The sequence below is a fragment of the Sphingobium sp. UBA5915 genome, from assembly GCF_002431195.1.
Lineage (GTDB): Bacteria > Pseudomonadota > Alphaproteobacteria > Sphingomonadales > Sphingomonadaceae > Sphingobium > Sphingobium soli.
The window spans coordinates 1-42,339 of the sequence record NZ_DJDV01000051.1 but is presented as its reverse complement, the minus strand read 5'-3'; the positions used below and the strand labels follow the sequence as shown (position 1 = coordinate 42,339).

The window sequence follows — 42,339 nt, the reverse complement described above, 5'->3', positions numbered from 1 at the left end:
GACGCCGGCGCCGCCCGCGCCGCCGTCGCAGCCTCGCATATCGGACCGCATGATGTCGTGATCGGCGTCGCCGCCAGCGGCCGAACCCCCTTCACCTGCGCCGCCATCGCCGCCGCGCGCGAAGCCGGCGCGCTCACCGTCGGCGTCGCCAACAATGGCGCCACCCTGCTTCTGGAAGCCGCCGACCATGGCATCCTCGCCGAAACCGGGACCGAAATCATCGCCGGATCGACCCGCATGAAAGCGGGCACGGCGCAAAAGGCGGTGCTCAACATCCTATCGACTGCCATCATGCTGCGCATGGGCCTCGTATATCGGGGCCGCATGGTCAATATGCGCATATCCAACGCGAAGCTGCGCAAGCGTGGCGAAGCGATGATATGCGACATCGCGCAGGTCGACCAGGCCACCGCCGCGCAGGCGCTCGACATGGCCGGACAGGACATCAAGCTGGCGGTGCTGATTGCCAGGGGGCTAGACCGCCAGGCCGCCGAAAGCCTGCTGGCGGCGCATGGCGACAATCTGGCCGACGCGATCGGAGCGGCGCAAGGGGGGGCATAAGCGATGCGAGACAAGTTGGTGGCGCGCAGCGACGATGGAACGCCCCTCTATCTGCAACTGGCGCGCAACCTGCGCGACCATATCGACAGCGGCGGCATCAGCCCGGGCAATGCCCTGCCCTCCGAACGCGACCTCAGCGAAATGGCGGGCATCTCGCGGGTCACCGTGCGCAAGGCGATCGAGCAGCTGATCGAGGAAGGCGTGCTGTTCCGCAAACAGGGCTCGGGCACCTTCGTCGCCCGCCGGATCGAGGCGCCCGCCTCCGTCCTCTCCAGCTTCACCCATGACGCCCGGTCGCGCGGCGAGGATCCCGGAGTCATCTGGATGATGAAAAATTACGCCCAGCCGACCGAGGAGGAAGCCGCCGCGCTCGCCCTTTCCCTGTCGGCCCGCGTCGCCCGCCTAGGCCGCGTGCGCCTGTCTGGTGGCGAACCGCTCGCAATCGAACATGCCGTCGTGCCCGCCGATTGCCTGCCCGACCTGTCGACCATCGGCGATTCTCTCTACGAAGCCATGGGCCGCAGCGGCTTTCGCCCGACATCGGGCACGCAGCGGGTGCGCGCCTCGCTCGCCACCCCGACCGAAGCGGGCTTGCTCAGCGTCCGCCAGAATAGCGAAGTGCTGCGCATCGAACGCCTCACCCGCATTCCCGGCGGCCGCGTGGTGGAATTCACCCGCTCCGTCTATCGCGGCGACCGCTATGACTTCGTGACTGAACTCAAGGAGATCGACGGATGAGCGCGCCCGCCACGGCCCAATCCGCACCCGCGCCAGCATCATCGCACGATGCCCCACGGCCCCCGATGCGCACGCTCGGCCTGTATCTGCTGCTCGGCTTTTCCGCGGGCCTCCCCTTCTATATGTTCAACGCGGTGCTGACGCTGCGGCTTGCCCGCCATGGCATCGACATCGTCATCATCGGCTTCTTCGCGTGGATCGCGCTGCTGCCGACCTTCAAATTCGTCTGGGCGCCGCTGCTTGATCGCTACAGCGTCCCAGGCTTCTCCCGCTTCTGGGGCCGGCGGCGCGGCTGGATCATGCTGTCGCAGCTCGGCATTTTTCTTTCGATGGTCGCCATGGCCTTCACCTCCAGCGACCAGAGCCTGCCACTCACCGCCCTCTTCGCCATCCTGCTCGCTTTCTGGACCACCACGCTGGAGGTCGCCGCCGATGGCTGGCGCATCGAGCTTGCGCCGACGCAGGCGCAACAGGGACCGATCGTCGCGGCGAACCTGTGGGGCTATCGCAGCGCCATGGTCGCGGCGGGCAGCGGTGCGGTGCTGGTCGCCGCCTGGGCGGACTGGACCTGGGCCTATCTCGTCATCGCTGCCGCCGCCTTTCTTCCGTTCCCCATTCTCGCGGCGATGCGCCCGGAAGAGGATGGCGCGCGCGGCCGGGCCGGCGCGCTCATCGGCGGTACGCTGTTCGCGCTCCTGATCCTCACCGGCACCGGCATCGCCACGGCGGTCATAGGATGGGGCGTGCTGTCTGCGGTCCAGGGCGCGGGCTTTTCGGCAGAAACCAATGTCACGCCCATCGTTTTGGCGGTGGCGCTGCTTCCCTTTGTCGCGCTCGCCATCGCTCTGCCGCGCATCCGCCGCCTGCCCGCCGGCGCGCCGGCGAAAATGCCTGGCTTCATTGCGCCTTATGTCGAAATTTTCTGGCGTTATGGCTATGCGGTGCTGCCGGTTCTCGCCTTCGTTTCCTTCTATCGCATGGGCGACGTGCTGACCCTCACCCTGTCGCACCCGCTCTGGAATGCTGCGGGCTACAGTCTGGAACAGATCAGCATGGCCGATGGGCTCGTCGCGCTGACCTGTTCGATGGCGGGCGTGGCGGTGGGCGGCTTGTGCGCCGCGCGCCTGCCGATGACCGTCGCGCTCATCATCGGGGCCTGTGCATCGGCGATTGGTAACTGGGTGTTCGTCTGGCTCTGGTATGCCGAACCCTCGGCCTTCGTCCTCTATGTCGCGGCTGGCGTCGATCAGTTCGGCCATGGCCTGGAGGGGGCGGTGTTCGTCGTCTATCTCTCCATGCTGGTCAGCCCGCGCTATCCGGGCACGCAATATGCCTTCCTGTCAGGCTTCGCCTTCCTGCTGCCCCGCCTCATTGGCGGCGCGGCGGGCGCCATCCAGAAACAGATCGGCTATGACGGCTTCTTCATCCTGTCGGGCGCGCTCAGCTTTGCCGCCATCTTCTTCCTGCCCTTCGTAATGCGGGCGCGCGCGCGCACTGCCTGAGGCCCATGACAATGATCGAACAATATTGTGACGCCGCCTTCGCGCCCGCCGCTCAGGCCGTGGCGGACGGCCGCATCCCCGGCGCGGCGCTTGGCCTCGTCACTGCCGACGGGCGCACCGCCGTGCGGATCACCGGATCGGCCGCGATCGTGCCGGATCGCGAAGCCCTGACCCGCGACCATTGGTTCGACCTCGCCTCGGTGTCGAAAGTGATCGCGACCACGACGATGATCCTCACATTGGCGGAGCAGGGCCGGCTTGATCTGGACCGCCCCCTCACCGACGCCATTCCCGACCTGCGCCAATATGATGTCGCCCATGCGGCGGAGCGCCGCCTAACCTTTCGCGACTGCCTCGCCCATCGCACTTTCCTGCCGGCTGTCGAGCCGATCTATACTTATGGCGACGATCCCGCCCGCCTGCGCGCTTTCGTGCTCCAACGCGAATGGCGCCATGGACCGGCCGTGTACTCCGACATCAACTTCATCCTGCTCGGCATCGCGATCGAACGCATCACCGGCGCGCCGCTGTCGGACTGGCCGCTGGGCGAAGGCCTCTCCTTCGGCCCGCCGCCCGGCCCCGCCGTTGCCACCGAAGCGTGCAGCTGGCGCAGCCGGGTGCTGAAGGGCGAAGTCCATGACGAAAACGCTTACGCGCTGGGCGGGGCGCCTGGTCATGCCGGATTGTTCGGCACGGTCGATGGCGTGCTGGCCTTCGCGCGCGCCATGCTCGACGGGTCGATCCTGTCGACCAAGATGATGGCGCAGGTTCGCACCGCACAGGAAGGACACCGCACCTGCGGCTGGGAACGCGCTTTTCCGGGCTGGTCGGGCGGCGACGCCTGCTCTGCGGAGACGATCGGCCATACCGGCTTCACGGGCACCGGCTTGTGGATCGACTTCGATCGCGGCCTCGCCTGGACCCTCCTGACCAACCGCGTCCACCCCTCTCGCCACGCCGATAGCGGTATCTTCACCCTGCGCCCCGCCGTGGGAGATGCGCTGATCAGGGCATGGCATCAGGAATGATGGCGCAGGCACTCGCCTGACTGACCGCTCTTACCGACTAGGACGTCTGGCCGTAACCGGCTTTCTTCTGATGGCGAACAGCGAATATCGCGACCGTCTCCCTATCGACGCGATATAGGGGGACATAACTGCTATTACCGTAATCGATCAGCCGTGGCACGCCGGCGGCCCGAAATCCTCGCCAGCTTCCAGCTTCGCCAACCAAGCATCGGCTTCCTCATGAGACAGATGCAGGCCGGTCCGACGATACTCTTCCCAGGCGCGGATGGCATCCTGTCACAAGGCCTCCCGCTTCTCCTCGCGCTCGACATATTGCGCGATGGCTTCCCGCATGATCCAGTGCGAACTGCGTCGACGGACTTCCGCCAACTGCCGGGCACGCCCTTTCAGGGCATCATCGAGTTGATGGATGTCACCGCTGCCATGGCCTTGCTTTCTGCGAAGGCAATACCTTACGGTAAATTGTCCTACCTCCACGATCCTATACCTCCTGCGAACAATCACAGTGTCGGCCGTTCACGCAATGCCGACCCGCCTATTTCCCTGTCAAAGTTGGATTTTGTCTGATTTACCCTGTGAAATGGACCCCACTGCCGCTTTCTTCGCACCCATAAGCTCTTCCCACGGTCTCCCGTGTCGCTTCGTGGTCGCTTCGCGGTCGCGTTCCTGTCGCCAAATGGTCGTTTCGTACCGGAAAAGGCCGGCGACACTGTGAACTTCGGTGCCGGAAGAGGCGACTCACTCGGAATGGATTTCTGGTGCCAAGGGCATTGCCGAAGGTTATGGATTGGACCGCGCCTGCGTCTGTTCAACCGGTCTGGTTGCGGTCTAGGATCGGGTTCATGCGCATCCTTCTTCCCCTCGTCGCCCTCGTCCTGCCACTCGCCGGCGCCGCCGCGCAGAACGCGCCACCACCCCTGCTGGCCGGAATCGAACAGCAGCTGGAGCAGGGGCCCGGGGGAACGCGATACGGCCTGCTGGTCGCAACCCTCGATGGCGCGCCCGTGCTCGCCATTGCGCCTGATGAACGCTTCATTCCCGCCTCCAACACCAAGATCTTCACCACCGCCACCGCTTATGCCGACCTGCCGGCGCTCGACCGGGCAGCGCAGGGCACGGGCGTGCGGATCGACCAGGGGGACGTCATATTGGAGGGACGCGGCGACGCGCGCCTTTCCAGCGCACCCGATTGCACGGTCGATTGCCTTGCAACGCTGGCCGACGCCATTGCCGCCCGCACCCGGCGCGTGCGCGATGTGGTCGGTGATGACAGCTGGTATCCGGATGAACGGTGGGGACCCGGCATGAGCTGGAACAATATCCAGTCCCGCTACGGCACCGGCATTTCCGCGCTGACGCTGGACGATAATCACCTGACAGCAACGATCGCCCCCGGCACGATCGGCGCGCCGCCGACGGTGCAGGCGCCGGGCTATTACACCATCGACAACCGCATCGTCACGGTGCCGGGTAAGGGCGAGGCGATCGTCGCGGACCGCGCGCCCAATGGCCGGCTAGTCCGGCTGACGGGCACCATCGGCGTCGATGCATCACCCGAAACGCTGCATTTCAGCGTCGACGACCCCGCGCATTATGCGGCATGGCGGCTGCGCGACTTGCTGGTCGCGCGGGGCGTAACCGTCACCGGCGACATACGCACCCGCCATCGGCCGCTCAGCCCCGCCGACAATCCCGCAATCCGGGGCGGCGCGCCTGCCGCCCGCCCGCCCGCAGCATCGTTGCTCGCGCAATTGCCAGCACTCCCGCTGGCCGATGACATGCGCATCATCAACAAACAGAGCCAGAATCTCCATGCCGACCTGATGCTGCGCCGCGTCGCGCGTGCGCAGGGCAGCGGCTCCATCGCCGATGGGCAGGCGGCGCTCGACCGGCTTATGGGCCAGGCGGGCGTGAACAAGGCCAGCTACAGCTTCGCTGATGGATCGGGCATGTCTTCCTATAATCGCGTCAGCCCGCGGGCGGCCGTCACCCTGCTGGCCTGGATCGCGCGACAGCCCTGGGGCGCCGCATGGCGGGACACGCTACCAATTGCAGGGCAGGACGGCACTTTGCGGAACCGTTTCAAGGGCACCGTGCTCGAGGGCAAGCTTTTCGCCAAGACCGGCTCGCTCAACGCATCGCGCGCCCTGTCGGGCTATTTCATCACCAGGAGCGGCCGTACCCTGGTCTTCTCCGCCCTCGCCAACGACATGCCCGACGGCACCGATGCGCAGGCGAGCGCCGCGGTGGACCGGGCGCTCGTCGCTCTTGCCGATGCGATGTAACGATCAGCCGGGTGTTACCAGCGTGCGCGCCACGGCATGGCGCTCCACCGCCTCCCGGCTGAACCAGAGCGGTTGCATCTGTCCCGCCAGCCAGCGCGGATAGAAATCGCGATAGCGCGGCGAGCGGGGATCGGCAGACTGGCCGGGAAGAAGGAGGAAGCGGCTATTGTCCCAGGCTCCTACGTCTGCGACCAGCAGGTAGCTGGCGCCGTGCGACACCTGATAACCCCGTTTGGCATTGAATCCGCGCGCCATGGGCGTGTAGCTGTCGCCGCCCGAACGGCCACCCTCGATCGGTGGAAACGCCGCCGCGATCGCCGGCAGCGACGACGCCAGCGGATGCGTGATCTTGACCCGGTGCAAGTCGCCCCAGCGCCATGCTGCCGGGTCGCCCCCCGCCTGTGCCTGTGCCTTCTTCCACCCGGCCGCCAACGCCCCGTCGATCAGGGCATCGCGCGCCGCAGCGGGGTCGGTGCCCAGCCGTTTGTCCGGCTTGGCCAACAGGGTCAGCATTTCGAACAGGTTGACCGAGGGAATGAAGGCTTTGGCGGCCGCTGGCACCACCGCGTCACGGAAATCGCTCAACAATTGCGGCATCACCATTTCATACAGCAGCGCCGCCGCGCTATCCGCCTCGATCCCGCAATCCCACCGGCGCAACAGCCCGGCGGCCTTTGCGGCATCGGGGGACAGCTTGGCCGGGATCAGCGCGATCAGCGACCGGGCCGGCAGCGACTGAACATCATGTTGCAGCGCGACGCTGTCGGCGACGCTGTGCCGCGGCTGCGCGTTCAGCACTTCGGAAATGCGGTTATACCGAAACGGATCGCTCCAGTTGAAGCTGATGATCTTCTTGTCATAGGGATAATCAGTCGGGATGTTCATCTGGTTGGCCGACGCGAACCATCCTTCCTTCGGATTGTGAACATGGGGCATCTCCTCCACCGGCAGGATGCCTGTCCAGTCATAATCGCCGTCGCCGGGCGCTGGGAAAAGGCCGTCATGCTTGGGCCGGATCGGCGTATAGCCGATGGTCTGCCACCCGGTATTCCCATCAATATCGGCATAATGGAAATTGGTGGGCGAGGTATGGATGCGAAACGCCCGGCGCAGGCTGGTCCAGTCCTTCGCCAGATTGATAGCGATGATAGCAAAGCGCATATTGCCGCCGGGCAGCATCGACACGGTCGCAAAGGCACTGGCGCGCTGGCGTTCGGGATCCTGCGCGACAATCGGCCGGCCCTGGGCATAACGCTGCGTGACTCGCTGCGGCGGAGCATCCTTGACGCTGATCTCGTCCTCAAAGGTCTCGAACCGCTTCCATTCGCCCTTGTGCCAATAGAGATTGGGGTCTTCCTTGGCGGTGCGCAGGATGAACAGGTCGGTTTGGTCGATATGAAAATTGGTGCGGCCGAAGGCGAAACGGTCCGTATGCCCCTGCATGATGCCGGGTAGGCCAGGCGCGCCGCCGCCGATAACGTCAAGGCCCGGCGCGGTCAGATGCACCATATGCCGCGGGCTGAACCCGCCAATGCCCAGATGCGGGTCATTGGCCAGGATCGGCCTGCCGGTGGCGCTGCGCGACGGCGCGATGGTCCAGGCATTGCTGCCCTGCGCGAAGCGATCGGCCCGGCGTTCGGCCGGATCGAGAGCGGCTTCCTGAATCGCGTCGAACGGCACCGGCCGCGCCGACGGCAGCAATATGCCTAGGTCCGCTTCGCTGACCGCCGCGCAGTCGAGCCCCTCGGGCACCGTATAGGACCAGGCGGGCCGCAGCGGCGCCATCAACTGATCCGCGTCCAGCACGCCCTGCGCCTGCATCTGGGCGCGGCGCACCTCATCATCGGCATCGCCCATGCCGATGCCCCGGGCGCGGACAAGATCGCGCACATCCCACCGCATCGGGTTGATGCCCAATATGCCATATTCCAACGGCATCTGCGCCGGGTCGGCCTCCAGTTCCGCGATGCGCGCGTTGACACCGGCGACATAGCCTTCAGCGCATTCCAGCACGCCCGGCGGCAAATCGGCGAGTTCGGCGTCGATGTCACCGCGATAGTGAAACAGGCGCGCCGCCTTGTCCGCAGCGACGAAGGCTTTGCCAAAGGCTTCGGCCATGCGTCCCATGTCACGCCGATGATCGATATCGATCTGGAACAGCCGATCGCGCGCGACGAGATAACCCTGACCGAAATAAGCATCGTGCAGCGAGCCGGCGCGTACATGGGGAACGCCCAGTTCATCCTCGACAATGTCGATGGGCGCGCGCGCTCCGGTCAATCGCACACGGGTAGACCGGCCCTTTACCAGCGGTTCTCCCCAAGCAGAAACAACTGGCACAGTGAGAGCGGCTGCGGTGGCCAACAAAAATGCACGACGCTGAATCAATACAGCCTCCCTTTCCCTTATTCGTCTGAAATACCGAGCGCGAAGCTCATGAAACCTATCGCAGGAATGCCGCCCCGGGCTATAGCAACCCACCTGCTACCCATAACTTGGGGCTATCCAGCTTAACGCTTCAGTCGCTCGGCAACCCGCCATTCCGCCTGGCTATACCTTTATGCGATCAAAGTAATACCAAAACTATTGACCAGCCGCGACCGGCCTGTAACCTTCATGTCATGGAACCGGTCATGGCCGCCAGTCGGCGGCGGGGCGCGGCGCCTCGGCGGCGGCAAGCGGACAGCGCCTTGCTGCGCCGTCGTCATCGTAAGAATGGGTCGGGCAAGACGGCGCTCTGACGCTGCGCACGCCGCAACCGCGTGCAGCCCCTCCCTGATAGAGGGGGTTTATATGGGTGATTTCGGAACAGTTCGCCGGCCGATCGGCCACCGGCACGGTCTGGGGCTGGCGATGACCGCCATCGCCCTGGTCCATGCGGCTCCGTCGCTCGCTCAGGATGCGGGTGCGCCGCAGGAAAGCGCGGCGGCCGGAACGGCGGATCAGATCATTGTGACAGGGACGCGCATCGCACGCGACGGTTTCCAGTCGCCGACACCGCTGACGGTCGTCACGCAGCAGGAAATACTGAACCAGTCGCCGACGAACAACCTCGCCGACTTCATCAACCAGATTCCCGCGCTTGCCGGCAGCACCCGCCCCGCCAACTCGCGCCTTGCGATCAGCTCGGGCCTGGCGGGCATCAACACGATGAACCTGCGCAACCTGGGTGAAGTCCGCACGCTGGTGCTGCTCGATGGTCGCCGTTCGGTCGGCTCCACGATCACTGGCCTGGTCGACATCAACACTTTCCCGCAGGCGTTGGTGAAGAATGTCGAGATCGTGACCGGCGGCGCATCGGCCGCTTATGGGTCGGACGCTGTTGCCGGCGTGGTCAACTATGTGCTCGACAAGAAATATACCGGGTTCAAGGTCAATGCCGATGTCGGCATTACCGACCGGGGCGACGGGTTCAACTACAGCTTCTCCGGCGCGGGGGGCATGGATTTCGCCGATGGTCGCGGACATATCCTGGTCGCGGGCGAATATGCGCACAAGGACGGCATTTTCGAGGTTGATCGCGGGTGGAACCAGATTGGCTACCGGACCTTGTCCAACCCCGATTATACAGCCGACAACGGGCAGCCCGCGAACATCGTCGTGCGCGGCGCGGGCACCTGGAACTCAACCCCCGGCAGCATCATCCGGTCGCAGGTCGGCGGGACCACCGCCCTGCGCGGCACCTATTTCGCGCAAGGCGGCGTAGCCCAGCAATATCAGTTCGGCAGCATCACCGACAGCAGCCAGACGGTGGGCGGCGACTGGCAGATCAACGACACGTCGCGCCGCATCGGGCTCGACGCGACCGACGATCGTCGCGGCGTCTATGGTCGGCTGAGCTACGAGCTGGCCGACTGGATCGAAGTGTTTGCCGAAGCGTCCTACAACTGGAACAAGACGCTGTTCAATGCGGGGCCGCAGGCCGCGACCTTCACCTTGCAGTCGGACAACGCCTATCTGATCCAGGCGCTTGGGCCAGCAGCCCTGGCCGGCGTGACGTCGGTTTCGCTGGGCACGTCGGCGGCCGACCTGCCCTATCGCAAGAATAACAGCACCCGCGAAGTGCAGCGTTATGCGCTGGGCGCGGGCGGTGAGTTTGCGGCATTCGGCAACAAGGCCGTGTGGGATGTCTATGCCCAATATGGGCAGACCGACACGCATGAGCAGCTGCGCGACATCATGAATACGGCGCGGCTGGGCCTGGCCACCGACGCGGTGTTCGCCCCCGATGGCTCGATCGTCTGCCGCTCGACGCTCACGGATCCGGGCAATGGCTGCATCCCGCTCAATCGCCTGGGCATCGGTGTCGCCAATCCGGCGGCGGTCGACTGGATCATGGGCGATCCCTATCGCAACCAGCGGTTCAAGCAGACGGTCGCGGGCGCCAACCTGTCGGTCACGCCGTTCGCCACCTGGGCCGGCGATGTGAGCGTCGCGGTGGGCGGCGAATATCGCAAGGAAGAAGTGTCAGGATTCGTCCCGCCCGAGTTCAGCTCCGGCTGGTCGGTTGGCAATTTCCGTCCGACCTTCGGCAGCTACAATGTCAAGGAAGCCTATCTGGAAACGCTGATCCCGCTTGGCCTGGGCGCGGAATTCAATGGCGCGGTGCGCGCGACCGACTATTCGACGTCGGGTTATGTGACCACGTGGAAGGCGGGCCTGACCTGGCAGCCGATCGAGGATATCCGCCTGCGCGGCACAAGGTCGCGCGACATTCGCGCACCCAACCTCAACGAACTGTTCCAGTCGGGCACGTCGCGCACCAACACCTTCGCCACCAATACGGCGGTGGGGCAATATGCCGGCGCGACATTCCGCGAACTGACCACGGGCAATCTGAACCTCGACCCGGAAAAGGCCGACACGCTGACGTTGGGCGCGGTGCTCCAGCCGCGCTTCCTGCCCGGCTTCTCCTTCTCGGTCGACTGGTTCCGTACCAAGGTGTCGGATGCGATCAGCCAGTTCTACGCCGACGACATCGCCCAGCGCTGCACCGAAGGCTTCCAGAGCTTCTGCGCGGCGATCGTGCCCGACCCCGAAGGGGTACGCGACTATTTCGTGTCGGCAAGCCCCTTCAACTTCGCCCGGGTGAAGGTGCGCGGGATCGACTATGAAGCGAGCTATCGCGTGCCGCTCGACAATATCTTCAACGGCAGTTCGAGCAACCTGACGCTGCGCGGGACAGCAACCAACTATCTGGAAAATACCGTCGACAACGGCATTTCCGTGCCGGTCGACACCGTTGGCCAGAATAGCGGGCAGTCGAGCACGCCGGACTGGATCTTCCGCATGTCGGCGACATTCGACACGCCAACCTATTCGGTCACGGCGGTCGGGCGCGGGGTGAGTTCGGGCACCTACAACAACACCTATATCGTGTGCACCACCAACTGCCCGACCAGCACGGCGACCAACCCGACGATCAACAGCAATCATATCGACGGGACATTCTATACCGACCTCAATTTCACGGCGAAGATCAATGTCGGCGGCGCGGACGGGCAGTTCTTCCTGAACGTCACCAACCTGTTTGATACCAACCCGATCCTGCTGCCCGAAACGGGGCTGTCGGCCAATTCGACCTATAGCGACCTGCTGGGCCGGGCCTTCCGCATCGGGGTACGGTTCAAGACCAATTAAGAGCATCAGAGTTCAAAGAGAAAAGGGCGGGGAACCACCGGTTCCTCGCCCTTTCTCTTTGCCCGGCATCGGTAAACGCGACAGGGATAGCGACAACTGCGCGCCATGACCAAATGATTAGTTAGCTACCTAACTATAGGATAGTCTCACGCCGGCGGACAGTGGGCCGGCGTGGGGCGGAGCAGCGCGCGGCCGGGTGTGGCGCCGGTCGTCTGGCTGTCACTCACGGCGAGCGTGCCATTAACGAACAATTTGGCGACGCCGACGCTGAGTTCGCGCGGGTGCATATAGTCGGCGCGGGGCGCATAGCGCGCAGGATCGATCACCACGACATCGGCATAATAGCCCGGCCGCAGGTAACCGCGATGGTCGATGTTATAAATGTCGGCCGTGCGCCCGGTCGATTGCCGCACGAAGGTGCCTAGGTCGATCACCTTGCGCTCCCGCACATAGCGAACATATTTTTCCGGGAAGGTTGCGAACATGCGGGGATGGCCGTTCGAACCGTCGGACGATGTCACTATCCAAGGCTGGCGCATCAACAGATCGACATCGGCCTGCGCCATGTTGAATGACGCAACCGCAGTGCCCCGACCCTTATCCTTTTCTATGCTCTGGCGGATGATGCGCAGCGCCGCGTCCCTGGGATCGAGCTGCCACTGCGTCGCGACCTCCTCCAGCGTCTTGCCGGTCCAGGGAAAGCCCTGCGCGATCAGCAGCAGGGATTTGGCACCCCCGCGCCGGCGCATATTTTCGGACATTTCCTGCCGGATGCGGGCCAGCGTCGTCGGATCGTCCAGCCGCTTCAACAGCGCGTCCCCGCCGCCATCGACCGCCCAGCGCGGCAAGAGCGACGCATCAAGGCTGGAGCCGGAGGCGAGCCAGGGATATTGATCGGCGGTCACGTTCTGCCCCGCTTTGCGGGCCGCGTCGATTTCCGCGATCACGGCAGGGGCCTCCCCCTGCACGTCCACGCCCAGCGCCTTTAAATGCGCGAAGTGCACTGGCATGCCCGCTTGCTTGCCAATCTCGATCGCTTCGCGGACCGAACCAAGCAGCCCGATGGAATAGCTGGATTCATCGCGCTGATGCGTGTCGTAGAGGCCGCCGCGGATCGCAGCTTCGCGCGCGACGGCGATCACCTCGTCGGTCTTGGCGAAACTTTGCGGCGCGTAGAAGAGGCCGGCGGAAAAACCGGTCGCGCCTTCGCACATACCCTTGGCCACCAGACTCTTCATGGCGCCCAGTTCCTGCGCATTGGGTGCGCGGGCGTCCTGCCCGAGCACGCGCTGGCGCACCGCGCCAAAGCCGACGAAGGGGATGAAGTTGGTCCCGACACCCGACGCCTGGATCTTGGCCGCGTCGTCGCCGACGTCCGGCGTGCCATAGCCATCGACGCCGATCACCACCGTGCTGACCCCCTGGTCGAGCCAGGCGGGATTGACCCGCTCCGCCGCATCGGATGACCGCAAAAAGCCGTCGGCATGGGTGTGGGCGTCGATGAAGCCGGGCGCGACGATCATCCCCTTGGCGTCGATCCGCTGCGCCGCCTTCATCGGGGCAGAGCGGCCGACATAGACGATCCGGTCGCCTTTCAGCGCGATGTCACCGACATAGGGCTTGCCCGTCCCGCCATCATAGATTGTGCCACCGGTGATGAGAACATCAGCGTTGTCCGCGCCAGATGCGCTGGCGGGTTTGTCGGCGGTGGCTGCAGGAAGAAGCAGGATGCTGCCGGACAGCAGCAGGGCGCGGGCCGCCTGGCGGACGCGGCGGCGAGCGGGAAGAAGCGGCATGGGCAAGGGTCCTCGACTGAACGACGCAAATCGGCACCATGGGCCGTCTGTATCCCACCCGTCCAGAGCGGGTCTGTTGCACACGCCATAACCAAATGGCATAGCGGGGCGGTGCACCCGGATCGTCGCGCCGGACGGACAGGCGGCAGCCAAGAAAGTGAACCCATGAACCTGCGCCAGATCGAGATTTTCCACGCCGTCTATCTGCACGGCACGGTCAGTGCGGCGGCGCGTGCGCTTAACGTGTCGCAGCCCGCCGTGACCAAGGTGCTGCGTCATGCCGAACGCTCCATCGGCCTGCCCCTGTTCGAGCGGGCCAAGGGGCGGTTGATCCCCACGCAGGACGCGCGGACCTTGTTCGACGAAGTGGCCGACATACAGGAGCGCGTGCGATCGCTGCGGCAGGCGACGCAGAATATGCGGCATGGCCGCGGCGGGCTGCTGCGGATATCGGCCCTGCCCTCCCTTGGCCTGGGTGCCATTCCCGATGCGGTCGCGCGGTTCCTGCGCGGGCATGAAGACATCATGTTCGACCTGCAGACGCTGCATCATGATGAAATGGTGCGCAAATTATACGAGCGCGAAACCGATATCGCGATCAGTTTCGAAGTCCCGCTGTCGGCCCCGGTTGCGCATCAGGTCGTGGGTGAAGGCGAATTGGTCGTGCTCTATCGTGAGGAGGATATGCCCGACGCGCCCAGCCGGCTGCATCTGGAGGAATTGCGCGAGCATAAATTCATCAGTCCGGTGCAAAGCGGGCCAATCGGCCGAGTCCTATCGAGCGAACTGAAGCGGCAGGATGTCGAGTTGAACGAGGTCGTGTCGGCGCGGACCTATTATATCGCCGCCGCGCTGGTGCGGGCGGGCGTGGGCATGGCTATCGTGGACAATTTCACCGCCCATGCCAGCGTATCACCGGGCCTGTCCAACCGGCCGCTGCAACCGGCGATCACCTTCGACATCAATGCGGTCTATTTGCAGAACCGGCCACCATCCAGGACGGCGTCGGAATTCCTGACGCTATTGTCGGAGGTTATCGAGAGCCTATAGCAAAAGGCTATAGGCTATGCGGCCATGGATATTGGGGAACGGCACGGACGGGCGATAAGGTCGCGATCCCATATTCAAGCAGGTTCCTCCATCCATGATTGCGACGCCCTATCTCCTCTACCTCGGCCACAGCAATGACGAGATCGGCATCAAGACATCGCGGGGTCTGGCGGTGTTCCGGCCCGACATCTGCGTTGGCGAATATCGCCATGACGATTGTGGACTGACGCTGAATCTGCCGCGCATGGATTTTGCGCAGGCCCATGCGGCGGGCGCGCGGACGCTGGTGCTGGGCATTGCCAATGCGGGCGGCCGGCTGGGCAGCGATCTGGTCGATGACGCGCTCGCGGCCATGGAGGCCGGGCTGGATATCGCGTCAGGCCTGCACCAGCGGTTGAAGGACGAGCCGCGACTGGTCGAAGCGGCGGCGCGGCTGGGCCGGACGCTGCACGATGTGCGCGATCCCCGGCCCGATATTCCGGTGGGCACCGGCAAGCGGCGCGCGGGCAAGCGGCTGCTGACCGTCGGCACCGATTGTTCGGTCGGCAAAATGTATACGACCTTGTGCCTGACCCGGGCCTTGCAAGCGCGCGGGGTCAAGGCCGATTTCCGTGCGACGGGCCAAACCGGCATACTGATCGCGGGCGACGGCGTGCCGCTTGACGCGGTGGTGGCCGATTTCATTTCCGGCGCGGTCGAGCAGATTTCGCCCGATCGCCATGATGGCGGCTGGGACCTGATCGAAGGGCAAGGATCGCTGTTCCACCCGTCTTTCGCGGGCGTGTCGACCGGCCTGATCCACGGCGCGCAGCCCGACGCACTGGTGCTGTGCCATGATCCGATGCGCCGCACGATGCGCGGATTGCCCCATTATCAGCCGCCATCGCTGGACGACTGTCTGGAAGCGAACCTGCGCGCGGCGCGGTTGACCAACCCGGATGTGCGCGCGGTGGGCATCGCGCTCAATACGTCGGCGATGGACGAAGGCGCGGCGGCGGACCTGTGCGCCCGCACCGCCGACAATATGGGCCTGCCCTGCTGCGACCCCTATCGCATGGGTGTCGACGCGGTGGTCGATTTGCTGTTAGCCATGGATGCGCGCGCCGCCGCCACGGAGACGATCTGATTTCCATGCCCCGTTCATTGACCGTCACGGGCGAGACTTTCCCGCTCGCCACCCCCTTTCGCATATCGCGCGGTGTCAAGACGGCGGCCGACGTCGTCACCGTGAGGATCGCGCAAGGGGAGATTGAGGGGCGCGGTGAAAGCGTCCCCTACTTGCGCTATGGCGAAAGCGTCGCGGACAGCATCGCCGAAATCGAAGCCGTGCGCACCGCGATCGAGGGGGGCGTAAACCGGCGCGGGCTGCTGGAAATCCTCCCGGCGGGTGCGGCGCGCAATGCGGTGGATTGCGCGCTGTGGGACCTGGAATTGCGGCTTGAAGGGCGGGATTTCGCGGCGGCGACGGGGATCGCGACGCCGTTGCAGCCGATCGCCACGGCGATGACGGTCGGGCTCGACACGCCGGACAAGATGGGGCTGGCGGCGGCGGCGCTTGCTGACGTGCCGCTCATCAAGGTCAAGGTGGACGCCAGCGATCCGGTCGCGCAATTGCGGGCCGTGCGGGCCGCCGCGCCCGATCCGCGCATGATCGTCGACCCCAATGAGAGTTGGGGCATCGCGCATGTCGAGGCCATGCAGGCGCTGGCGCGGGAATTGCGCATCGACCTGCTGGAACAGCCATTGCCGGCGGGCGAGGATGATACGCTGCGCGGCTATGCGTCCGTCATCCTCATCGCGGCGGACGAGTCCGTGCATGTCGCAGCCGATCTCGACAGCTTGCCCGATGGCTATGGCGTGGTGAACATCAAGCTGGACAAGGCCGGCGGGCTGACCGCCGCCCTGGCGCTGGCGGAAGCGGCGCGGGCGCGCGGACTGGGCGTCATGACCGGCTGCATGATCTGTTCATCACTATCGATCGCCCCGGCCTGGGCGATCGCGGCGCAGAGCGACTTCGTCGATCTGGACGGACCATTATGGCTGGCGACCGATCGGGCGGGCGGCTTCGCGGGCGACAAGGGCTATCTGTTACCGGCCCAGCCGGGCTTCTGGGGCGGCCTTTGACCATGGAGCCAGCGCGCCGCTGGTTTGCCATTCCGCTGTGGCAGCGAGTGGTCGGCGGGCTGGTCCTGGGCGTTGCGATTGGGCTGTTCTGGCCAATGGCCGCGCCATGGATCGCTTTCATCGGCGAATTGTTCGTGCGGCTGATCCGGATGCTGGTCGTGCCGATCGTGTTCGTGTCCATCGCATCGGGCGTGACCGCTTTGGGCGATCCCCGGCGGCTGGGCGCTGTGGGCGGCCGCACGGTGCTGCTGTTCGCGGCGACCACGGCCTGCGCGGTGTCGATCGGCATGGCGCTGGGCCTCATCATCGACCCGGGCGGCGGCGCGGCGCTGGGTGGGGCAGCGCCCCATGCGCTGGGCGAGGCCAAGTCGGTGCATGATCAGCTGATCGGCATCGTACCGGTCAATATCGTTGCAGCGCTGGTCGAAGGCGACATGCTGGCGATCATCTTCTTTGCGATGCTGTTCGGGTTCGGCGTCATCCTGGCGGGCGAGGACGGACGGCCGATGGCGGGCGTGCTGGAGTCAGCGAGCCGCGTGCTGTTTCACCTGGTGCGGATCGTGATGGAGGTGACGCCCTTTGGCGTGCTGGCGCTGATCGCGCAGGCGGTGGCGGACAATGGCGTTGCGGTGTTCACCAATATCGGCTGGCTGGCGCTGTGCGTCGTGCTGGGCGTGGCGGCGCAGATCCTGCTGGTGCATTTGCCGCTGATCCGGCTGGCCGCACGATTGTCGATCCGGCGCTTCTTTCGCGCGGCGGTGGACCCGCTGCTCGTCGCCTTTTCCACCGCATCCTCGGCCGCGACGCTGCCGGTCGCGCTGCGCGTCGCGCAGGAGGATCTGGGAATCGAGCCGGCCGTCGCCTCTACCGTGCTGCCGATCGGGGCGAGCATCGGCAAGGATGGGACGGCGATGTATGTCGGGCTGCTCAGCGTCTTCAGCCTGCAGGCGCTGGGAGTGCGGGCGGACGGGACGATGCTGGCGATCATGCTGCTCACCGGGTCGCTCGCCGCCTTTGGCACCGCACCCATTCCATCCGCTTCGCTGTTCATGCTGGCGGCGGTGCTGTCGGCGGTGGGCGTGGCGCCTGAACAGACGGCGCTGGTGGTGGGCTTTGTCCTGCCGTTCGACCGGCTGCTGGACATGACGCGCACGGTCGCCAGCGCCAGCGCCAACCTGACCGTCACCGCCGTCGTCGCGCGGCAGGAGCGCAAGGCGCTGGCCGGATCGAGTCCCCCCGCCCCGGCCAGCGACGCGCCGATCAATCCAGCGACTTGACGATTTCCTCCACCATTTTCTTGGCGTCGGCCAGCAGCATCATGGTGTTGTCCATGTAGAAGACTTCATTGTCGACGCCGGCATAGCCTGCGCCGCCCATGGAGCGCTTCACGAACAGCACTGATTTTGCATTGGCGACGTCTAGGATCGGCATGCCGTAGATGGGCGATGTCTTGTCGGTCTTGGCCGCTGGGTTGGTGACGTCGTTCGCGCCGATGACGAAGGCGACGTCGGCCTGACCGAATTCGCTGTTGATATCCTCCAGTTCGAACACTTCGTCATAGGGGACATTGGCTTCGGCCAGCAGCACGTTCATGTGGCCGGGCATGCGGCCCGCGACCGGGTGGATTGCATATTTGACGCTGACCCCGGCCTTTTTGAGCATGTCACCCATTTCGCGCAGCGCATGCTGCGCCTGGCTGACGGCCATGCCATAGCCCGGCACGATGATGACGCTGTCCGCCTGGCTCATCAGGAAGGCGGCATCCTCCGCGCTGCCGCGCTTGTAGGGGCGGTCCACCGCTGCCGCGCCGCCCGACGCGCCGCCGCTTTCCGCGCCGAAGCCGCCCGCAATGACGCTGAGGAAGCTGCGGTTCATCGCCTTGCACATGATGTAGCTCAGGATCGCGCCCGACGATCCCACGAGCGCGCCGGTGATGATCATCGCGCTGTTGCCCAGCGTGAAGCCCATGGCGGCGGCGGCCCAGCCCGAATAGCTGTTGAGCATCGACACGACGACGGGCATGTCCGCGCCGCCGATGGGAATGATAAGCAGGAAGCCGATGACGAAGCTGAGCGCCGTCACGGTCCAGAAGACCCATGGGCTCTGGTCGGTCACGAAATAGGCGACAAGGCCCAGGATCGCCGCCAGCGTGCCAAGGTTGATGAGGTGGCGCGCAGGTAGCATGATCGGCTTGCCCGACATATTGCCGTTAAGTTTCAGGAAGGCGATGATCGACCCGGAAAAGGTGATTGCGCCGATCGCGACGCCCAGGCCCATTTCGACCCGGCTGGCCTGATGGATCTGGCCGGTCAGCGTGTCGAGGATGCCAAAAGCGCCCGGATTGAGATAGGCGGCCGCGCCCACCAGCACCGCGGCGAGGCCAACGAGGCTATGGAAGGCCGCGACCAGCTGCGGCATGGCGGTCATGGCGATACGGCGAGCGATGACGAAGCCGATGCCGCCGCCAATCAGGATAGCGCCGATGATTTCCGGCAGGCTGGCAATGTCATGGGTGTAGAGAGTCGTCACGACCGCGATGGCCATGCCGATCATGCCCATGCGGTTGCCGCGCCGGCTGGTCGCCGGGCTGGACAGGCCGCGCAGCGCCAGGATGAAGAGGACGCCCGCAATCAGATAGGCGAGCGCGACGAAGGGCGAGACGGGAGCAAGCTCGTGCATCACTTGCGCTCCTTCTTCTTGTACATGGCGAGCATGCGTTCGGTAACGGCAAAGCCGCCGAAGATGTTGACCGAGGCAAAGACGACCGCGAGCAGCCCCAGATATTTGGCCGCCGCGCTACCCGCTTCGGCCGATGCGACCAGCGCGCCGACGATGATGACGGAAGAAATGGCGTTGGTAACCGCCATCAGCGGCGTGTGCAGCGCCGGCGTCACCGACCAGACCACATAATAGCCGACGAAACATGCCAGCACGAAAATCGACAGGATGGAGATGAAGTCCATCGTTCCTACTCCCCGTTCACCCTGTTCGAGGCAGGGCGGTATCACGCGGTCCGGACCTGATGGCCGGCCGCGCCCAAATGAGCGTCAGCCCAGCAAACGTTCGTTGACGACCTTGCCACCCTGCGTCAGGCGGATGGCATTGCCGATTTCCTCGTCCAGCACCGGCGCGTTCCTTTCCTTGTCCCAGAAGGCGGACAGGAAATTATAGAGGTTGCGCGCAAACAGGGCGGAGGTGTCGGCGGCAAGGCGCGAGGGGACGTTGCGGTGGCCGACGATCTTGACGCCGTGACGTTCGGCCACTTCGCCAGCCACCGCGCCTTCGACATTGCCGCCCTGTTCGACCGCCAGGTCGACAATGACGCTGCCCGGTTTCATCGTCGCGATCTGGGCGTCGGTGATGAGGCGCGGCGCGGGACGACCCGGGATCAGCGCGGTGGTGATGACGATGTCCTGCTTGGCGATATGGCCGGACACGAGTTCGGCCTGCGCAGCCTTATAATCGTCCGACATTTCGGTGGCGTAGCCGCCGCTGCCTTCGCCCTCTATCCCCGCGACCTTTTCGACGAAAATCGCCTTGGCGCCCAGGGATTCGATCTGCTCCCTGGTTGCGGCGCGCACGTCGGTGGCGCTGACCTGCGCGCCCAGCCGTTTGGCGGTGGCGATGGCCTGAAGCCCCGCAACGCCCACGCCCATGACGAAGACCTTGGCGGCGGACACGGTGCCGGCCGCCGTCATCATCATCGGAAAGGCGCGGCCATATTCGGCCGCCGCGTCGAGCACAGCCTTGTACCCCGACAGGTTCGATTGCGAGGAGAGAATATCCATCGACTGCGCGCGGGTGATGCGGGGCATGAATTCCATCGCCAGCGCTTCATAGCCCGCCGTGGCATAGGCATCGACGCGCGCGCGATCCCCAAAGGGGTTGAGGCCGGCCACGATCCACGCGCCCGGCTTGGCACCTATCAGGCTGTCGGGCGATGGCCCCTGCACGCCCAACAGAATGTCGGCCCCCGCGACCGTGGCGGCGCGATCAGCAACAGTCGCGCCGGCGGCAGCATAATCAGCGTCGGCGATCGAGGCGGTAAGCCCCGCGCCAGCTTCGATGGCGACGTCCGCGCCCAGCGCCTTGAATTTTTTCACCGTCTCCGGCGTGGCGGCGACCCGGCGTTCGCCCTCCGCCTGCTCCCGCACGATCGCGATTTTCACTATCCCCTCTCCCTTCTCCTGCACCGGCACGCCGAACGCGCCAGTAATGCGCGGGGGCCAGCAGGGCGCGCTTATGCATCGATGCGCCCGATGCCCCCGATCGTTCCTTGCCCGCCTCTATTTCTGTCTTCTGGCGACGGCAACACGCATCATGCGTATCGTTTCTATCAGCTTCCAAGCAATATCTTTATGCGCCTGTTCGTCAGGAGCTTGGGGGAATGGGGTAGACGATCAGCGCGGCGGCATCCGGATCGCGCCGTCGAGGCGTATGACTTCGCCGTTCAGCATCGGATTGCGGATGATGGATTCGACCAGTTGCGCATATTCGTCGGGGGCGCCCAGGCGGCTGGGGTGCGGCACCTGCGCGCCCAATGCGTCCTGCACATGCTGCGGGAAGCCTTCCACCATCGGCGTGCGAAAAATGCCGGGGGCAATGGTCATGACGCGGATATGGTGCTGCGCAAGATCGCGCGCGACCGGCAATGTCATGCCGACCACGCCCCCCTTGGACGCGGCATAGGCGGCCTGGCCGATCTGACCGTCATAGGCTGCGACCGACGCTGTGTTGACGATGACGGCACGTTCACCCGCCACATCGTCAACAGCGGCGGCGCGCGCGGCGAATTTCGAGATGAGGTTGAAGCTGCCGATCAGATTGACCTCGATGGTGCGGCGAAAGAGGTCGAGCGAATGAGGCGCGTTTTCCTTGCCCACCGTCTTGCTGGCAGGCGCGATGCCCGCACAGTTGACGAGAATGCGCGCGACGCCATGCGCCTTTTCGGCCTCATCAAGCGCGGCGGCGACGGCGGCGTCGTCCGCGACATTGAGCGCGAAGGCGATGGCGCCCATCTCTTGCGCGGAGGCGTTCGCCGCCTCCTCGTTCAGATCAAGAATGGCAACCTTCGCGCCATTGGCGGCCAGCATCGCGGCCGTCGCCTTGCCGAGACCTGATGCGCCGCCGGTGACGATGGCGGCCATATTTCTGATGTCCATGGATTTTGCCCCCCGTTCAGACCAGCTCGACAGCCATGGCGGTGGCTTCGCCGCCGCCGATGCACAGGCTTGCGACGCCGCGCTTCAGCCCACGATTTTGCAGCGCCGCAATCAAGGTCGTCAGGATGCGCGCGCCCGATGCGCCGATGGGATGGCCGAGCGCGGTCGCACCGCCGTTGACGTTCAGTTTTTCGGCCGGGATCGACAGTTCGCGCGCCGCGATCATGGCCACGACGGCGAAAGCTTCATTGACTTCGAACAGGTCGACATCCTCAATCGACCACCCCGCCTTGTCGAGTAGCTTGCGCATCGCAGGGACGGGCGCGGTCGTGAATTTGGAAGGTTCCTGCGCATGGGCGGCGGTCGCGACGACCTGCGCCACGATCGGCAGACCAAGCCGATCGGCGACGCTGCGCCGTGTCATCACCAGCGCGGCGGCACCATCGGATATGGAGGAGGCATTGGCAGCCGTGATCGTGCCATCCTTGGCGAAAGCGGGCCGCAGCGACGGAATTTTGTCTGGCTTCGCCTTGCCGGGCTGCTCGTCGGTATCGATCAGCATGTCGCCACCACGCCCGGAGACAGTCACGGGGGTGATTTCGCGCACGAACGCACCCGACGCAATCGCGTCACTGGCGCGGGAGAGCGACCGGATCGCATAGTCATCCTGCTCGGCGCGGCTGAACTGATAGTCGCGCACGGCTTCTTCGGCAAAGACGCCCATCGCCTTGCCCGGTTCATAGGCGTCCTCCAGCCCGTCCATCATCATCGTGTCGATGATGCGGTCATGGCCAATACGCGCGCCGGCGCGATGCTTGGGCAGCGCATAGGGGGCATTGGTCATGCTTTCCATGCCGCCCGCGACGATGATATCCGCCGCGCCGGCCGCCAGCGCCTCATGCGCCATGATCGCGGCCTGCATGCCCGATCCGCACATCTTGTTGACGGTGGTCGCCTCCGTGTTGAGGCCAAGGCCAGCGCCGAGCGCCGCCTGGCGTGCGGGCGCCTGACCCAGGCCAGCGGGAAGGACGCAGCCCATATAGATGCGATCGACGGCATCGGCAGGGAGCTTGGCGCGCTCGATCGCCGCCTTGACCGCGGCCGCGCCGAGATCGGTTGCCTTCAAGGGTGACAGCGCACCCTGAAAGCCGCCCATGGGGGTGCGGGCATAGCCGGCGATGACGATGGGATCCTGTACCATTTTGCGTCCTCTTCCTGCGCGACGTCGGTCGAGACGTCGATAATCTACTGGTGAGTATATTGCTTATTCATGCGTTTTTTGTCAAGCTGACGGGCGGAGGCTTGATGTGAAACCGGATAGGGAAAACAGCTCCGCCTCGCCATTTCGCACGCGGGCGGAGAAGATTGAGGAGCGTGCGCAAAAGCGGGACGCCGTGCTGACGGCGGCCGTGCGCATGTTTAACGCGCGGGGGTTTCATGCCACGTCGCTGGATGATGTCGCGGCGTCATTGGGGATCAGCAAGCCCACCATCTACCATTATCTCGGCAATAAGGAGCAGGTGCTGATCGAATGCGTGACGCGCGGGCTGGAGCCGCTGCGGGCCGCAGCCGATCAGGCGAGCAGCGAGGAAGGGCGGGGTATTGATAGGTTGCGGCGCTTCCTGATCGCTTATGCGCGTACGAACATGGATGATTTTGGCCGATGCATGGTGCGGACGGGCGATGAACTGCTTTCGCCGCCAAGCGCGGCGGAAATCCGTGCGCGCAAAAGCGAGATCGACAGGACGCTGCGCGCCCTGATCGCCGATGGCATCGCGGACGGATCAATCGCGCCGGTGGACGTCAAGATGAGCGCCTTTGCCATTGCCGGCGCGCTCAACTGGCCGGCGCGCTGGCACGATCCCAACGGACCGTCCAGCGCGGAAAAAATTGCCGCCGCGCTGGTCGATACGTTGATCGGCGGCTTGGCGCCGCGCCCCTGCGCCCCGATCAGGGGATGAAGACCGCGCCTATTTCTTCACCCTGACGGCATAGACCTGGTTGCTGCCGTCCATGTTGGAGCGGAAGATCATCCATGCGCCATCGGGCGTGAAGGTGATATTGGGTTCCAACCGATAATCATGGCGCGCCATATCGACGATCTTTTCCGCGTCGAACGTGCCGGGCGCGACGAGATCGGCCGCATTGTCGGCATGAATGCCCGCCACGTCGGGAATGTCTTTGGGCGTGAAGAGATAGAGATATTTGCCGTCGGGCGCATGGGCGACCATTTCGCTGTCACCGCCATCGCCGGAGAAATGTTGCAGATCGGGCGCCTGATTATAATGGACCGACCACATATTGCGGTCGACATGATACCAGCGGCGATGGCCGGTCGCGAGTTCATAGCCCGCGAGCCAGAACACCTCCCCGCGCGGCGTCTGAAGATCGTACCAGATCCATTTTCCGTCCGGTGAGAAAAATTCGTGGCCGGCGATTTCCATGTTCATGAAACGTTTGTGGACAAGTTGCTTGCCCGTGCCATCGGTGCGGATGGTCCAGATGCGATCAACCTTGTGCCAGGGACCTTCGTGGCAATACATGATGAGGCCGGGATCGGTGGGCGAGAATTGGACATGGTTGAGCCAGTCGGTCGAGGCGACCACCACCTTCCGCTCGCCGGTGCGAATGTCGATGGTGAAGATCTCCATCGGAATCTTCGCCTCCAGCCGTTCATTGAGGCGCACTTCCTTCGCTTCGGCGAAGGTCAGCGGCTGGCCGTCGGGGCCGGTAGCGGCGTAGTTGGCCTGGCCGAACTGCTGCTTGATTTCCGGTTCGCCACTCTTCTTCGTGCCATCGGGCTGAAGCGGCTTGTCGCTCGCCGCCCATTGGCCAAGCAGCAGGGTTTCGTCAGCATTGATCGAGCCGATCGAGCCCTTTGCCACGGTCGCGATGCGCCGCGTCTTGCCGCTGTCGATGTCGGCGGCGAAAATGGTCGTCGCCCCGCCTGCATCGTCGTGGCGGCGGCCGGCATAATAGGCCGTGCGCGTCCGGCGGCCGGTAAAGAGCAGTTGCAGGTCGCGCCCCTTGACCAGCGGCGTCACGCTCCAGTCGGCCAGCGTCACGACGCTGATGCCATCGGGCGTCGAGATGACCATCTTGTCGCCCTGGGGCGTATAGCTGTTCTGGTGGAAATAGAGGCTGGCCGCGCCGCCGGGCGCATCGGTGATCTGGACGATCTCATGCCCGGTGGTGGCGTCGGTCCACTGCTTCACCGGCTTGGCCACCGCAGCGCCGGTCCAGGCGAGCGCCGCCAGCGCGAGGAGCGAGATGCCGCTTTTCATGGAGATATCCTTCTTCAGCTTTGGGCCGGCAGTGCATCGGGGATGAGCGCCAGATTTTCGATCGCCGCCAGCCCCCATTGGGCCGCGGCATTGGTGGAGACATGGGGCCATTCGACCGTGGGGCCAAGGATTTGCGGTCCTTGCAGCGTCACGCGCGGATCGCCCTGCGACAGACCAAGGCCCGCTTCGCCCGAGAAAAACTCCTCCCAGGCGCGGCGCGCCATGGCGGGATCGCGCGTCTCATGCGCGAGATAGGCGGTCAGGCGAGAATGACCTTCACGCAGATTGCGGCCGCGATAGGGGAAGGGGAATTTCGCCTCCCATTGCGCGCGCGGGGCGTTGAACCAACGGCAATAGTCAAGCCAGGCCGTGCGGTAGGCAGGCACATCAAGCAGGTCGAGCAGTTCGGCATTGAGTTCGAGCGCGCCGAACACGGCGTTGAGATGCGATACCGATATGCTGTCTCCCTTGCCCAGGAAGCGGCCAGTCGACAGGTCGAACGGCGCGGTCCCGGTCAGCCAGCCATATTGCAGGCCGCCGATGCTGGTCATGCCGGCAAGCAACCGGTCGCGCCATTTCCGCTCGCCGGTCCGTTCCCACTCGGCAAGCCAGGAGGAGGCGACCGCGCACCAGGTGGTGCCAAAGGTCATCTCTATGACGCCGTCGGGCAACCTCTTGCGTTCCGCCCCCGGCACCTTGCGGCCGATTTCGACATGGGCGAGCGTCTGGTCGGACAGTAGCAGGTCCCGCATCAGGTCCCCGACCCGTTCGTCGCCGGTCAAATAATAATAGATGCGCCGATAGATCGCGTTGGAAATGCGCGGCTGCTTGCTGCTGTCGCTCCAATGCTGGACGCCATGACGCGTGCCCAATCCCTTGAAGCGGCCGAGATGATAGACGTCGACCTCGCCCGTATGGCGGGTCATCGCCTCGGCGAAGCGGAACAGGCCCGCATCGCCGGTGCGCAGGACGCTCAGCCACAGCCACAAGTCGGGCGACAATTCACTATTGTCCCAGGCAAAGCCGCCAATGTCGTAGCGCCACTGGTGCCGGTCAGCGTCATAGGTGTGCATGACGTCGCCATGATTCCAGAAGCCATACCAGCGGCGGCGGTCGACCTCCGCCTCATAGAAGGCGGCGAGATTGGTGATCTGGTCCTCGATCCGCGCCTTCATCGGCGTCGATCGATCGGGCAGCGCCCAGGGGCCAAAGACATTCGCGGCATGGATGCGCTGCGGTTCGACCATCAGTTGCGGCGGCACGGCGTTGGCCTGCGCCATGGCGGCGAGCCGATCAGCGCCAGGCGTGGCGGCGCAGGCCCAGAGCGTCAGTTCGCTCGTGCGGGCAGTGCCGGTTGCGCTGTCCCAGCCGGGCTCATAATCTTCATAGGTGATGGCGAGCCCTTCATTCTGGGCATCATAACCCTCCATGCCGAGCACGCCGCGATAGGGGCGCATATCCATGGGACGTGCATCGGGCGACCACAGCCAGAGCGCCAGACGCGCCTCGTCGGATGCGACATCGCTGATATCGATCTGGGTCGGGTGCCGCTGCCAGAAATAGCGGGCCGCGAGCGCCACGCCGCCCATCGGCGAGCCGACATAACCAAGCCCAAGCGCGCGGGTCCCGGCCGTGGCGTCGACCCAGGCATGGCCGGCCTGCGTGCGCTTGACGATGGCGAAACCGTCGGCGCTGAGCTGGCTTAGGCTGAAATCGCTCCACGTCGGGATGCGATCCAGCAGGGGGCGGACGCTGTCGGCCATCGCGTCCATCGGCACGGCGCGACCCGCGATCTGCGCCGCGCGTGCCGCCTCTCCCGGATCACGGCGCAGACCGGTAAGCGGGCGGACGGCTTCGGAAAAGAGATGCCCCTGCGTGGTGGCGAGGCGGACATGGCGGTCATGCGGCGCGCCCGCCATCGGCACGGCGGCGACAAGGCCCAGGCTGCTGACAAAATCCTTTCCCGGATCACCGTCGAAGATGAAACTGTGGACGATGCGCAGATGATCGCCGCCGGCATAGGCATAAAGCCGCACGGTGAAGGGCAGCAGGCTGCGCCCCGCCCCTGCATGAATACCCTCTATCCGGACAACCGCGCGCACCGGGCCTTTTTGTTCGACCGTCACCCGGTCGATCCGGCCGGTCAGCTGGGTGCGGCGGCCGTTTTCGGGTGCATCATCAATACTGGCGACGAGCGTGAGCGGCCCCATCACTTGCCGATCGCCCGCCCAGGCACCGGCGATCGCAACCGCACCGCTGCGCGGAATCCGCCAGCGGGTCGCGCCGCTGACGATCTCGACCATGTCCGCCTGTTCGCGGACCATGACGCCCGCCTTGGGCGCCGTGGGCCGGCCGGGTGCGACGTCCAGGGTCGCGGGCTGGTCCATGCCGGCGGGCAGCGCGTGCGCCGACCATTTGAGCGACCCGTCGGGCCAGGTGGCGAGCGTCCAGTGCTGGGACGGAAGCGGCTTGCCGTCGCCGCGCACCGCCAGTGGCGCGCCCGGCTTCACGGCCCCGCGCGGCCAGGGCACGCCGAAGGTCTGGCCAAGGCTGAGCCTGGGCGCTTCGCCGTCGATCCAACGGACCGGCGTGCTGCGCGGCATGGTCGATGCGGCGCGGGCAGCGGAGGGGATCAGCGCGGCGGCGCTGCCCATCAGGCTGGCGCGCAGCATGTCGCGGCGGCCGATGGTCAAAATGCTGGTCATTGTCCCCTCCTATGCCGGTCTTCAGAGCCGGGTGATCGAGAATTTGCGTAGCTGGATATGGCTTTGGGTGGTGCGCACGCCAAAATGGCCGCTGCGATAGGGATGCCGGTCCGTCATGGCGAAGAGGGTTTCCCCGTCACGCTCCACTGCGATATGGGCGCCATCCGCGATCAGGCGCAGATGGAACCAGCGATTGGGCGTGAGCATCGCGGCCGGATCGGTCCGATCGTGCGCCGGCAGCAGCGGCCGATCACCGGCGCGGCCGACATATCGACGCATCCGCGTGGTGCTGTTCCGATTGCCGCCGATGCCGACATAATAGGTGCGCAGGCTGTCATAGTCCTCAAACACGCCGCTGCGGCGGGCGGCGAGCGCCGACCTGCCCGGCACGGCGGGGTCCTGCGCCATCCAGAAGGCGTTTACGTCGCTGACCGCGTCCTGCGGTCCACCGGCCTGCACCGCGCGCACGTCATAGGCGATCGCGACCGGTCCTTTCAGCGGCTGGCGAAACCAGAGGGTCAGGCCGGCGGGCGTGTCGATGTCGAGCACGCCCTGCGCGGCGGACACGCGGGCCTGAGGAGACGCGGCTTCCAGTTGCCACTGATCCAGACCATGGGAGAAATCATCCCGATAGAGCATCTTGCGGGCAGCGCGCGCCGCGACTGGCGTGGATGCCAGCGCGGCGAGCAGTGTTCGGCGCGAAAGGCCGGTCCCGATCACAGTTTCAGGCGGACACCGCCATAGACACGGCGACCGAAGGTTTCGATGATCGTGCGGCGATAGACGCTGTTCGCATTCTCCTTGCGCGTGGCGTCGAGCAGGTTGACCCCTTCAAGGAAGAAAGCGACGCCGGGCATCACCGTGATGTTGAGCGACGCGTCGAGCTGGCCATAGGCTTCGCCAAATTCCGGGTTGCCGCCGCGACCGGCGGCGTTGATCAGATATTTGGACCGCCAGTTATAGGCGCCGCGCAGGCTGACCACATCATCTTCATAATAGGCCGACAGATTGTAGCTGTGGCGCGAGAGGCCCTGGAACGGCAGGGAATCGCCGGTAAACCGATCCACCCCTTCATAACCGCTATCCTTGGAATAGGTGTAGTTGGCGATCACACCCATCTGCTTGAGCACAGGGACGTCGAGGAAGTCGAACGCAAGCTGCGCGCCGGCTTCCACGCCGTTGATCGTCACCTTCTGCGTGCCGTTGGTGGGCACGGTGATGGTATAGGTGACGTCCGTCGCCGGATCCGTATAATCCTCCGTCGTGTTCTGGATGAAGCTGCTGATTTCCTTGCGGAAATAGGTCACCGACGCAAAGCTGGTGCGGTTGATATAATATTCCAGGCCCGCATCATATTGGCGCGCGCGGAAGGGCTGGAGCCCCGGATTGCCGCGCGATCCGGTGAGGCCCACCACATCCAGCGTGAAGCGCGGCGCAAGCTGTTGCGGCAGCGGGCGCGCCATGACTTCGGTCGCCGTGACGCGCGCCATCAGCTTGTTGGGAATAAGCTCCGCCTTCATATTGAGCGAGGGCAGGAATTCGGTGTTCTTGCTGTCATAGGCGACCGGGGAGACGATGCCGCCCTGGCTCAGATAGCCCGACGTGTCGACCTTGGTATTGACGACGCGCGCGCCGATGACGCCCGTGACCGGCACCGCGCCGACATCAAAGGCGAAGGCGGCCTGCGCATAGCCGGCCAAGTTCTTTTCACCCACTTCCCACGTGTCAGTGAACACCTGGCACGTGCCGCCCGGACGCGTCGGGCAGCCATTGGCTTCGAACGGATCGGGCACGCCGATCGCGTCGGCCACGCCCTGCGTCATGTTGAGCCAGCCGCGATAGCCGTCGCTAAAGCCCAGATCACCGGTGTGGAAGAAGGGCGCGGTACCCAGCGATGCAAAGCCGACCGCATTGTCGATCTGCTGCTGGACGGCGGGATCGGAAAACCCGTTGAGCACGGTCGAACGATTGAAGAATTTGCTCGTGACCTTGAGGTCGCGATACTGACCGCCGATCTTGATCGACGTCAGAAAGCCGCCGTCGGGCTTATATTCCGCGTCCAGCTTGGCCATTTTCTCCGACTGATCGTCATAGCGCGGGCGGCGCAGGACGGTCAGCTGGTTGATCCCCGCGCGGGTGGTGGGATCATTGGGCAGAATGATGTTGGGCGCATTCTGGCCATTGGCATAATCGACGATCAGGCTGTCCATGCCGGTGACGGCGGCGGTCGCGTTGATCTCGTTATTATAGGCCTTGGCCTTGGAATAGGAGATTTTCGGCGTCAGCGTCAGATTACCGGTCGTCCATTCCGCGCCCAGCGCCAAATTATAGGTGGTGCGGCGAATGTCGCCCAGAATGTTGCGGTAGGAAACGCCCAGCTGGCTGGTCTGCGCCAGCGCGGGGTTGTTGGTCATTTCCAGATGCTGGACCGTATTGTCCGGCCCGATGATGGTGTTTTCAGTATCGACGATGCCGCCGCTGGTGCCGGTTTGCAGATATTGCGAGGTGACGGACTGGTTGGACCGCGTCCAGTTGCCTTCGAAATAGGCTTTGAGGTCATCGCTCGGCTGCCATTCCAGGATGCCGTTCAGCGCGTAGCGGCGGGTTTCCAGGCGGTTGATGACATAGCGGGGAATGTCCGGGAAGAAATCGCCCATGCCATCGTCGTTAAGGTCATAGAGATCGCCATTGGGGTCGCGCAGCTGGACCCAGCCGGTGGTGCGGGCCTGATGGCTTTCGACATTGCGGTTTTCGAACGTGCCCGACACCAGGATGCCGATCGTGCCGTCGGCGAAGGTGTCGCTGCCGATCAGGGCCAGGCGCGGGTCCATATGGTCGCCGATATCGGCATAGATGGCCTGCGCCGATCCGGCGAGATAGGGCTTGCCGCCATTGTCGAACGGGCGACGGGTGATGATGCGCACGGTGCCGCCCACGCCGCCTTCGGTCATGTCGGCTGTGGCGGACTTCACCACTTCCACGCGATTGACGAATTCGGAAGGCAGATCGCGGAAATCGACGTCGCGGCCGCCGCCGACCGTGGTCGACAGGGCGGTGGTGCCGTTGATTTCGACCCGGTTCAGGCTGGGATCGGCACCACGGATGGTGACGCCCGACCCTTCGCCGTCGGAACGGGTGATCTGGACGCCGGTGACGCGCTGCAACGCTTCGCCGACATTCTTGTCAGGGAATTTACCGATATCTTCCGCCGAGATCGCGTCCAATACGGTTGGCGAATTGCGCTTCGCATTGAGCGCGCCCTGAAGGCTGGAGCGGATGCCGGTGACGACGATGTCGGCGACGTCATCATCCTGGGTGGCTTGAGGGGCGATATCCTGTGCAGCGACGGCAAGCGGCGCAACCGCCGCCAGAGCCGCATAAGAAATCGTAGCAAGTTTCACATAACGCAACCGCACCAGTCATCCTCCCTTTTCCAATATTCCACATATTGGGCTTTGATTGCGTTATTTGGAAAGAAATCATGCTTGTTGTCAAGCGTCCCTTTTCGGCGCGGCGAAAGGGCCAAGCGAAAAGCTCGGGGAAATCAGCGCCTTGCTCGTGAAAAATATGACGGGACGAAGCCCAAAGTGACCGGCCCGATGGTCCCGCAATGTGGTCGACAGTATCGCCCGCTGCCTAGGAAAGCGCGACTCCGTCGCGTATGATCGGCGCGTCGGACCCGAATATCCTGCCTGTGCCGCGCATATGGCGTTTGGCCTGGTAAAGGGCGAGATCGGCGCGCCGCATCAAGTCCAGTTGCGTGACGCCAGGGCCGTCGGCGAGTGTCGCGCCGACTGTGGCGGATACGCGCCGCGTCTGGCCATCCTGCGTGATGGACACCTGAAGCTGATCCAGAACCCGTTGGACATAGGATTCCAGATCTGCACAATCGCGCGGACGGGTGACCAGCAACGCAAATTCGTCGCCGCCCAGTCGCGCCGCAAAAGCGTTGGCCATACAGCCTTCGCGCATGCGCGCCGCCATTGCCCGCAGGATATCGTCGCCGGCCGCATGGCCAAAACTGTCATTGACCGCCTTGAAACCGTCCAGATCGATGAGCAGGAGCGCAACAGGCTCCGCCCGTCTCTTCAACCGCGCCAGAGTTTCGCCCAGACGCTTTTCAAAGCTCGCGCGATTGGACAGGCCGCTCAAGCTGTCAGTGCTTGCGCTGTGACGTAATTCCTCCTCGCGCAGGTGCCGTTCGGTGACATCCTGAAACACGCCGACGATAGCGGCGGGCCGGTCATGCCGGAATTCGACTTCGCCGATGCTGCGCACCCGGCGCATCCGCCCATCAGCAGCAATCAGATCGGTTTCGAAGTCGAACCCCTCCCCGGTTCGCATGGCCTTGCGCAGCCTTTTTTCGATCAGCCGCGCCTCTTCCGGAGAATAAAAGGCAAGGGCCTCTTCCAGCGGCGGGGTGGAGCCGATCGGCAAGCCATGGATGGCATAGACCTGGTCGGACCATTGAACCACGCCATCGTCCAGCGACACACGCCAGGACCCGACGCCAGCCAGTTTTTCCGCCTGACGCAGGAGCCGATGCTGGCCGTCCAATATGTCCGCCCGCTCCTCCGCCAGTTCCGCCAGATAGCGCGCATCCTGCGCCGTGGCATGGGCACGCAGAAGCGATTCCGCGACAGCGGCCAGATCGCGCAAAATGTCCCGTTCCTCATCCGACAGCGCGCGCGGCTGCGTATCGATGACGCAGAGAGAGCCAAGCCCGGGAAGCATATCGGAATGCCCGTCATGATGCGGTCGCAACGGGACCCCGGCATAAAAACGGATATGCGGCTTGCCCACCACGAGCGGGTTGCGCGCGAAGCGCGCGTCGGCGCTGGCGTCCTCTATCACCAGCAGATTGTCCTGATGGATGGTATGCGCGCAGAAGGCCTGATCGCGCGGCGTTTCCCGCACCTGGCCCAGACCCTGCGCCGATTTGAACCATTGCCGATCCTGATCCACCAGCGACACCAAGGCGATCGGGCAGTCGAGCAGCCGCCGCGCCAGCGCGGTCAGCGCGTCAAAATCCCGCTCCGGCGGCGTATCGAGGATGTGGAAGCTCGCCAGCTTGCGCAGGCGGGCGTCCTCCAGCGTCTGGTGCATGCGCCCTTTCCTTCTTGCCTAACAGTTTAGCGCCCAATCCTAAGATTTCCTTACCAGAGCGGGCACATCGCCGCCCTAACGGCTCGAACGGTCGCAGCGGCTGTTCGGTTGCGCTTGTCACTGTCAGCGGTTTTTCCGATTTCCTTTCGCGGGGGCTGGGGGCTTATAGTTCTAACGCCGCGACACCCCCTGAGCGGCCGATTGAGAGAGGAGTCAATCCATGGACGCAAGGACAAGTGGAAGCCCCCTGAGCGATCCGGGCAAGGAGCCCGCCGCGATGCGCAGCCTGCTGGGTCGCACGAACCGCGACTGGTGGCCCAACCAATTGTCGCTCGACATTCTCCATCAACAGGGTCGCACCGGCGATCCGATGGGTGATGATTTCGATTATGCCGCGGAATTCAAGACGCTGGATCTGGCTGCCGTCAAGCGCGACCTGACCGCGCTGATGACCGACAGCCAGCCCTGGTGGCCGGCCGATTATGGCCATTATGGTCCCTTTTTCATCCGCATGGCGTGGCATAGCGCGGGCACCTATCGCACCGGCGACGGACGCGGCGGCGCGTCGTCCGGCACGCAGCGCTTCGCGCCGCTCAACAGCTGGCCCGATAACGCCAATCTGGACAAGGCGCGCCGGCTGCTCTGGCCGATCAAACAGAAATATGGCCGCAAGCTGAGCTGGGCTGACCTCATGATCCTGGCGGGCAATGTCGCCATTGAATCAATGGGCGGGCCGGTGTTCGGCTTTGGAGGCGGACGCGCGGACATATTCGAGCCGGAAAAGGATATTTACTGGGGCACGGAAGAATTCTGGGTCGGCCAGGAAGGCAATCTGACGCGCATCGACGAGGAAGAGGGCCGCGCGCTGGAAAACCCGCTGGCTGCGATCCAGATGGGCCTCATCTACGTCAATCCCGAAGGTCCGGGCGGCAAGCCCGATCCGCTCCAGTCTGCGCGCGACATTCGCGAAACATTCGCCCGCATGGCGATGAACGATGAAGAGACGCTGGCGCTGACGGCGGGCGGCCACACCTTCGGCAAATGCCATGGCGCGGGCGACGCATCCCTGGTCGGCGCGGAGCCCGAAGGCGCGGACATCGCGCAGCAGGGCCTTGGCTGGCAGAGCGGCCATGAAACCGGCATCGGCGATCATACCATCACCAGCGGCCTGGAGGGCGCCTGGACGCCGACGCCGATCCAGTGGTCGATGAACTATTTCCGCATGCTGCTGGACTATGATTATGAGCTGGTGAAAAGCCCGGCCGGCGCGCAGCAATGGCAACCGATCAACCAGAAGCCCGAGGATATGGCGCCCGGCGCGCGCAGCCCGGACAAGCGGTTGCCCACGATGATGACGACCGCCGACATGGCGTTCAAGATGGACCCCGAATATCGCAAGATCGCCGAGCGCTTTTACGCCAATCCCGACCAGTTCGCCGACGCCTTCGCCAGGGCTTGGTTCAAGCTGACCCATCGCGACATGGGGCCCAAGGTCCGCTATCTCGGCCCCGATGTGCCGGAGGAGGATCTGATCTGGCAGGACCCGGTTCCGGCGGGGCCAGTGCTGAGCGATGCCGACGTCGCAATGCTGAAGGACAAGATCGCCGATAGTGGCCTCAGCATCAGCCAGCTGGTCAAGACCGCCTGGGCGTCGGCCGCGACCTACCGCGATTCCGACAAGCGCGGCGGCGCCAATGGCGCGCGCATCCGCCTGTCCCCGCAAAAGGACTGGGACGCCAATGAGCCCGACGAACTGGCCAAGGTGCTGGCTGTCTATGAGGGCATCCAGCGCGATTTTGGCGGGCGCGTCAGCATCGCCGACCTGATCGTGCTGGGCGGCAATGTCGGGGTCGAACAGGCGGCAAAAGCCGCGGGGCACGACCTGCATCTGCCCTTCGCTTCAGGCCGGGGCGATGCGACGGACGAACAGACCGACGCCCACAGTTTTGAACCGCTGGAGCCCAAGGCGGACGGATTCCGCAACTATCTGCAGGTGCGCTTCAACGTACCGACAGAAGAGCTGATGGTCGATCGCGCGCAGTTGCTGGGCCTTAGTGCGCCGGAAATGACCGTGCTGGTCGGCGGTTTGCGCGTCCTGGGCGCCAATCATGGCGGCACGTCGCACGGCGTTCTGACCGACCGGCCGGGGCAGCTGACCAACGACTTCTTCGTCAATCTGCTCGACATGGGCACGGCGTGGAAGGAAGTGGACGATCGCGGCGACGAGGTGTTCGTCGGCACCGACCGGGCGAGCGACGAGGAACGGTGGACCGCCACGCGCACCGATCTGGTGTTCGGCTCCAACTCGCAGCTGCGCGCGCTGTCCGAAGTCTATGCCGCGTCCGACGCTGGCGACAAGTTCGTTGCCGATTTCGCCCGCGCCTGGACAAAGGTGATGAACGCCGACCGGTTCGACCTCAAGGCATGACGATCAGCCGCCGGGGTGCGCAGCGCATCCCGGCGGCTCATCCCCTTATTGCACGGCGGCGATCAGATCCGCCACCTGATGGACGACGCCGTTTGCGACCACAGTCTTCACCTTGAACGTGTTGGCGATGTCGGCGCGCGGGTCCCCTTCGATCAGCGCGATGTCCGCCAGTTTGCCCGGCTCGAGCGTCCCGGCGTCGAGATTAAGCGCGCGGGCGGAATTGACCGTTGCGGTCTGCAACGCCTGGAAAGGCGTCAATCCCCCGTCCACATAGGACGCGATTTCCGCGTGAAGGTTGGTCGCGATCATCGTGTCGGTGCCGGCCACGACCTGTGTCCCGGCGTCATACATTTTCTTCATGGAGGCGAGGCCACCCTTGAGCAGCGGGCCGACGATGCGGGCGATCGCATCATCATCCTGGGTGACGCTGTCCTGCGCCCAGCTGGGATAGAGCTTGACGCGCGGATCACTGCGATAGTCGGGATGCCGTTGCAGATAGCCGGTCAGCGCGCCGAAATTGGTCGGCGTCAGCGTCCGCCGGCTTTGTCCGAACAGCTGGATCACATCCTCATAGGCCATGCCGCCCGGTCCCTGTTTGGGCGAATAGCCGCGCCGGCTGGTCGCGCCCATATGTTCGGTGCCATCCACGCCAGAATAGGCGGCGGGGAAGATTTCGTGGCCCGATACCGGAATGCCCATGGCGTGCGCCGCCTCCACGATGCGCCGCTGATAGAGGTCGGGCATGCGCACATAGCTTTTCTGAATATCATATCTGAGCGCGCGGGCGCGGCCCAGTTCGCGCTCCAGATGGGCGGGGCTGGAGACGGCAATGCCCATCTTGTAATAGACACGCTGCCATTCAAGCAGCGGGCCGCCAGTATAGAGGCGCGGGCTGATCCGCACCCCTGCCTCCGCCGCCTCGCGATCCTCGACCGCATCATAGACCTGCGTTCCGGGGTCACGCACGGTGGTGATGCCATAGGCCAGCCACGCCTTTTCCAGGTTCGAACCGAAATCCTTCTGGATATGGGAATGATATTCGATGAGGCCGGGAATGGCCGTCAGGGTGCTGGCGTCGACATAGCGGGCAGTGGCGTCGCTCCTGGCCGGATCATGATCGCGAATGGCGGTGATCCGGTTGCCGTCGATGACGATGTCCTTGTTCGTCTGCGTCGCGTCGGTGACGGAATCGACCAGTGCGCCGACGTGAATGATGGTGCGCCCGGTCGGCTTGGCAAGGCGGTAAGTGAGGTTGATCGGCACGTCGGTGACGACGCCGGTTTCCAGATTGACGGTCTTGAGCGCGTCGTTCGACTGGACCAGAATGGTTTTGCCATCCCCGCTCCAGGTCGGGAAGAAGGCGATGTCCGATGTATAGCTGCGCGCCGGGCCCAGCGGCTTGGCGTCGGCCGCCACCGGCCAGACCTTGAGCAAGCCTTCATAGATGCCCGCCATCCGCGTGCCATCAGGCGACCAGGCCGGGCCGCTGCCGCTGCGCGTGTCGAGCGACATATTCTCTTGCGGGATCTGCCAGAAAGGCTTTGTCGTGCCGTCGACCGGGATGACATAGACCTGATTGGTGCCTTCGCGGAAGCTGTTGGAATATTTGTAGGACAGGCTGATGACGACATATTTGCCGTCCGCCGACCAGCTGGGACTGCCAGGCTGACCGAGCGACGTCTGAAGCCGTGTCACCTTGCCGCTCGCGACATCCACGACGCAGACGCCCGCCACGCCCCAGCGGCCATCGACGTCGATGAAGGCGATCTGCTTTCCGTCCGGCGACCAGGCCGCGCCCAGCGGCTGGGTGTCCATGTTCGTCAGTTGCCGGTCCTTGCCGGTCTTCAAATCCTTGATGAACAGCTGCGGCAGGCCGCCGACCCGGTCGGAGGAAAAGACGATGCGCCTGCCATCGGGCGACCAGTCGGCGTCGGCGTCAAGCGCGGCGTCCTTGGTCAGATTTTCAGGCGTGCCGCCCTTGGATGAGACAATATAGAGATCGCCAAGCGCGACAAAGGCGATGCGGCTGCCATCGGGCGACAGGCGCGGATGGGTGATGCCCAGCGCCTTGCGCGGCGCGGTCGAATCCCAGTCGCGTTTGGCGCGCGTGTAGCTGGGCCGCACGACTTCGAGCGTCGCTGCGAAATCGACAGTGGACTTACGCGGGCCGCCCTGCCGAACCTTGCCGTCCGAGACATAATGATAGCCACCGCGCGTCCCCCAGGAGACACGGAAGGGGAAGACATTTTCGGTGCCGCTAACCTGCTTGTCGTCGATGAACAAATGGCTGCCGCTTGCATCCTGCACGACATAGGCAAGCGCGCCGCCGGGACCAAAGGAGGGGGCATCCGCCTTGCCGTCCACCTTTTTGAGCAGGCTTTCCTGCCCGGTGGCGAGATCGGTGACGTAGAGCGCGCCGCCCATCATGCCCTCCGCTCCGGCATAGGCCACACGCCGGCCATCCGGCGACCAGGTCGGCATCCGGTCTTCGCGCGGATTGCTGCTGATCTGCTTCATCGCGCCGGTCGCCACGTCCATCGTCCAGATGTCGTAATTGCCGCTGCGGTCGGAGGAGAAGGCGATGGTCTTGCCATCGGGTGAATAGACCGGCTCGCGATCGTCATAGGCGCCCTGCGTCAATCGGCGCATGTCGCTGCCATCGGGCTTGATGGTCCAGAGGTCGTAGCCGCCGTCGCGATAGGCGAAATAGAGAAGATGCGATCCGTCGGGCGCCCAGACGGGCTGGCGCGCGTCGTTGAAATAGTCGGTGATGCGCCGCGCCTTGCCGCCGGCGGCAGGAATGATCCAGAGGCTGCCTTGCAGGTCGACCGCCAGCCATTTGCCATCGGGGGAGGCCGATACTGCCATCGACGTGCCTTCATGCACGTCGAAAGCGATCGGCTTTTCGCCGCCGGGAGGCGGGAGGTTGGCAGGCTGGGCCAACACCGGCGCAGCCGTGCCGAGCCATGCGATGAGGGCCATGGCCCTGAGCGACGATGTCATCCTGTATCCCCCTTACCAACCAAAGACATAGCGTTCGCGCCGCACGTCCGCCGCCCCGCGCAGGGTGCCGGTTTCCGGCACGACGCCCACCGCGACGATGCCGGTCGACACGCCAAACGGCCCGAGCACGTCCAGCTTGTGCCCACGCGCGGCCAGCCCGTCGCGCACCGCCTGGGGCACCCGATCCTCGATCTCCAGCACGCCCGGTTCATCCTTCTTGACCGCGAAGGAGCCGTGGAAATGACTGGAATTGATGCGGGGTGCCTCGATCGCGGCCTGAAGCGGCTGGCCAAAGGCGAGCACGCGCAGCAGCACGTTCATGATCTGCTGGTCCTGATTGTCGCCGCCCGGCGTGCCGATGGCGAGATAGGGCGCGCCATCCTTCATCACCATCGAAGGCGACAAGGTGGTGCGCGGCCTTTTGCCCGGCGCCAGGACATTGGGGCTTTCAGGATCCAGGTCGAACACGGTCATGCGGTTGCTCATCGGCACGCCCGTGTCGCCCGCGATATAGGCGCCGCCCAGCATCCAGCCGGAACTGGGCGTGCAGCTGAACAGATTGCCGTGCCGGTCGACCACTTCGATCGCGGTGGTGTCGGCGGTGGGGACCGGCGGTTTTTTCAGCATATGCGGCGTGAAGACTGGCGTCGGTCGCTTGCCGCCCTCCATCGCCCATGGATCTCCATAGCGATGCTCCAGCGAAGCCCTGGGTCCGATCAGCTTCGCGCGCTGGGCGGCATAGGCCTTGGACAGCAACGCCTTGGCCGGCACCTTGGCAAAGTCGGGATCGCCGAAATAGGCATTGCGGTCGTCAAAGGCGAGCTTGATTGATTCCGCCAGCGTGTGAAGATAGGTCTCGCTGCCCGGTTCCATAGCGCCGATGCCGGCTGCTTCCGCGATGTTCAGCGCAATCAGCAGCGCCGGCCCCTGGCTCCAGAAGCCGCCCTTGCAGATGGTGTAGCCGAAAACGTCCGTCGTGACCGGTGCTTCCAGCTTGCCCTGATAACCGGCAAGGTCGCCATAGCGCATCAGGCCGCCATCCGCTTCCATCGCCGCGCCAATGCGTCGGGCGATGTCGCCTTTATAGAAAGCGTCGCGCCCGGCCTGGATCGCGGCCTTGCGATCCTTGGTCCGGGCAAGGGCCGCCTTGTCCGCCGCGGCGATGACTCGCATCGTGCGGGCAAGATTGGGCTGGCGGAATATCTCACCAACCTTGGGCAGCGCACCGCCCGGATAATAAGTGTCATAGGCGGTCTTGTATTTCGCGGTCGCCTTCTGCTGGCTGACGAAAACCTCGGCCAGGAAGTTATACATGACGAAGCCATCGGCCAGTTCGATCGCGGGCTGCATCACCTGATCGAGCGTCATGGTGCCATTGAGTTGCAGCGCGCGCGCCATGGCGTCCACCATGGCAGGAATGGTGCCGCCCATCGGGCCATTGCCCGGGATCATACCAAGCTGCGCGAATTTGTCGGGCGTGGCGAGCGCCGGGGCTGTCCCCTGCCCATTGATGACGGTCACGTCCTTCGTGCCGCTATCATAGATGATCGTCGGCGCTTCACCGCCAAAGCCGAAATGCGATATTTCGGTCACGGCCGCGGCAAAGACGGCCGCGACCCCCGCATCGGTGGCATTGCCCCCCGCCATCAGGATGCGCGTGCCTGCGGCCACCGCATAATGACGACCGGCAGCAACGATGCCGAAATCACCGACGATTTCGGGCCGCAGTGTCTCGCCCGCGCTCTTGAGCCGCGTGGGTTCGGGCGGCGGCGGGGGCGTCTGCGCCGCAACGGGCAGCCCTGCGACCATCGCCGCGCCGCCGCCGACCGCCCATGCGCCGAGCGCGCGACGGCTCAATCCCGCTGGCGGGTCCTGTGTCTTCATGTCTGCTTCTCCCCTGTTCCCCGTGGCATTGCAGGAGGAACGCATTGCGGTTGCCCGTACCGATCAGGTCGGACTCAAGATGATGCGGCCGGCCTCGATGCGCGTTACGACGCCCAGACTTTCCGCCACCGCCTGCGCGAAACCGCGCGGGTCATTGGCGATGAACAGGCCGGTGATGGTTTCCTGCGCCAGCACCGGATCGGCAATGACGATATGTTCGTCATTATAACGGGCAAACTGCGCAGCTGCGCTGGCCAGCGTGGTGTCGCGAAAGGCGATCTTGCCTTCGCGCCAGTAAAGCTCCTGCTCAATCGTGTCAGACGCGATCGCAGCGGTCTCGATCGGCGTAGCCGCGCGCGGATCGACCACCGCACGCGTCCCCTGGGACACGCGGACAGGCGCTGCCCTGGCCTCGCTCACTTCCACCACGCCTTCGCTGACGATGACGTCGACCGGGCGGCGCGCTTCGTGCCGGACAGTGAAGGCCGTACCCACCGCGCGGACCCGCGCGTCCCCGGCGATGACGACGAAGGGGCGGGATGCATCCTTAGCGACAGCGAACAGCGCCTCGCCACCCCGCAGGATGATCGTGCGCTGCCGATCGGTGAATTGCACGTCCATTTCGCTGGTGGTGTTGAGGTTGACGATGCTGCCATCCGACAGGGCGATGCGCAGCATTTGGCCCTTGCCGGTCGCATAATGATCGCCGTCGCTCCACAGGCCCAGGGCAACCGCCCCGACCGCTGACGCCGCCAGCGCCATGCCAGCGCCGCGCAGCAGGAACCGACGGGTGAGCCATGGGATACGGGCGGCGGGATGGGTGCTACCGGACGCCTGCGCAAGCTCCACCCGCGCCAACGCCGCCCGTGCCATCGCCCAAGCGCCCAGCCTGCGGCTATCGCCGGAAAGCCAGGCATCCAGATCCGCCTGTTCAGCAGCCGTCAGCCCACGCGCGTCAAGCCGGGCCGCCCATATGGCCGCCTGTTGCTCGATCTGCGCGCTGCTTTCCCTTGCTGTCATAATGCTCCGTATCCGGGATTTGGTCGTAAGACGCGGGCTGACCGGATTTTCCGCCACGTCCGAAAATATTTATCAAATGGCGGATACCGCGCCCGACATGCTTTTCCACGGTGCTTTCCGACAAACCCAGCAGTTGCGCGGTTTCCCGCTGGGACAATCCCTGCACCTTGCGCAGCATGAAGGCTTCGCGGCATCGCGCAGGCAACAGGTCGATCGCGTCGGCAACCAAGCGAAATTCCTCGCGCTGTTCTGCCTGAATATCGGGCGGCAGCTCATCGGCTGCGAAGTTCAGCCGCTCTACTTCGCTCAGCGTTTCCATGGATACGACCGGCGCTCGACGCAATTCGCTGGCCACCACCGACAGCGCGGCGCGAAAGAAATAGGCGCGCGGATTTTCGATATGGTCGACCGCTGCCAGGCTGGCGAGCTTGGCGTAGGTTTCCTGAATGACGTCGTCAATCTGCAAACCATGCTGGATCCGCCCCGAAAGCCAGCGCCGTAGCGCCGGTTCGTGCGGACAGATATGGCGTGCAAGCCAGAAAGCCCTGCTGTCCTGAATCGGTCGGCCCCTTCCCCAAGACGATCATGGCTGTTCAACGAAGTGTCCGGGCAAATCCGCCGTATCGGGTGAAAAACAGGGCGCATGTAAAAAATGTGACGGTGGCCATGGCGGATAATGCGCGCGCCGCTGTCTTTCCCAATGTGACCAGCGGCCATGCAGCCGGGCGCAGGGAGGGGATGCCGAGGCTTTCCACCAGGAAGGCCAGAAGGGCGCCAGCCGGCAGTGATACCGGCATCGAAGCAGTGGGATTTCTTGTCGATCAGCCAGTCCGGTGCGCGGCGGTAGCCGTGCGCCCGGGGGAAGGCGCGCACCCATGGCGCGTCATGAGGGGGAAGCAAAGACATGACCAGATTGAAATGGACGGCCATGATTCTGGGCGGGGCGAGCGCGCTGGCGCTCGGCGCCGGCACGGCTATGGCGCAGCAACGCAATTTCGATTTGCCCGAAGGCCGCGCGGCCGA

29 protein-coding genes are annotated in these 42,339 nt (G+C 64.7%); 13 read left to right on the top strand and 16 right to left on the bottom strand.

The window, feature by feature from the left end:
- From B2V90_RS07435 to dacB, 6 genes are all read left to right on the top strand, one after another.
- Nucleotides 1–561 (top strand): N-acetylmuramic acid 6-phosphate etherase (locus B2V90_RS07435; RefSeq protein WP_293920697.1); only part of this gene is annotated, 561 nt, incomplete at its 5' end.
- Nucleotides 562–564: 3 nt separating this feature from the next.
- Nucleotides 565–1,299, top strand: coding sequence for a GntR family transcriptional regulator (locus tag B2V90_RS07430; protein WP_009823566.1), 735 nt, complete (start codon nucleotides 565–567; stop codon nucleotides 1,297–1,299).
- The gene (locus tag B2V90_RS07425) at nucleotides 1,296–2,801 is read left to right on the top strand and encodes a permease (RefSeq protein ID WP_228221903.1); all 1,506 of its coding nucleotides are present in this window, start codon (nucleotides 1,296–1,298) and stop codon (nucleotides 2,799–2,801) included. The genes B2V90_RS07430 and B2V90_RS07425 overlap by 4 nt, the downstream gene beginning before the upstream one ends.
- Before the next feature lie 5 nt (nucleotides 2,802–2,806).
- Complete coding sequence (locus B2V90_RS07420) at nucleotides 2,807–3,829, top strand: serine hydrolase domain-containing protein (RefSeq protein ID WP_414711584.1); 1,023 nt, start codon at nucleotides 2,807–2,809, stop codon at nucleotides 3,827–3,829.
- Nucleotides 3,830–4,048: 219 nt separating this feature from the next.
- Nucleotides 4,049–4,396, top strand: a complete 348-nt coding sequence (locus B2V90_RS23215) for a hypothetical protein (protein ID WP_422663665.1) — start codon at nucleotides 4,049–4,051, stop codon at nucleotides 4,394–4,396.
- Between the two features lie 275 nt (nucleotides 4,397–4,671).
- Nucleotides 4,672–6,114 carry a D-alanyl-D-alanine carboxypeptidase/D-alanyl-D-alanine endopeptidase gene (gene dacB / locus B2V90_RS07410; RefSeq protein ID WP_228221905.1) on the top strand — a complete coding sequence of 481 codons (1,443 nt, stop codon included), beginning with the start codon at nucleotides 4,672–4,674 and terminating at the stop codon, nucleotides 6,112–6,114.
- A 3-nt stretch (nucleotides 6,115–6,117) separates the two neighbouring features.
- On the opposite strand, the gene B2V90_RS07405 is transcribed toward dacB, so the two are convergent.
- A complete protein-coding gene (locus B2V90_RS07405; RefSeq protein ID WP_228221990.1) occupies nucleotides 6,118–8,394 on the bottom strand; it encodes a penicillin acylase family protein in 2,277 nt (758 codons plus the stop codon).
- A 513-nt stretch (nucleotides 8,395–8,907) separates the two neighbouring features.
- Here B2V90_RS07405 and B2V90_RS07400 point away from each other — a divergent pair.
- Complete coding sequence (locus B2V90_RS07400; RefSeq protein WP_228221906.1) at nucleotides 8,908–11,754, top strand: TonB-dependent receptor plug domain-containing protein; 2,847 nt, start codon at nucleotides 8,908–8,910, stop codon at nucleotides 11,752–11,754.
- Between the two features lie 146 nt (nucleotides 11,755–11,900).
- Here B2V90_RS07400 and B2V90_RS07395 read toward each other — a convergent pair whose 3' ends face one another.
- Nucleotides 11,901–13,550: an N-acyl-D-amino-acid deacylase family protein gene (locus B2V90_RS07395; RefSeq protein ID WP_228221907.1), complete on the bottom strand. Its 1,650-nt coding sequence runs from the start codon at nucleotides 13,548–13,550 to the stop codon at nucleotides 11,901–11,903.
- A gap of 165 nt (nucleotides 13,551–13,715) precedes the next feature.
- Between B2V90_RS07395 and B2V90_RS07390 the strand changes: the two genes are divergently transcribed.
- The 4 genes from B2V90_RS07390 (at nucleotide 13,716) to B2V90_RS07375 (ending at nucleotide 18,001) form a co-directional block, all read left to right on the top strand.
- Nucleotides 13,716–14,600, top strand: coding sequence for a LysR family transcriptional regulator (locus B2V90_RS07390; RefSeq protein ID WP_009823557.1), 885 nt, complete (start codon nucleotides 13,716–13,718; stop codon nucleotides 14,598–14,600).
- 94 nt (nucleotides 14,601–14,694) lie between these two features.
- Nucleotides 14,695–15,726, top strand: a complete 1,032-nt coding sequence (gene dgcN, locus B2V90_RS07385) for an N-acetyltransferase DgcN (protein WP_228221908.1) — start codon at nucleotides 14,695–14,697, stop codon at nucleotides 15,724–15,726.
- 5 nt (nucleotides 15,727–15,731) lie between these two features.
- Entirely contained in the window at nucleotides 15,732–16,724 is a 993-nt protein-coding gene (gene dgcA / locus B2V90_RS07380) for an N-acetyl-D-Glu racemase DgcA (protein ID WP_228221909.1), read from the top strand.
- 2 nt (nucleotides 16,725–16,726) lie between these two features.
- On the top strand, nucleotides 16,727–18,001 hold the full coding sequence (locus B2V90_RS07375; protein WP_228221991.1) for a dicarboxylate/amino acid:cation symporter: 1,275 nt from the start codon (nucleotides 16,727–16,729) through the stop codon (nucleotides 17,999–18,001).
- Here the strand turns inward: B2V90_RS07375 and B2V90_RS07370 are convergent.
- The 5 genes from B2V90_RS07370 to B2V90_RS07350 form a co-directional block, all read right to left on the bottom strand.
- Complete coding sequence (locus B2V90_RS07370) at nucleotides 17,985–19,403, bottom strand: NAD(P)(+) transhydrogenase (Re/Si-specific) subunit beta (RefSeq protein WP_228221910.1); 1,419 nt, start codon at nucleotides 19,401–19,403, stop codon at nucleotides 17,985–17,987. The two genes, B2V90_RS07375 and B2V90_RS07370, sit on opposite strands and share 17 nt — an antisense overlap.
- Complete coding sequence (locus B2V90_RS07365; RefSeq protein ID WP_009823552.1) at nucleotides 19,403–19,687, bottom strand: NAD(P) transhydrogenase subunit alpha; 285 nt, start codon at nucleotides 19,685–19,687, stop codon at nucleotides 19,403–19,405. The genes B2V90_RS07370 and B2V90_RS07365 overlap by 1 nt, the downstream gene beginning before the upstream one ends.
- Nucleotides 19,688–19,771: 84 nt before the next feature.
- Nucleotides 19,772–20,893, bottom strand: coding sequence for an NAD(P) transhydrogenase subunit alpha (locus B2V90_RS07360; RefSeq protein ID WP_228221911.1), 1,122 nt, complete (start codon nucleotides 20,891–20,893; stop codon nucleotides 19,772–19,774).
- 231 nt (nucleotides 20,894–21,124) lie between these two features.
- A complete protein-coding gene (locus tag B2V90_RS07355) occupies nucleotides 21,125–21,886 on the bottom strand; it encodes an SDR family NAD(P)-dependent oxidoreductase (protein WP_228221912.1) in 762 nt (253 codons plus the stop codon).
- A gap of 16 nt (nucleotides 21,887–21,902) precedes the next feature.
- Complete coding sequence (locus tag B2V90_RS07350) at nucleotides 21,903–23,087, bottom strand: acetyl-CoA C-acyltransferase (protein ID WP_228221913.1); 1,185 nt, start codon at nucleotides 23,085–23,087, stop codon at nucleotides 21,903–21,905.
- A 106-nt stretch (nucleotides 23,088–23,193) separates the two neighbouring features.
- On the opposite strand from B2V90_RS07350, the gene B2V90_RS07345 reads away from it, so the two are divergent.
- Entirely contained in the window at nucleotides 23,194–23,847 is a 654-nt protein-coding gene (locus B2V90_RS07345) for a TetR/AcrR family transcriptional regulator (RefSeq protein WP_228221914.1), read from the top strand.
- A 9-nt stretch (nucleotides 23,848–23,856) separates the two neighbouring features.
- Here the strand turns inward: B2V90_RS07345 and B2V90_RS07340 are convergent, their stop codons facing one another.
- The 5 genes from B2V90_RS07340 to B2V90_RS07320 all read right to left on the bottom strand — a co-directional run bounded on the left by B2V90_RS07340 (nucleotide 23,857) and on the right by B2V90_RS07320 (nucleotide 32,981).
- Complete coding sequence (locus tag B2V90_RS07340) at nucleotides 23,857–25,170, bottom strand: oligogalacturonate lyase family protein (RefSeq protein WP_228221915.1); 1,314 nt, start codon at nucleotides 25,168–25,170, stop codon at nucleotides 23,857–23,859.
- A 14-nt stretch (nucleotides 25,171–25,184) separates the two neighbouring features.
- Nucleotides 25,185–27,875, bottom strand: coding sequence for a Tat pathway signal sequence domain protein (locus B2V90_RS07335; RefSeq protein ID WP_228221916.1), 2,691 nt, complete (start codon nucleotides 27,873–27,875; stop codon nucleotides 25,185–25,187).
- 21 nt (nucleotides 27,876–27,896) lie between these two features.
- Complete coding sequence (locus B2V90_RS07330) at nucleotides 27,897–28,595, bottom strand: DUF6250 domain-containing protein (RefSeq protein WP_228221917.1); 699 nt, start codon at nucleotides 28,593–28,595, stop codon at nucleotides 27,897–27,899.
- Complete coding sequence (locus tag B2V90_RS07325) at nucleotides 28,592–31,291, bottom strand: TonB-dependent receptor (protein WP_228221918.1); 2,700 nt, start codon at nucleotides 31,289–31,291, stop codon at nucleotides 28,592–28,594. Before B2V90_RS07325 ends, B2V90_RS07330 begins: the two co-directional genes overlap by 4 nt.
- A 220-nt stretch (nucleotides 31,292–31,511) precedes the next feature.
- Complete coding sequence (locus B2V90_RS07320) at nucleotides 31,512–32,981, bottom strand: diguanylate cyclase domain-containing protein (protein ID WP_228221919.1); 1,470 nt, start codon at nucleotides 32,979–32,981, stop codon at nucleotides 31,512–31,514.
- A 220-nt stretch (nucleotides 32,982–33,201) separates the two neighbouring features.
- Between B2V90_RS07320 and katG the strand changes: the two genes are divergently transcribed.
- On the top strand, nucleotides 33,202–35,409 hold the full coding sequence (gene katG / locus B2V90_RS07315; RefSeq protein WP_293920684.1) for a catalase/peroxidase HPI: 2,208 nt from the start codon (nucleotides 33,202–33,204) through the stop codon (nucleotides 35,407–35,409).
- Nucleotides 35,410–35,454: 45 nt separating this feature from the next.
- On the opposite strand, the gene B2V90_RS07310 is transcribed toward katG, so the two are convergent.
- The 4 genes from B2V90_RS07310 to B2V90_RS07295 all read right to left on the bottom strand — a co-directional run bounded on the left by B2V90_RS07310 (nucleotide 35,455) and on the right by B2V90_RS07295 (nucleotide 41,839).
- Complete coding sequence (locus B2V90_RS07310; RefSeq protein ID WP_293920682.1) at nucleotides 35,455–38,412, bottom strand: LpqB family beta-propeller domain-containing protein; 2,958 nt, start codon at nucleotides 38,410–38,412, stop codon at nucleotides 35,455–35,457.
- A 12-nt stretch (nucleotides 38,413–38,424) separates the two neighbouring features.
- Nucleotides 38,425–40,296 (bottom strand): gamma-glutamyltransferase family protein, encoded by a 1,872-nt coding sequence (locus tag B2V90_RS07305; RefSeq protein ID WP_228221922.1) that lies wholly within the window; start codon nucleotides 40,294–40,296, stop codon nucleotides 38,425–38,427.
- 63 nt (nucleotides 40,297–40,359) lie between these two features.
- Nucleotides 40,360–41,316, bottom strand: a complete 957-nt coding sequence (locus tag B2V90_RS07300; protein ID WP_228221923.1) for a FecR family protein — start codon at nucleotides 41,314–41,316, stop codon at nucleotides 40,360–40,362.
- Entirely contained in the window at nucleotides 41,252–41,839 is a 588-nt protein-coding gene (locus B2V90_RS07295; protein WP_293920700.1) for an RNA polymerase sigma factor, read from the bottom strand. The genes B2V90_RS07300 and B2V90_RS07295 overlap by 65 nt, the downstream gene beginning before the upstream one ends.
- Between the last annotated feature and the right edge of the window lie 500 nt (nucleotides 41,840–42,339).

Bases quoted from the DNA above. Each gene is read 5' to 3' on its own strand.
- dgcA (WP_228221909.1), top strand. From the start codon at position 15,732: ATGCCCCGTTCATTGACCGTCACGGGCGAGACTTTCCCGCTCGCCACC.
- B2V90_RS07430 (WP_009823566.1), top strand. From the start codon at position 565: ATGCGAGACAAGTTGGTGGCGCGCAGCGACGATGGAACGCCCCTCTAT.
- B2V90_RS07375 (WP_228221991.1), top strand. From the start codon at position 16,727: ATGGAGCCAGCGCGCCGCTGGTTTGCCATTCCGCTGTGGCAGCGAGTG.
- B2V90_RS07400 (WP_228221906.1), top strand. From the start codon at position 8,908: ATGGGTGATTTCGGAACAGTTCGCCGGCCGATCGGCCACCGGCACGGT.
- B2V90_RS07355 (WP_228221912.1), bottom strand. From the start codon at position 21,886: ATGGACATCAGAAATATGGCCGCCATCGTCACCGGCGGCGCATCAGGT.
- B2V90_RS07420 (WP_414711584.1), top strand. From the start codon at position 2,807: ATGACAATGATCGAACAATATTGTGACGCCGCCTTCGCGCCCGCCGCT.
- B2V90_RS07300 (WP_228221923.1), bottom strand. From the start codon at position 41,316: ATGACAGCAAGGGAAAGCAGCGCGCAGATCGAGCAACAGGCGGCCATA.
- B2V90_RS07390 (WP_009823557.1), top strand. From the start codon at position 13,716: ATGAACCTGCGCCAGATCGAGATTTTCCACGCCGTCTATCTGCACGGC.
- B2V90_RS07340 (WP_228221915.1), bottom strand. From the start codon at position 25,170: ATGAAAAGCGGCATCTCGCTCCTCGCGCTGGCGGCGCTCGCCTGGACC.
- dacB (WP_228221905.1), top strand. From the start codon at position 4,672: ATGCGCATCCTTCTTCCCCTCGTCGCCCTCGTCCTGCCACTCGCCGGC.
- B2V90_RS07425 (WP_228221903.1), top strand. From the start codon at position 1,296: ATGAGCGCGCCCGCCACGGCCCAATCCGCACCCGCGCCAGCATCATCG.
- B2V90_RS07320 (WP_228221919.1), bottom strand. From the start codon at position 32,981: ATGCACCAGACGCTGGAGGACGCCCGCCTGCGCAAGCTGGCGAGCTTC.
- dgcN (WP_228221908.1), top strand. From the start codon at position 14,695: ATGATTGCGACGCCCTATCTCCTCTACCTCGGCCACAGCAATGACGAG.
- B2V90_RS07365 (WP_009823552.1), bottom strand. From the start codon at position 19,687: ATGGACTTCATCTCCATCCTGTCGATTTTCGTGCTGGCATGTTTCGTC.
- B2V90_RS07305 (WP_228221922.1), bottom strand. From the start codon at position 40,296: ATGAAGACACAGGACCCGCCAGCGGGATTGAGCCGTCGCGCGCTCGGC.
- B2V90_RS07350 (WP_228221913.1), bottom strand. From the start codon at position 23,087: ATGGTACAGGATCCCATCGTCATCGCCGGCTATGCCCGCACCCCCATG.
- katG (WP_293920684.1), top strand. From the start codon at position 33,202: ATGGACGCAAGGACAAGTGGAAGCCCCCTGAGCGATCCGGGCAAGGAG.
- B2V90_RS07310 (WP_293920682.1), bottom strand. From the start codon at position 38,412: ATGACATCGTCGCTCAGGGCCATGGCCCTCATCGCATGGCTCGGCACG.
- B2V90_RS23215 (WP_422663665.1), top strand. From the start codon at position 4,049: ATGAGACAGATGCAGGCCGGTCCGACGATACTCTTCCCAGGCGCGGAT.
- B2V90_RS07370 (WP_228221910.1), bottom strand. From the start codon at position 19,403: ATGCACGAGCTTGCTCCCGTCTCGCCCTTCGTCGCGCTCGCCTATCTG.
- B2V90_RS07395 (WP_228221907.1), bottom strand. From the start codon at position 13,550: ATGCCGCTTCTTCCCGCTCGCCGCCGCGTCCGCCAGGCGGCCCGCGCC.
- B2V90_RS07335 (WP_228221916.1), bottom strand. From the start codon at position 27,875: ATGACCAGCATTTTGACCATCGGCCGCCGCGACATGCTGCGCGCCAGC.